Here is a 57671-nt window from a genome sequence, read left to right on the forward strand (position 1 = left end):
AGGGGTAGTCCGCTTTCTCTTTGAACAGATCCCAGGAGATAAGGCCGCTTGAGTCGATAAAGTGCGTTTCCAGATTGGCGTGCTCGGCCACTTCTTCATCATCAAAGGTCGGCGGCGTAAAGACGTCGAGATCTTTCAGGCTGCGGCCCTGCAGCAGCTCGGTAACGGTACGCTCAAGAGCGACGCCGAAATCGGGATGCGCGCCGAAAGAGGCAAAGCAGGTGCCGTTTTGCGGGTTGAACAGCACGACGCAGATAACCGGATATTTGCCGCCCAGCGAGGCGTCATAGGCGAAAATCGGGAAGCCTTCCGCTTCAAGACGCGCGATAGCTTCCACCACGCCAGGATAGCGCTGCATCACGCTGTCAGGAATGGTCGGCAGGCTGATCGACTCTGCGATGATGCGGTTTTTGATATAACGCTCAAACACCTCAGAAAGCCCCTGCACGCGCGCTTCATTAGGCGTATTACCCGCTGACATGCCGTTTGAAACGTACAGGTTGCCGATAATATTCATCGGAATATAGACGGTCTGCTGATCAGACTGGCGCGTAAAGGGCAGGCTGCAGATGCCGCGCTCGGCGTTGCCGGACTGCAGATCCACCAGCTCAGAGGCGGTCAGCGCGTCGTCTGGATCGTAAAAGGCGCGCAGACGCGTATCCAGAATGCCTTCCGGCAGCGAATCGTCCGCAGGGATGGGGAACCACTTCTCGTCAGGGTAGTGAACGAAATCACCGTTCGCGATCGATTTGCCCAGCCAGAAGTCGGCGAAGAAGTAGTTGGTCGAAAGACGCTCGAAGTATTCGCCCAGCGCCGAGGCCAGCGCGGCTTTCTTGCTGGCGCCTTTGCCATTAGTAAAGCAGAGCGGACAATCGCGGTCGCGAATATGCACGGACCAGACGTGGGGAACCGGATTTAGCCAGGAGGCTTCTTCGATATTAAAGCCAAGATCGGTCAGCTTTTGCTGAAAGCGCGCGATGGAATCTTCCAGTGCTGCGTCTTTACCGGGAATAAACGTTTGCGTCATGGGACCGCTCTCTCATATATAGTGGGCGTAAAGCGCGCAATGATACGGATTTTGCCGTCGTGGCGCTATGAAGACGGCATAAATTTCTGCCCGCTGTTCTACCTGAAAAAGCGCGTTGGAAAAGGCTTCCGTTTCCTCAGTAAACGAGCTGCCTCACAAAATTTCGCTATGCATTGCATTTGTGACATAAGCTGCGGCATGGCAGATTTAGAAATTGTGATCCCTTCCGGATTTATCATTGCAGGCGTCATAAGGCAGTGATAAAACCGGTAAGCAATTCATAACCGTTCTGGATAATCGTGGTGAGGGAAATGACGCAGATTTATAATTTTAGTTCCGGTCCAGCGATGCTGCCGGTTGAAGTGCTCCGTCGTGCAGAACAAGAACTGACAAACTGGCACGGTCTGGGGACCTCCGTCATGGAGATCAGCCATCGCAGCAAAGAGTTTATCAAGGTAGCGGAAGAGGCGGAGCAGGACTTGCGCGATCTTCTGAAAATCCCGGCCAACTACAAAGTTTTATTCTGTCACGGCGGCGCGCGCGCGCAGTTTGCCGCCGTACCGGGCAATTTGCTGGGCGAGGCCACCACGGCGGATTATATCGACGGCGGCTATTGGGCGCACAGCGCTATTAAAGAAGCGGAAAAGTATTGCACGCCGCGCGTTTTGGACGTCAAAACCACGCGTGACGGCAAGCGCGCAATCCTGCCGATGAGCCAGTGGGAGCTAAGCAGCGACGCCGCCTATGTGCACTACTGCCCGAACGAAACTATTGACGGCATCGCGATTGATGAGCAGCCCGATTTTGGCGATAAGATCGTCGTTGCCGACCTCTCCTCGACTATTCTGTCGCGTCCGCTGGACATTAACCGCTACGGCGTGATCTATGCCGGCGCGCAAAAAAACATCGGCCCGGCGGGTTTGACCATTGTTATCGTCCGTGACGATCTGCTGGGCAAAGCCCAACGGTCCGTTCCTTCTGTCCTCGATTATCAGGTGCTGGCGGAGAACGACTCCATGTTTAATACGCCGCCGACCTTTGCCTGGTATCTCTCCGGCCTGGTGTTTAAATGGCTGAAAGAGAAAGGCGGCGTAGCCGAGATCGACAAAATCAATCAGGCTAAAGCGGATCTGCTCTACGGCCTGATCGATAGCAATCCCTTTTACCGTAATGATGTTGCGGTGGAAAACCGTTCACGCATGAACGTGCCTTTCCAGCTGGCAGACGCCGCGCTGGATAAACTCTTCCTGGAAGAGTCGTTCAATGCAGGACTGCACGCCCTTAAGGGCCATCGCGTCGTAGGCGGCATGCGCGCATCGATCTACAATGCGATGCCGCTGGAAGGCGTTAAAACGCTGACCGACTTTATGGCTGACTTCGCACGCCGCCACGGTTAAGCCTGAGCTGTAGCGTCGGCGCTTGCGCTGATTTCAGACCTCGCCTCGCGGCGGGGTTTTGTCCTTTTCTGGAGATTTGGTTTCACATGCAGGACTCCCTGACCTTACAACCGATTGCACGCGTTGACGGCACCGTTAACCTGCCGGGTTCAAAAAGCGTTTCTAACCGCGCGCTGCTGCTGGCTGCGCTGGCGAAAGGCACCACGCGCCTGACGAACCTGCTGGACAGTGATGATATTAAACACATGCTGAATGCCCTGAAGGCGTTGGGCGTCGATTTCACCCTGTCCGCCGACCGCACTCAGTGCGAAGTGGTGGGACAGGCCGGCCCACTGCGTGCCTCTCAGCCGCTGGAGCTGTTTCTCGGCAACGCGGGCACGGCGATGCGTCCGCTGGCGGCGGCGCTCTGTCTCGGCGAGCAGGATATCGACCTGACCGGCGAGCCACGCATGAAAGAGCGTCCAATCGGACATCTGGTAGACGCGCTCCGTCAGGGCGGCGCACAGATTGAGTATCTGGAGAACAGCGATTACCCGCCGCTGCGCCTGAAAGGCGGGTTTACCGGTGGCGAAGTCAGCGTAGACGGCAGTGTCTCCAGCCAGTTTCTCACCGCGCTGCTGATGGCTGCGCCGCTGGCGGAGCGCGACACCCGGATCGTTATCAAAGGCGAGCTGGTATCGAAACCCTATATCGATATTACGCTGCATCTGATGCGCTGTTTCGGCGTTGAGGTCGAGAACCAGCATTATCAGCGCTTTATCATTAAAGGCCAGCAGCAGTATCTGTCGCCAGGCGACTATCTGGTGGAGGGCGACGCCTCGTCCGCCTCCTATTTCCTGGCCGCAGGCGCAATTAAAGGTGGAACCGTGCGCGTCACCGGCATCGGCCGCGACAGCGTACAGGGCGACATCCGCTTTGCCGACGTGCTGGAAAAAATGGGCGCGACCGTTGAGTGGGGCAGCGACTACATCGCCTGTACCGCCGGCGAGCTTCACGCTATCGATATGGATATGAACCATATTCCCGACGCCGCAATGACCATCGCGACCACGGCGCTGTTCGCTAAAGGCACGACACTGCTGCGCAACATTTACAACTGGCGCGTCAAAGAGACCGATCGCCTGGCCGCGATGGCGACCGAGCTGCGCAAAGTGGGCGCAGAAGTGGAAGAGGGCCACGATTTTATCCGCATCACGCCACCGGAAAAATTGCGCCACGCAGAGATCGGCACCTATAACGATCACCGCATGGCGATGTGCTTTTCTCTGGTCGCGCTCTCCGATACGCCGGTAACGATCCTCGATCCCGGCTGCACCGCGAAAACCTTCCCGGACTATTTCGATCAGCTGGCCAGAATCAGCCAGAACGCCTGATCGACAGGGTGCCGGAGAACGGGCTTCTCCGGCATTCTCACTGCTTCTGGCCTTAGCGGCCAAGAGATGTTCTGAATCTGCTGCAATTTAAAGCGTTCTCTGCGCTAAAAGGTAACGTCATTAGTCTGGTCAGCGTATAATGCTTCCTGTTCTGAACAGCCTGAAGGCTGAACTATTTCGCGCAGCAACAGGAGAGAATAATGACGGCAACTGCCCCGGTTATAACTGTCGATGGGCCTAGCGGCGCAGGCAAAGGCACGTTGTGCAAAGCGATGGCGGAAGCATTGCAATGGCATCTGCTCGATTCAGGCGCTATCTATCGCGTTCTGGCGCTGGCTGCGCTGCATCATCAGGTGAGTATTGAGTCCGAAGAGGCGCTGGTGCCGCTGGCCGCCCATCTGGATGTGCGTTTCGTCTCGCAGCAGGGCGAACTGCAGGTGATCCTGGAGGGTGAAGAGGTTACGGGTGAAATCCGCACCCAGGAAGTCAGCAATACCGCCTCGCGCGTTGCCGCCTTTCCACGCGTGCGCGAAGCGCTGCTGCGTCGCCAGCGCGCGTTTCGCGATGAGCCTGGCTTAATCGCCGATGGCCGCGACATGGGTACCGTGGTTTTCCCCGACGCGCCGGTAAAAATTTTCCTCGACGCCAGCCCGGAAGAGCGCGCCCAGCGCCGTATGCTACAGTTGCAGGAGAGCGGCTTTAGTGTTAACTTTGATCGCCTTTTAGCCGAGATAAAAGAACGTGATGATCGCGATCGCAACCGCGCCATTGCGCCTTTAGTCCCCGCCGCCGATGCGCTGGTTCTGGATTCTACCCAGTTATCCATTGAGCAAGTCATTGATAAGGCGCTGGAATATGCCCGCACTAAGCTGGGCATTTAATATTTTCGGCATACCGAATTGCAGTAACCCTGTGCCAGGGAAAGCGCGCAGGGCATGTGAAACAACCCCATCCGACATGAGGTCAGGTGGACGTTAAATTGAAGAATCCTAAGATTATCAATATGACTGAATCTTTTGCTCAACTCTTTGAAGAGTCCCTGAAAGAAATCGAAACCCGCCCGGGTTCCATCGTTCGTGGCGTTGTTGTCTCTATCGACAAAGACGTCGTTCTGGTTGATGCGGGTCTGAAATCTGAGTCTGCCATTCCGGCAGAGCAGTTCAAGAACGCAGCCGGCGAACTGGAAATTCAGGTTGGTGACGAAGTTGACGTTGCCCTGGATGCAGTGGAAGACGGCTTCGGTGAAACCCTGCTGTCCCGTGAGAAAGCTAAACGTCATGAAGCCTGGATCACGCTGGAAAAAGCTTACGAAGACGCTGAAACTGTTACCGGTGTTATCAACGGCAAAGTTAAAGGTGGCTTCACAGTTGAGCTGAACGGTATTCGTGCGTTCCTGCCAGGTTCACTGGTTGACGTGCGTCCGGTTCGCGACACGCTGCACCTGGAAGGCAAAGAGCTTGAATTCAAAGTAATCAAGCTTGATCAGAAACGTAACAACGTCGTGGTTTCACGCCGCGCGGTTATCGAATCTGAAAACAGCGCTGAGCGCGATCAGCTGCTGGAAAACCTGCAGGAAGGCATGGAAGTCAAAGGTATCGTTAAGAACCTCACTGACTACGGCGCATTCGTTGATCTGGGCGGCGTCGACGGCCTGCTGCACATCACCGACATGGCGTGGAAACGCGTTAAGCACCCGAGCGAAATCGTCAACGTGGGCGACGAAATCACTGTTAAAGTGCTGAAGTTCGACCGCGAGCGTACCCGTGTATCTCTGGGCCTGAAACAGCTGGGCGAAGATCCGTGGGTAGCTATCGCTAAGCGTTACCCGGAAGGCACTCGCCTGACCGGTCGCGTGACCAACCTGACTGATTACGGCTGCTTCGTTGAAATCGAAGAAGGCGTTGAAGGTCTGGTACACGTTTCTGAAATGGACTGGACCAACAAAAACATCCACCCGTCTAAAGTTGTTAACGTGGGCGACGTGGTTGAAGTTATGGTTCTGGACATCGACGAAGAGCGTCGTCGTATCTCCCTGGGCCTGAAGCAGTGCAAAGCCAACCCATGGCAGCAGTTTGCTGAGACCCACAACAAGGGCGATCGCGTTGAAGGTAAAATCAAGTCAATCACTGACTTCGGTATCTTCATCGGCCTGGACGGCGGCATCGACGGTCTGGTTCACCTGTCTGACATCTCCTGGAACGCGACTGGCGAAGAAGCCGTTCGTGAGTACAAAAAAGGCGACGAAATCGCTGCCGTTGTACTGCAGGTTGACGCAGAGCGCGAGCGCATCTCTCTGGGCGTGAAGCAGCTGGCTGAAGATCCGTTCAACAACTACATCACCCTGAACAAGAAAGGCGCCATCGTTACTGGTAAAGTAACTGCAGTTGACGCTAAAGGTGCTACAGTTGAACTGGCAGACGGCGTTGAAGGCTACCTGCGCGCTTCTGAAGCTTCACGTGACCGCGTTGAAGACGCAACTCTGGTTCTGAATGTTGGCGACGATGTTGAAGCTAAATTCACCGGTGTTGATCGTAAAAACCGCGTAGTTAGCCTGTCTGTCCGTGCGAAAGACGAAGCTGACGAGAAAGACGCCATCGCGACCGTGAACAACAAGCAGGAAGAAGGCAACTTCTCTAATGCTATGGCTGAAGCGTTCAAAGCAGCTAAAGGCGAGTAATCGACCTTAAGCAACCGGGCAGAGAAATCTGCCCGGTTACGGTAGCAAGCTGTCATACCTTTCCCACAAGGATTAACCGGAGGTTACATGACCAAGTCAGAACTGATTGAAAGACTTGCTGGCCAGCAGACTCATATTCCGGCGAAAGTCGTTGAGGATGCTGTAAAAGAGATGCTGGAGCACATGGCCACAACGCTGGCCCAGGGCGAACGCATTGAAATCCGGGGATTCGGCAGCTTTTCTTTGCATTACCGCGCACCGCGTACGGGTCGTAACCCGAAAACGGGCGATAAAGTGGAACTGGAAGGTAAATACGTTCCCCACTTTAAGCCGGGCAAAGAGCTGCGAGACCGTGCAAACATCTACGGCTAAGCCGTAACCGAACGCAGAAACGACATCTCCGGATGTCGTTTTTTTTTGCCTGTTGTTTTTATGTGAGCCTGCCCGCCCTGTTGCGTATGCCGTATGTAATCCTCTCTGAATTTCCCGATGCCGCGCTTAAAAGATAAAACTTCCGCCTGATTGCGCTCCTGTTTATCCGCATACTCAGCCTGTTAAACAGGAATGAGATGAAAATGACAGGGACGATATTTGCCAGAATCGCTATTCTCGCCGCACTGCCGCTGCTGTTTCTTCACCAGCTTCCGCCAGCGGCAGGTATCGCGGCGATCGCCTTTGCGGGCCTGGTGCTGTGGTGGACAACCCCGTTCTGGCTGCGTATCGCGGGGATAGCGCTGCTGATGTTCGCCTGGATGCTGGGAGCGGGGCGTGCAGACATCACCGCAACAGAAGCAGCCAGCAGCGCGCCTGCAACGTACAGCGTACGGATTGATGAAGTCCGGCAAGAGCGACAGCAGATCAAGGTGCAGCTACTCAGGCGAGAAGGGCGCTACCTCTTTCCGCCGCGTTTCGCCTGGCTGTCGCTCGGCGAGAGTCAGCAGGATTATTGCCCGGGGCAACGCTGGTCGATGAAGCTCAATCTCAGGCCCGTCCACGCAAAGCTCAACGAAGGCGAGTTCGATGCGCAACGCTTTGCGCTGGCTAACCATATGGCGCTGCGGGGCCGTATTCAACAGCAGCAGCCTGAATCCCTGACCTGCAGCTGGCGCTGGCAGCTTATTATGCGCGATATGCCGGTTATAAACGCTCTTGAGCAGAGCGCGGTTATCCAGGCCCTGGCTTTTGGCGAGCGAGCAGAGATGGACGATGCGCTGCGCCAGCTGCTGCGAGAAACCGGCACGGCGCATTTGATGGCGATTTCAGGCATGCATATCGCGCTGGCCGCCAGCAGCGGCTGGCTTATAGCACGCGCTGTTCAGCTGTTTCTGCCGACGCGTCTTATCGGCTATCTGTTTCCGCTGTTGATGAACTGGCTGGCGGCGGCGCTCTATACCTGGCTTTCGGGCAGCTATGCGCCCGCTCAGCGAACGCTTTTCGCTCTGACGCTATGGCTCATCTTTCGCCTCAAAGGCGTGCAGCCCGGCGGCTGGCAGGTCTGGAGCCTGTGCGTTGGCGGATTGCTGCTGCTCGATCCGCTGAACGTGCTGTCAGAAAGTTTCTGGCTCTCGGCGCTGGCGGTGGCCATCTTACTGACGTGGTATCACTGGTTTCCTTTACCTGAGCGATGCCGCCACGGCTGGCGCTGGCTGCCGGTTCAACTGCTGCATCTTCAGCTCGGCATGACGCTGCTAATGGCTCCGCTCCAGGTCATGCTGTTTGAGGGAATTAGCTTCTCAGCGCTGGCGGCGAATATGCTGGCGATACCCGCCATCACTTTTATCAGCGTCCCGCTGATCCTGCTGGCGATACTGACGCCGGTCGGCGCGCTCTGCAGCGCATTGTGGCACCTGGCCGATGCTTCCCTGGTCTGGCTGCTGACGGCGCTGAAGGCCTTACCCGATGGGTGGTGGGCATTTCATGACGCCGGCACCCTGGTGCTGTTGCTGTGGGGCGGCCTGATCGCCTGGCGCTGCGCGCTGTTTTACGCGGCGCCGATCGGCTGCGCAGCGCTGGTGCTGGCGCTTATCGTCTGGCGCTGGCCGCGCGAAGAACCGGGCTGGCATATTGATATGCTGGATGTCGGACAAGGGCTAAGCGTTGTTATCCGCCAGGGCAAAGAAGCGATGCTCTATGATACCGGCCCGCGCTGGGAAAGCGGGGATGCGGGGACGCGCCATGTTATCCCCTGGCTGTCACGGAAACATCTGCAGTTACAGACGGTGGTCCTCAGCCATCTTCATCTCGATCACAGCGGCGGCCTTAATGCCATAAAAAACCGCTGGCCTGGCGTGCCCATACGCAGCGCCACGCTTGATGACGATCATCTTCCCTGCGTGCGCGGCACGCGCTGGCGCTGGGGGGCGTTAAATGTCGAAGCGCTGTGGCCGTTAAAGCGATCGAAGGTCAGCAACAATAATGATTCCTGTGTGCTGAGCATTGATGACGGCGTTACACGTTTGCTGCTGATGGGCGATCTGGAGGCATCGGCGGAGCGACAGCTGGTCGCGCTGGAAAAAAATCGTCTTAAAGCCGATATCATCCAGGTTCCGCATCACGGCAGCCGCACCTCGTCAACGCCGCTGCTGCTGCGCAACGTCGACGGACATATCGCCATCGCCTCTATGGCGCGCTATAACGCCTGGCGTATGCCGGTCAAAAGCGTGCTGGAAAACTACCGACGCGCGGGCTTCGCCTGGTATGACACCGCGCAATCGGGCCAGATAACCATTACGGTTGCCGGGCGTAAAATCGCGGTTTCCGGGTTAAGAGAGCAAATTTTGCCCCGTTGGTATCATCAGTGGTTTGGCGTCAAACGGTAATCCAGGTAGAATGAGCGGCTATTTCAAACAACGTGAATAAATGATGCATCAAGATAAAGATCTCTCAACGTGGCAGACATTTCGTCGACTCTGGCCGATGATCGCGCCCCATAAAGCGGGTTTATGCGTGGCCGCTGTGGCCCTGATACTTAACGCCGCGGGCGACACACTTATGCTCTCCCTGTTGAAGCCTTTACTGGATGATGGGTTTGGTAAAGCGGATAAATCGGTACTGATCTGGATGCCGCTGGCCGTCATCGGTCTGATGCTGATCCGTGGCGTCACCAGCTATATTTCCAGCTACTGCATCTCCTGGGTCTCCGGCAACGTCGTAATGAATATGCGTCGCCGCCTCTTTAGCCACATGATGGGCATGCCGGTCTCGTTCTTCGACCAGCAGTCGACAGGCACGCTGCTGTCGCGCATCACCTACGATTCTGAGCAGGTCGCCTCCTCCTCATCCAGCGCGCTGGTTACCGTCGTACGCGAGGGGGCCTCGATTATCGGCCTGTTTATCATGATGTTCTATTACAGCTGGCAGCTGTCGCTGATCCTGATTGTGCTGGCACCGATTGTCTCTCTGGCGATTCGCTCGGTCTCTAAGCGCTTCCGCAGCATCAGCAAAACCATGCAGAACACGATGGGGCAGGTAACGACCAGCGCCGAGCAGATGCTGAAAGGGCATAAAGAAGTGCTGATTTTCGGTGGCCAGGAAGTAGAGTCCGAACGTTTCGCCCGCGTCAGCAACCGCATGCGTCAGCAGGGTATGAAGCTGGTATCGGCCTCCTCTATCTCCGATCCGGTCATCCAGCTGATCGCTTCGCTGGCGCTGGCGTTCGTGCTCTATGCCGCCAGTTTCCCTAGCGTGATGGAGACGCTGACCGCAGGTACCATCACCGTGGTCTTCTCATCTATGATCGCGCTGATGCGCCCGCTGAAATCCCTGACTAACGTCAACGCGCAGTTCCAGCGCGGCATGGCGGCGTGCCAGACTCTCTTCTCCATCCTTGATAGCGAACAGGAGAACGACACCGGTACGCGCGAGGTTGTGCGCGCCAAAGGTGACGTCGAGTTCCGCAATGTCACCTTTACCTATCCCGGACGCGATATTCCGGCGCTGCGCGATATCAATCTGGCGCTGCCGGAAGGGAAAACCGTTGCGCTGGTCGGGCGTTCAGGCTCAGGGAAGTCGACACTGGCCAGCCTGCTGACGCGTTTTTACGACATTCAGCAGGGCGAAATCCTGCTGGACGGCCACGACCTGCGCGAATATACGCTGCGTTCGCTGCGTAATCAGGTGGCGCTGGTATCGCAGAACGTGCATCTGTTCAACGACACCATCGCCAATAACATCGCCTATGCGCGTAGCGAGCAGTATAGCCGCGCCGAGATCGAGAAAGCCGCTACCATGGCGCACGCTATGGACTTCATCAACAAGATGGATAACGGACTGGATACGGTGATTGGTGAAAACGGCGTGCTGCTCTCTGGCGGTCAGCGCCAGCGTATCGCAATTGCGCGCGCGCTGCTGCGCGACTGTCCGATCCTTATCCTGGATGAAGCGACCTCCGCGCTGGATACCGAATCCGAGCGTGCGATTCAGTCGGCGCTGGATGAGCTGCAGAAAAACCGCACCTCGCTGGTTATCGCTCACCGCCTGTCGACCATCGAAAAAGCCGATGAAATCGTGGTCGTTGAAGATGGCCGTATCGTTGAGCGCGGCACGCACGCTGTTCTGCTGGCTCAGCAGGGCACCTATGCCCAGCTGCATAAAATGCAGTTTGGACAATGATTGAGCGCATCTGGAGTGGACGCTCGCCGCTGTGGCTGCTGTTGTGGCCGCTCAGCCTGATCTATGGCGCGGTTTCCTCTCTGATTCGCCTCAGCTACCAGCGCGGCTGGCGTAAAAGCTGGCGCGCGCCGGTGCCGGTCGTAGTGGTGGGCAATCTCACTGCGGGCGGCAATGGCAAAACGCCGGTCGCGATCTGGCTGGTGCAGGAGCTGCAGCGCCGGGGCGTGAAGGTTGGCGTGGTGTCGCGCGGCTACGGCGGAAAAGCGGAGCGCTATCCGCTGCTGGTTAACGCCGAAACGCCGACGGAGCAGGCGGGCGATGAGCCTGTACTGATCGCCCAGCGCAGCGGCGCGCCGGTCGCGGTGGCGCCGAAACGCCGCGCCGCGGTTGAGGCGCTGCTCGCCGCTCAGCCTGTTGATCTTATTATTACTGATGATGGCCTCCAGCACTACGCGCTCCAGCGCGATCGCGAGATCGTGGTGGTTGATGGCGTGCGCCGATTCGGCAACGGCTGGTGGCTGCCGGCGGGTCCTATGCGCGAGCGCGCCTCTCGCCTGCAGCAGGTCGACGCCGTTATCGTCAACGGCGGCGCTGCGGAGCCGGGTGAAATAGCTATGTCGCTGCGGCCTGGCGAAGCGGTTAACCTGCAAACGCATCAGTCAGTACCGCTCTCTGCCCTGAAAAAGGTGGTGGCGATGGCGGGGATTGGGCATCCGCCGCGCTTCTTCGCTACGCTTAAGCAGTATGGCGTCACGCCAGTAACCGAGATCGCCTTCGCCGATCACCACGCCTACAGCAAAGATGAGCTCGCCGGTTTAGTGGCCGCAGACCACATCCTGCTGATGACCGAAAAAGACGCGGTGAAATGCCGTCGCTTCGCCCAGCCCAACTGGTGGTATCTGCCGGTCGAGGCAGAACTGAGCGGCAGCGCGGTCGCGCCGCTGCTGGATGATATCGAACGCCTGGCGCGGCAGGGCGCTGACAGGGCCGCCGACTAACTTCACGCCGAACGCAGGAAGGGAATGAATACAACGCTTTCGCTTTCGCTTCAACAGGCTCGTCATCTTCATCTGGCTGCGCAGGGTCTGCTGCGTACGCCGCCAAAACGCGCGCGCTTTTCCGATCTGCTCGCTGCTGTCCGGCGCATGTCGCTGCTGCAAATCGATACCATCCATGTTGTCGCGCGCAGCCCTTATCTGGTGCTGTTTAGCCGCCTCGGCAGCTATCCGCAGCGCTGGCTGGAAGAGGCGCTGGCGCAGGGCGCGCTGTTTGAATACTGGGCGCACGAAGCTTGCTTTATCCCGCGCGAAGACTATCGTCTGCTGCGCCACCGCATGCTCCAGCCTGAGCGCCTCGGCTGGAAATATAACGCCCAGTGGGTACGCGATCACCAGCAGGAGATCGCTGACTTGTTGCAGCATATCGCAGAGCAGGGGCCGGTGCGCGCCGCTGACTTTGCCAGCGGCGACGATCACAAACCAGGCTGGTGGGCGTGGAAGCCGCATAAACGCCATCTGGAAAACCTTTTTAGCGCGGGCGAGCTGATGGTCAGCGAGCGGCGCAATTTCCAGCGGGTTTACGATCTGCGATCGCGCGTGCTGCCGGAGTGGCAGGATGCGCTACACGCCCTCAGCGAAGCGGATGCGCAGTGGGAAATGCTGCGCAACAGCGCGCGCAGTCTCGGTATTTTCCGCGCCGCCTGGCTGCCTGATTACTATCGTCTCAGGCGGGTGGCGCTGAAACCTTTCCTGGAAAAGGCGCAGCAGGCGGGCGACATTATTCCGGTCGAGGTTGCCGGGCTGGGCGAAATGTGGCTGCATCGCGATCTGCTGCCGCTGCTTGACGCGCCGCTTAACGCGACGCACAGCGCCATCCTGTCGCCGTTTGATCCGGTCGTCTGGGATCGTCGTCGGGCGCTGGAGCTTTTCCAGTTCGACTACCGCATCGAATGCTATACGCCAGAGGCGAAACGCAAGTATGGCTACTTTGTGCTGCCGGTTCTGCACCGCGGCGTCATTAAGGCCAGGCTGGATGCCCGTATGCTGCGTCAGGCGCGGCAACTGGTGATTAAAAATTTTTGGCTGGAGCCGGATACGCGCGTTACCGCCGCTTTTATCAAAGATATTCGCCAGGCGATTAGTCGCTTTGCGGCGTGGCAGGATGCGGAGAGTGTCCTGTTCGAGCAAATGCCCGCTGCGCTGCAGCCGCACTGGCCCGCAGAGTGGGCGCTCAATAGCTGAGCTTTGCGGTTTGCGCCGCAGTTTCGCGGCCGCTTTCCGCGCACGCTGAGACACTGCGCTATGGTATCCTTAGCGCCTTATGCAATCGGTCCGTGATGGAGGACATATGGATCACCGTTTACTTGAAATCGTTGCCTGCCCGGTATGCAACGGCAAGCTTTACTATAACAACGCGCAGCAGGAGCTGATCTGTAAACCTGACGCGCTCGCCTTTCCAGTACGCGACGGCATCCCGGTACTGCTGGAAAACGAAGCGCGCACGCTCGCCGTTGAAGAGATCCATCCATGAGTTTCACGGCGATTATTCCTGCGCGCTACGCCTCGACGCGCCTGCCCGGCAAACCGCTGGTCGATATCGCCGGAAAGCCGATGATCGTTCATGTGATGGAGCGCGCGCGCGCCTCTGGCGCCAGCCGTGTGATTGTCGCGACGGATCATCCGGACGTAAAAACGGCAGTTGAGGCGGCGGGCGGCGAAGTCTGCATGACGCGCGCCGACCATCAGTCAGGCACGGAGCGGCTGGCAGAAGTGATCGAAACCTGCCGCTTTGCCGACGATGAGATTATCGTCAACGTGCAGGGCGACGAGCCGCTTATTCCGCCGGAAATCGTGCGTCAGGTGGCGGCGAATCTGGCAGGCGCGCAGGCGGGTATGGCGACGCTGGCGGTGCCGATTCATGATGCGGAAGAGGCGTTTAACCCTAACGCAGTGAAGGTGGTAATGGACGCCCAGGGCTATGCGCTCTATTTCTCGCGCGCTACCATTCCCTGGGATCGCGAGCGTTATGCCGCCTCCCGCGAGGAAGCTGGCGATACGCTGCTGCGCCATATCGGCATCTACGCCTACCGCGCCGGTTTTATTCGTCGTTATGTTTCGTGGGCGCCTTGTCCGCTGGAGCGTATCGAGCTGCTGGAACAGCTTCGGGTGCTCTGGTACGGCGAAAAGATACACGTTGCCGTAGCGGAAACCGTGCCGGGCGTTGGCGTGGATACGCCGGAAGATCTGGCGCGCGTGCGCGCCGCGCTGCAGGGTTGACGGCGTCGGGGAGAACTCCCCGACGCTTTTATTGATCTGTTTCTGTATTTTTGCCCGCTGAGGCCTCCAGGATGGTGTGACAGGTTCCTTGAGGAGGATGCATGGAAAGTCTCAAATCTGAACTGTCGCTGGTGCTGGGCGAGACGGTCAGCCGACTCGAAACCATCAGCGAACAGCCACCGACGCGGTTGTATGCACTCTACGATCGCCAGGATAAACCGATGCCGCTGGTGGCGAAATATTTTCGTCATCCGGGCCGCGCCGCGCTGGAGGCGAAAAAGCTGGCGCTGCTGGGCCATGAAGGGCTGGTCGCGGTACCTGCGGTCTACGGCCTGGTTCTGAGTCAGCAGCTGCCGGTACATGAAATGCTGCTGATGGCGCGTCTCAATGGCGTTTCCGCCGAAGCGCCGACCCGTGACGCCGGGCGCTGGCAGCAACTGTGCGAAGAGGTGGTCGAAGGGCTGCTTGCCTGGCACCGCATCAGCAGCCATGGGCTGGTTGGCACCGTCGACAGCACGCAGCAAAACAGCTGGCCGGCCTGGTTCCATCAGCGCGTCGAAGTCTTATGGTCTACGCTCAGCTATCTCCAGCCGCCTTCTTTCACCCTTGCCGATCGGCAGGTGCTGTTTCGCAGCCGCGAACAGCTGACCTATCTCTTTCGCGACTTTGACGATCCCTGCGTGATGCTGCATGGCAATCTGCGGCTGACCAGCATCATCAAAAACGCGCGCAGCGATCAGCTGGTGGCAATGACGCAGCCCGGCGTCATCTTATGGGCGCCGCGCGAATATGAGCTGATTCATCTGGGCGACAGCCCGGCGGAGCAGGCGCTGATGGAGCGCTATCTGCAGTGCGCGCCGGTCTCCGAAGGCTTCCTGTGGCGACGCTGGCTTTACCAGCTGTGGGACTGTATCGACGGGCTGGTGCAGTATGGCGCGTTCGATCGTCCGCGCTTCGATTACGCGCGGGCGCAGCTACTGCCCTGGCTCGGCTGAAGGCGCATCGCCGCCTTTCAGCCACTGCCACGCCTGGCCCAGCGACTCATAGACGACACGGTCGCTGTGGCTTAGCCACAGCGGAGAAGGAATAGCGCGCTCCCACCAGTTGAGCGGTGAGGTGACCGCCAGCTGATTAGCGGGCGCAGCAACAGGCGTTAAGCCTGCGGCATGAAAGAAATTAAGCGCGCGCGCCATATGGTTGGCGGAGGTCACCAGCAAGAAAGGCCGCTGGCTGACGACGCCGTGCACCGCGCGCGCTTCCTCTTCGGTATCCTTCGGCTGATCCAGCACCAGAATATGATCCTGCGGCACGCCCAGGCTCAGCGCGACCGATGCGGCAACCTGGCCGTTGCTGACGGGATTCTGTCCGGCGGCGGCGCCGGTGAAGATCATCGTCGCCTGCGGGTTGCGCCGCCACTGCCGCACGCCTTCGGCGACGCGCGGCAGGCTGTTGCCGATCAGATTCGAACTTGGCGCCCAGGCGGGATTAAAGGTGTAGCCGCCGCCCAGCACGACGATAAAATCGACCTTCTCTGCGCCGTTCCAGGTGGCGTAGCGCGATTCCAGCGGCAGCAGCAGGCGATCGGCGATCGGCTGCAGGCTCAGAAGCAGCAGTAGCACCCAGCTCAGCGAGACTAAAATTTTGCCGCTTTTATGCCAGCAGCTAAACCAAAGCAATAAAATACCCGCTGCCATTAACAGCAGCAGCAGCGGTAAAGGCATTAGCAGGCCGCCCACCAGTTTTTTCAGCCCAAAAAACATTAAAAAAACTCCTTGTTGTCCGAAAAAACAGCAGCCGGAAAGGAAGAAGGGGATGAAAGGTTCATTCTTCTTGAGCCTGTGACAAAATAGCATACGTTTGAGCGCAGCATACCGGAGCCCACGCCATGCAGGATCGTAACTTTGACGATCTCGCGGAAAAATTTTCGCAAAATATTTACGGCACGACCAAAGGGATCGTGCGTCAGGCGATCCTCTGGGACGAGCTGGAGACGATTCTGCCTACGCTCGGCACAGCTCCTCTGCGCGTGCTGGACGCTGGCGGCGGGCTGGGGCAAATCTCCAGCGGACTGGCACAGCGCGGTCACCAGATCCTGTTATGCGATCTCTCGGCGGAGATGCTGCGCCGGGCGCAACAGCATGCCGAGGCGCAGGATGTGAGCCATAACATGCAATTCAGACAAATCGCCGTACAGCAGGTGGGCGAACATTTGGATACGCCGGTGGATCTGGTATTGTTTCACGCTGTGCTTGAGTGGGTCGCAGAGCCTGAAAAAGCGCTGCAGGCGCTGTTTGACGCATTGCGGCCAGGCGGTGTTATGTCGCTGATGTTTTTTAACCGCCACAGCCTGGTGTTTCGCAACCTGACGCTGGGGAACTTCGGTTACCTGCGGGTCAATATGGCGAAACAGAAGAAGCGTTCTCTGTCGCCGGATTACCCGCGCGATCCTGACGATGTCTACCGCTGGCTTAGCGCCTGCGGTTTCGTTATTGAACAGCGTACGGGCGTGCGCGTCTTCAGCGATTATATGAAAGCCCCGCCGGCGGACGGCGGAGGCGATGTAAGCATTCTTGAGATGGAGCGACGCTACTGTCGCCAGGAACCCTTTTTAAGCCTGGGACGTTACATTCACGTAACCGCGCGTAAACCAGGAAAGCAGGACGAATTATGAGTGAATTTTCCCAGACGGTACCCGAGCTGGTCAGCTGGGCGCGCAAGAACGACTTTTCGCTTGCGCTGCCGGTCGATCGTCTGGCCTTTTTGCTGGCCATCGCCACCCTGAATGGCGAGCGCATGGATGGCGAAATGAGTGAAGGCGAGCTGATCGATGCTTTTCAGCACGTCAGTAAAGCATTTGAACAAACCCATGAGACCGTCATGGTACGCGCCAACAACGCCATCAACGATATGGTGCGCCAGCGCCTGATTAACCGCTTTACCAGCGAGATGACGGAAGGCCATGCCATTTATCGTCTGACGCCGCTGGCGATCGGCATCACCGACTACTACATCCGTCAGCGCGAGTTCTCTACGCTGCGCCTGTCGATGCAGCTGTCGATCGTGGCGGGCGAGCTGAAACGCGCCGCCGACGCTGCGGAAGAGGATGGCGACGAGTTTCACTGGCACCGCAACGTCTTCGCGCCGCTGAAATATTCAGTGGCGGAAATTTTCGACAGCATCGATATGACGCAGCGTCTGATGGATGAACAGCAGCAGGCGGTCAAGAATGATATCGCCGATCTGCTGAATAAAGACTGGCGCGCGGCGATCTCCAGCTGCGAAATGCTGCTGTCGGAAACCTCCGGCACGCTGCGCGAACTCCAGGATACGCTGGAAGCGGCGGGCGACAAGCTGCAGGCCAATCTGCTGCGTATACAGGATGCTACGCTCAGCAGTCCCGATCTCGGCTTTGTCGATAAGCTGGTGTTCGATCTGCAAAACAAGCTGGACCGCATTATCAGCTGGGGCCAGCAGGCGATCGATCTCTGGATCGGCTATGACCGCCACGTCCACAAATTTATCCGAACCGCCATCGATATGGACAAGAACCGCGTATTTGCGCAGCGCTTGCGTCAGTCGGTGCAGAACTACTTCGACCAGCCGTGGGTGCTGACCTACGCCAGCGCCGATCGTCTGTTCGATATGCGCGACGAAGATCTTACGCTGCGCAATGACGAGGTGATGGGCGAACTCCCTGCCGAGCTGGAATATGAAGAATTTAACGAAATCCGCGAACAGCTGGCGGCGATGATCGAAGAGGCGCTGCTGAGCTACAAATCCGAGCAGAAACCGCTCAACCTCGCCACGGTGATGCGTGACTACCTTGCCCAGTATCCACGCGCGCGCCACTTTGACCTGGCGCGTATCGTGGTCGATCAGGCGGTGCGTCTCGGCGTGGCGGAAGCCGATTTAGCCGGCCTGCCCGCACAGTGGCAGGCTATTAATGATTACGGAGCCAAGGTGCAGGCACATGTCATCGACAAATATTGAACAAGTGATGCCGCTTAAGCTGGCACAGGCACTGGCGAATCCAGTTTTTCCCGCGCTTGACAGCCAGTTGCGCGCCGGGCGCCATATCGGCATCGAAGAGCTGGATCAACACGCTTTTCTGATGGATTACCAGACATATCTGGAAGAGTTCTACGCACGTTACAACGTTGAATTAATTCGCGCGCCAGAGGGCTTTTTCTATCTGCGTCCGCGCTCCACCACGCTTATTCCGCGATCGGTACTTTCTGAGCTGGATATGATGGTCGGCAAGCTGCTCTGTTATCTCTACCTTAGCCCGGAGCGTCTGGCGAACGAAGGCATCTTCACCCAGCAAGAGCTGTATGACGAACTGCTGACGCTCGCCGATGAGAACAAACTGCTTAAGCTGGTGAACCAGCGTTCGACCGGCTCCGATCTCGATCGGGCCAGGCTGCAGGAAAAAATGCGCGCGTCGCTGAGCCGTCTGCGTCGACTCGGCATGGTGTGGTTTATGGGCAACGACAGCAGCAAATTCCGCATTACCGAATCGGTGTTCCGCTTTGGCGCCGACGTGCGCAGCGGCGACGATCCGCGTGAGGCGCAGCTGCGGCTGATCCGCGACGGCGAAGCGATGCCGCTCGACAGCGTCAGCAGCGAGCCGGATGATATTGACAGCGAAGCGAATGATAGCGCGGAGGAAGAACAGGCATGATTGAACGCGGAAAATTTCGTTCGCTTACTTTGATCAACTGGAACGGCTTTTTTGCCCGAACCTTTGATCTTGACGAACTGGTCACCACGTTATCGGGCGGCAACGGCGCCGGTAAATCCACCACCATGGCCGCCTTCGTTACGGCGCTAATTCCGGATTTGACGCTGCTGCACTTCCGTAATACCACCGAAGCGGGCGCGACCAGCGGCTCGCGTGATAAGGGTCTGCACGGCAAGCTGCGCGCTGGCGTGTGCTATGCGGTGCTTGACGTCATTAACTCGCGTCACCAGCGTGTGATTGCGGGCGTGCGTCTGCAGCAGGTAGCGGGCCGCGATAATAAGGTCGATATCAAGCCGTTCAGCATTCACGGGCTGCCGATGGATAGCCAGCCGACCGATATGCTGACCGAGATTATGAACAGCCGCCAGGCGCGCGTGCTGCCGCTGAGCGAAGTCAAAGAGCGCGTCGAAGCGCAGGAAGAGGTGCAGTTCCGTCAGTTCAGCTCGGTCACCGACTACCATGCGATGATGTTCGAACACGGTATCGTGCCGCGCCGTCTGCGCTCTGCCGGCGATCGCAGCAAGTTCTACCGTTTGATTGAGGCATCGCTCTATGGCGGTATCTCCAGCGCCATTACCCGCTCGCTGCGCGACTATCTGCTGCCGGAAAACAGCGGCGTGCGTAAAGCGTTTCAGGATATGGAAGCGGCACTGCGCGAAAACCGCATGACGCTGGAGGCGATCCGCGTCACGCAGTCCGATCGCGACCTCTTTAAACACCTTATCTCCGAAGCCACCAGCTATGTGTCGGCGGACTATATGCGTCACGCCAACGAGCGGCGCATCCATCTCGACGGCGCGCTGCAGCTGCGGCGCGATCTCTTCTCCAGCCGCAAACAGCTGGCGTCGGAGCAGTATCGCCATATTGAGATGGCACGTGAGCTCGCCGAACACGGCGGCGCGGAGAACGATCTGGAAGCGGACTATCAGGCCGCCAGCGATCACCTCAATCTGGTGCAGACCGCCATGCGCCAGCAGGAAAAAATCGAGCGCTACGAGGCGGATCTCGACGAGCTGACCCACCGTCTGGAAGAGCAGAACGAGGTGGTAGCGGAAGCGCGCGAAGCGCAGGAAGAGAACGAAGCGCGCGCCGAAGCGGCGGAGCTGGAAGTGGACGAGCTGAAAAACCAGTTGGCCGATTTCCAGCAGGCGCTCGACGTTCAGCAGACGCGCGCGATTCAGTATCAGCAGGCGCTGCAGGCACTTGAGCGCGCCAGAACCCTCTGCCAGCTGCCGGATTTGACCATCGACAACGCCGACGAATGGCAGGCGCGTTTCCAGGCGACCGAAGAGGAAGCGACGGAGACGCTGCTGCGTCTGGAGCAGAAGCTGAGCGTGGCGGAAGCGGCGCACAGCCAGTTCGAACAGGCACTGGCGCTGGTGACCAGCATCGCTGGCAACGTGCCGCGTCAGGAAGCCTGGCAAACCGGCCGCGAGCTGCTGCGCGACGCCGCCAACCAGCGTCATTACGCCGAGCAGCTCTCTTCGCTGCGTCTGCGTCTTAACGAACTGGAGCAGCGTCTGCGCGAACAGCATGAGGCGGAGCGGCTGCTGGCGGAGTTCTGTAAACGCCAGGGCGCGCACTATGACGCCGACGCGCTGGAAGGACTGCATAGCGAGCTGGAAGCGCAGATTGAACAGCTCAGCACCAGCGTCTCCGACGCCGGCGAACGCCGCATGGTGATGCGTCAGGAGCTGGAGTCGCTGCGCGAACGTATCGCGGCCCTGACCGCACGCGCGCCGCACTGGCTGGCGGCGCAGGAGATCCTGACGCAGCTCAGCGAGCAGACCGGCGAAGCGCTGGAAAACAGCCAGCAGATTACCGAATTTATGCAGCAGCTGCTGGAGCGCGAGCGCGAAACCACAGTTGAGCGCGACGAAATCGCCGCGCGCAAACGCGACGTTGAGCGTCAGATTGAACGCCTCAGCCAGCCTGGCGGCGCGGAAGACGCGCGCCTGACGCAGCTGGCGGAACGCTTCGGCGGCGTGCTGCTCTCTGAAATTTACGACGACGTTACGCTTGATGACGCGCCTTACTTCTCGGCCCTCTATGGTCCGTCGCGCCACGCTATCGTCGTGCCGGATCTGTCGCTGGTGCGCGAGCAGCTCGACGGTCTGGAAGAGTGCCCGGAAGATCTCTATCTGATCGAGGGCGATCCGCAGTCGTTCGACGACAGCGTCTTTGCCGTGGAAGAGCTGCAAAACGCGGTGGTGGTGAAAGTGGCGGAGCGGCAATGGCGCTATTCGCGCTTCCCGAAAATTCCGCTGTTCGGCCGCGCCGCGCGCGAGAACCAGCTGGAGCTGCTGCACAACGAGCGCGATCGTCTGGCGGAGCGTTATGCCACGCTCTCGTTCGACGTGCAGAAAACGCAGCGCCTGCATCAGTCCTTCAGCCGTTTTATCGGCACGCATCTGGCGGTCGCCTTCGAGGAAGATCCGGAAGCGCAGATTCGCCAGTATAACGCGCGCCGCACCGAGCTGGAGCGCGCGCTGAATCAGCATGAAAGCGACAATCAGCAGCAACGCCAGCAGTATGAGCAGGCGAAAGAGGGCGTGGCGCAGCTTAACCGTTTGCTGCCGCGCGTGAACCTGCTGCTGGACGATACGCTGGCCGATCGCTGCGACGAGATCCGCGAACAGGTAGAGGTCGCGCAGGAAGCGGCGCGTTTCCTGCATCAGCATGGCGCGAAACTCACGAAGCTTGAATCGCTGATTAGCGTATTGCAGAGCGATCCGGAACAGCATGAACAGCTGCAGGCGGACTATCAGCAGGCGCAGCAGCAGCAGCGCGTCGCGCGTCAGCAGGCGTTCGCCCTGACGGAAGTTGTACAGCGTCGCGCCCACTTCAGCTACGGCGACTCTGCCGGCATGCTGAACGGCAACAACGATCTCAGCGATAAGCTGCGTCGCCAGCTGGAGCAGGCTGAAGGCGAGCGCAGCCGCGCGCGCGAACGCCTGCGCGAGCATCGGGCACAGCTGACGCAATACAGCCAGGTGCTGGCGTCCCTGAAGAGCTCGCACGATACCAAGCGCGACATGCTGAAAGAGCTGCTGCAGGAGATGCAGGATATCGGCGTGCATGCTGACGCCAGCGCGGAAGAGCGCGCGCGCATTCGCCGTGACGAACTCTACGCCGCGCTGAGCCACAACCGCGCCCGCCGCAACCAGCTGGAGAAACAGCTCACCTTCTGCGAAGCGGAGATGGAGAACCTGCAGAAGCGGCTGCGCGTGCTGGAACGCGACTACCATCGCATTCGCGAGCAGGTGGTCAGTGCCAAAGCGGGCTGGTGCAGCGTGCTGCGTCTGGTGAAAGAGAACGGTGTCGAGCGACGTCTGCACCGTCGCGAACTCGCTTATCTGAGCGGTGACGAGCTGCGTTCGATGTCGGATAAGGCGCTGGGCGCGCTGCGTCTGGCCGTGGCGGATAACGAGCATTTGCGCGACGTTCTGCGCCTGTCGGAAGATCCAAAGCGTCCGGAGCGCAAAATCCAGTTCTTTATCGCCGTCTATCAGCATCTGCGCGAACGTATCCGTCAGGACATTATCCGTACCGACGATCCGGTTGAGGCGATCGAGCAGATGGAGATTGAGCTGAACCGTCTGACTGAAGAGCTGACGGCGCGCGAGCAGACACTGGCGATCAGCTCGCGTAGCGTGTCGAACATTATTCGTAAAACCATTCAGCGCGAGCAAAACCGCATCCGTCAGCTGAACCAGGGGCTGCAGATGGTGAGTTTTGGCCAGGTGCGCAGCGTGCGGCTTAACGTTAACGTGCGTGAAGCGCACGCCACGCTGCTGGATACCCTGTCGGAAGAGCATGAACAGCATCAGGATCTGTTTAACAGCAGCCGTCTCACTTTCTCCGAAGCGCTGGCGAAACTCTATCAGCGTCTGAATCCGCAGATCGATATGGGTCAGCGTACGCCGCAGACCATCGGCGAAGAGCTGCTGGACTACCGCAACTATCTGGAAATGGAAGTTGAGGTTAACCGCGGCTCCGACGGCTGGTTGCGCGCCGAGAGCGGCGCGCTGTCGACCGGTGAAGCGATCGGTACCGGGATGTCGATTCTGGTGATGGTGGTGCAGAGCTGGGAAGAGGAGTCGCGTCGCCTGCGCGGCAAAGACATTTCCCCGTGCCGTCTGCTGTTCCTCGACGAGGCGGCGCGCCTGGATGCGCGCTCTATCGCCACGCTGTTCGAGCTCTGCGAGCGGCTGGAGATGCAGCTGGTGATTGCGGCGCCGGAAAACATCAGTCCGGAAAAAGGCACTACCTATAAGCTGGTCCGTAAAGTGTTTAACAACACGGAACATGTTCACGTCGTCGGCCTGCGCGGTTTCTCTGCCGACGCGACGCCAGCGCGCCGCGACAGCGCAGAAGAGGCGGGTCTGGAAGCGGAAAACTCGCAGGTTTAATCTGTTCAATAATTACCGCTTTGGGTAATCTGTAAACGGCGTTTGTCCTGTGAGGCAAATGCCGTTTTTTATTTGTATACTCAGGACATGAGTAGCAGCCCAGTTGCAGCTGATCCAGGAAATGCTGCGTGGTAAACAAATGAGGGGGCAGGGATGTTACTGACCAATAAAACCAACAATTACGTTTTTTCACTGCTGGCGATAGCGCTGGCCTTTACGCCGCTGCATTTTACGCAGGCGGCCGTTATTGCAGCGCTACCCGGCACTACGCACGCGACCATTTCGGTAAGCGACAGCCAGCAGCGCCTGCGCCAGGCATTTGCCGGTAAAGAGCCACCTTTCTATTTAGCCTCCCTCGCGTCGCTTTATGCGGCGCACAATATGCAGCCGATGTGGCAGGACCGCGCAGCGGTGCAGCAATTCCAGCAGCAGCTGGCGGAAGTGGCGATGTCGGGCGTTCAGCCGCAGTTTACGCGCTGGATCGATCGCCTGACCGATCCCGGCATTAGCGGTTTTGCGCGCGATGTGGTGCTCAGCGATGCCATGCTGGGTTATCTGCAGTTCGTCTCCAGCGTGCCGACTCAGGGCGAAAACTGGCTCTACAGCAATGTGCCTTATAAACTGGCGCAGCCGTCGGTGGCGGTGGTGAACCAGTGGCAAAAGGCGGTACAGACGGGCGCGTCCGCCTCTTTTGTCTCTTCGCTGGCGCCGCAGCATCCGCAATATGCGCCGATGCACGCTGCGCTAAAACAGCTGCTGACCGACGCACGTCCCTGGCCGCAGCTGAAAAACCGTGAAACCCTGCGCCCCGGCCAGGTCAGTGATGATGTTCCTGCGCTGCGCGAAATTTTACAGCGTACCGGCATGCTTACCGCCCAGACTACGGCGCCGAGCCCTGCGGACGACGCGGTGCCTACGGCGCCTGTTCCGGTAAGCCAGAGCGCGCAGCCCGCTGCGGTCAGCCCCTCAGCGGCCAGCGTCGGCGATCTCGCGGCGCAAACGCCGCAGGCGGCAGGCAACGTGCAGAACGGCGCAGCTGAGACAGGCAGCAACAACGTCTATGACGCTACGCTGGTGGAGGCCGTTAAGCGCTTTCAGCAGTGGCAGGGGCTGGGCAACGACGGCAATATCGGCCCGCGCACCCGCGAATGGCTCAACGTCACGCCGCAGATGCGCGCCGCGCTGCTGGCACTGAATATCCAGCGTCTGCGCCTGCTGCCGGATGATATGCATAACGGCATCATGGTTAATATCCCTAACTATTCTCTGACCTATTACAACAACGGCAATAAGATCCTCTCGTCGCGCGTGATTGTCGGGCGTCCCGATCGTAAAACGCCGCTGATGCGCAGCGCGCTTAATAATGTGGTGCTCAACCCGCCGTGGAACGTGCCAACGACGCTGGTCCGTCAGGACATCATTCCTAAGGTGAAGCAGGATCCGAGCTATCTCTACAAGCACGGCTATACGCTGCTCTCTGGCTGGAGCGCGGATGCGGAAGTGATCGACCCCAGCATGATTGACTGGAGTATGGTTTCAGCCTCGTCTTTCCCCTATCGCATACGTCAGGCGCCAGGCAACACCAACTCGCTGGGACGCTATAAGTTCAACATGCCGAGTTCGGACGCTATCTATCTGCACGATACGCCGAACCATGGGCTGTTCCAGCGTGATATTCGTGCGCTAAGTTCAGGCTGCGTACGCGTCAATAAAGCGTCAGAGCTGGCGGGTCTGCTGCTACAGGATGCAGGCTGGAATGATTCACGGATCTCTGATCAGTTAAAACAGGGCGATACGCGCTACGTGCCGATTCGGCATCGTATTCCGGTAAACCTCTACTATCTGACCGCCTGGGTGGCCGACGATGGCAAGCCGCAGTTCCGAACAGATATTTACAATTATGATAACCCGGCCCGTTCCGGCAGCCAGGCGCTGGCTCGCGCTGGACAGCTGTTGCTCTAATCCTTGATTTTCCAACTCTGTTCCTTTTTGCTACTGCTGCGATAAGGATTCCACAACGGCGATCCCACCCGGGGTCGCCGTCCAAACTTCTCCACGGCGGGTTGACGGGACCTGGACGGACGGTTATGGTTCGGCCTTGTGCGGTTTTTGCACATTTCGATGGCTTCAACTCAGGTAACCGTTTTTCATGTCCAGTTTTAATTTAACACGTCGCAAATTGCTTCTTGGCGGAACGGCTGCGGCCGGGATGGCGCTACTGCCCAACGCAGCTATGGCCTCGCTTTCAACGTCACGTCCTCGCGAACTGACGCTGAGCAATCTTCACACCGGTGAAACCCTTAAAACTGAGTTTTTTAACGGGAAAAGCTACGATAAGAGCGAGCTGGCTCGCCTGAACCACTTTTTCCGTGATTATCGCGCCAATCTGACTAAAAGCATCGATCCCCATCTGTTCGATCAGATTTACCGGCTGCAGGCGTTGCTGGAAACCCGCAAGCCGATCCAGCTGGTCTCCGGCTACCGCTCGCTGGCAACCAACAATATGCTGCGTGAAAGCGGCCCGGGCGTGGCGAAGCACAGCTACCACACCAAAGGGCAGGCGATGGATTTCCATATTGAAGGCATCGCGCTGAATAACATCCGCAAAGCGGCCTTAACAATGCGCGCCGGTGGTGTAGGATATTATCCTCGCAGCAACTTCGTTCATATTGATACCGGGCCGGTACGGCACTGGTAATGACGCCGGCAACGCTGCGTGCGCCGGTCATGGAGCGTTATGAACTACCACATTATTCCTGTTACCGCCTTCGCGCAGAACTGTTCCGTTATCTGGTGTGAGGCGACGCGCGACGCCGCCCTGGTCGATCCCGGCGGCGATGCGGCTAACATCATTGAGACGCTCCAGCAGCTTAATCTTACGCCTGCGCAAATTTTACTGACGCACGGTCATCTGGATCATGTGGGCGCGGCGGCGGAGCTGGCAGCGCACTATCAGGTGCCCATTGTCGGGCCGCACAGGCTGGATGCCTTCTGGCTGGAAGCGTTGCCGACGCAGAGCCGGATGTTTGGTCTGGCGGAGTGCGCGCCTTTTACGCCGGATCGCTGGCTGGAAGAAGGTGACAGGGTTCAGGTCGGCCAGGTTGAGCTGGAGATTCTGCATACGCCTGGCCACACGCCGGGTCATATCGTTTTTTTCGACCGGGCAGGCCGTCTGCTGATCTCCGGCGACGTGATCTTCCACGGCGGCGTAGGACGTACGGACTTTCCACAGGGAAGCCATCAGGCGCTTATTGCATCAATTAACGATAAGCTGCTGCCGCTAGGCGACGACGTCACTTTTGTTCCTGGCCACGGTGCTGTTTCAACGCTGGGCCGCGAGCGTATCAGCAATCCTTTTCTGCAATAAAACCTTTCTGCCATAAAAAATGGGCCGAAGCGGCCCATTCACGTAGCTGACACACTCACTGCGCGCGTTCGCGCACGAGTGGCTCGACGAGCTTACAGCACCGCCACAATCGCCTCGCACAGCGCCGACATATTATCCGGCGTCATGCCTGCAACGTTAACGCGGCCCGAATTAACCGCATAGACGGCAAACTCATCGCGCAGGCGGATCACCTGATCTTTGGTCAGGCCGCTAAAAGAGAACATACCGTTCTGCTGGATAATAAAGCTGAAATCACGCGTTGCGCCTTTCTCCGCCAGGGTATTCACAAACAGCTGACGCATGCGCTGGATGCGCTGGCGCATATCGGTCAGCTCCTGCTCCCAGATGGTACGCAGCGCCTGATTGCTGAGTATGGTCGCCACTACCGCCGCGCCATGCGCCGGCGGGTTGGAGTAGTTAGCGCGGATAGTGTATTTCACCTGGCTAAAGGCGGTCTCGGCCGTGGCAGCATCGGCGGCGACCAGGGTAATAGCACCTACGCGCTCATTATATAAGCCGAAGTTCTTGGAGTAAGAACTGGCGACGATCAGCTCCTGATGCGAGGCGGCGAAAATACGCAGGCCTTCTGCATCTTCATTCAGACCGCGAGCAAAGCCCTGATAGGCAAAGTCAAAGAGCGGCAGCCAGCCTTTAGCCTGGGAGAGCTGCGCCAGCTGGCTCCACTGCTCTGCTGTGGGATCGATGCCGGTCGGGTTGTGGCAGCAGCCGTGGAACAGCACCACGTCGCCTGCTTTCGCCTCCTGCAGCGCGGCCAGCATGCCGTCGAAATCGAGCTGATGATTTTCCGCGTCGTAGTAAGCGTATTCGCACACTTCAAGGCCGGCGGCGTTGAAGACGTTTTTATGGTTCGGCCAGCTGGGATTGCTTACCCAGACGCGTTTTACGCTGGTCTGGGTAGCGAGAAAATCAGCCGCGACGCGCAGCGCGCCGGTGCCGCCTGGGGTCTGCGCGGTACGCGCGCGGCCAGCGGCAATCAGCGGATTCTCTGCGCCAAACAGCAGCTCCTGAGTGCAGCGCGCAAAATCGGCCAGGCCATCAATGCTGAGATAATTTTTAGTGGTTTCGTTTTCCAGCAGATACTGTTCGGCTTTCTTAACGCTGGTCAATACCGGCGTATTGCCAGTTTCATCTTTATAAACGCCGATGCCGAGGTTGATTTTGTGCGGGCGGTCGTCAGCGCGAAACAGATCGGCCAGCCCAAGAATTGGATCGGCAGGTGCCGCAGAGATAGATTCAAACATGAGTCGTGTCCAGTAGCGTGAACTTTAACGAAATGAGCCTTCAGGTTAACGTCAGCGCTGTGCATTGCCAACCGTTTACGCAAAAAATCGTCACTCAGCGGTGGTCATTCGGGATGCTTATGGCTGACAAGGGGAAAACGCTGTTTTACGGGGGATTTCAGGACGGGGAATTTCAGGCATAAAAAAAACGGAGCCGAGGCTCCGTTTTTTGCGACAGGTAACTTAGAACTGGTAAACCAGGCCTACAGCTACGGTGTCGTCGGTGTTCAGACCCAGGCGGTTGTTGTCATCCAGCTGGTTGATCTGATAGTCAACGTAGGTCGACATGTTTTTGTTGAAGTAGTAGGTTGCGCCCACGTCGATGTATTTGATCAGGTCAGCATCGCCCACGCCTTCGATGTCTTTGCCTTTAGACTGTACGTAGCCGATAGAAGGACGCAGACCGAAGTCGAACTGATACTGTGCAACCAGCTCGAAATTCTGTGCTTTGTTGGCAAAAGCGGTAGTAGAAGTGGTAGCGGTAGTCGCAAGTGCGAAAGGTGTAGAGTTGCGGGTCTCACCATACATCGCTGCCAGGTAAATATTGTTAGCGTCATATTTCAGAGCGGTTGCCCAGTTTTCAGCGCGTTTGCCCTGACCAACGATAGAGCCGTCTGGAGCCACAACGCCGGCAGCCTGCGAGTCAGTACGATCGCTGCTGCTGTATGCGCCAACGATACCAACACCGATTGGTGAGGTGTAAGAGGTTGACAGGCCCCAGCCGTCACCGTTCGCGCGACGAATGTCGCTACGCTCGTTTTTGCCCTGATACTGAACCGCGAAGTCCCAGCCATCAACCAGGCCGAAGAAGTTTTTGTTGCGGTAGGTCAGCAGGCCGGTGCTACGACCGTTCATGAAGTTGTCTGAGTAACCAGAGTCGCCGCCGAATTCTGGCAGCATATCGGTCCAGCCGATAGCGTCGTACACAACGCCGTAGTTACGACCGTAGTCGATTGAGCCAGCGCTGCCGAATTTCAGACCGGCAAAGCCCAGACGGGTTTTGTTGCCGTTCTGCGCGTCAGAAGAGCCTTCTGAGTTGTTTGCCTGAATGTTGTATTCCCACTGGCCGTAACCGGTCAGCTGGTCGTTAATCTGAGTTTCACCCTTGAAACCGAAGCGAACATAGGTCTGGTCGCCATCGTTGCTGTCGTTATCAGAGAAATAGTGCAGACCATCAACTTTACCGTACAGGTCCAGTTTATTGCCGTCTTTGTTGTAAACTTCTGCTGCGTTTGCTGCGCCGGCAGCTAACAGAGCAGGGATAACCACTGCAAGAATGTTGCGCTTCATCATTATTTATTACCCTCATTGGAGTTTATTCGGACACCTGCCACTGCCGTCAAGAAACCGTTACGGAACCCTGAGAGAAGTTTGGTGTCTTCCTGTGTCTGCACGCATCTTTCCATCCTGTAGCGGGATATGCCACTCTGAAAATGCTACTAAACTCGTAATCTGGTTTCTAAAAGCAAATTTGTATTGCAAGATGTAAATTTTCGGGAACTTTGTGAGACAACTCAAAATTTACAAAAATAAAAAAAGGCCGACAGTGTCGGCCTCTTTATATATATGAATTTCTTATAATTAATCGTTAATTTTAGAAATTTGCATTACGCGGCGTGCGTGGGAAAGGGATAACGTCCCTTACATTTTGTACGCCGGTGACATAGGCGATTAAACGTTCAAAGCCTAAGCCGAAGCCAGAATGTGGCACCGTACCGTAACGACGCAGATCGCGATACCACCAGTAATCTTCTTTATTCAGGCCCATCTCTTCCAGGCGCGCGTCGAGCACGTCGAGACGCTCTTCACGCTGAGAGCCGCCGATAATTTCGCCGATGCCTGGCGCCAGCACATCCATCGCCGCCACGGTTTTATTATCGTCGTTAAGGCGCATATAGAACGCCTTAATGTCTTTCGGGTAGTTTTTCACCACCACCGGCGCTTTAAAGTGCTGCTCGGCCAGATAGCGCTCGTGTTCGGAAGAGAGATCGATGCCCCAGGAAACCGGGTTTTCAAAGGTCTGACCGCAGTTTTCCAGAATAGTAATGGCGTCGGTATAGTCGACCTGCGCGAAGTCAGTAGAAATAAAGCGCTCAAGGCGATCGACCGCCTCTTTGTCCACGCGTTCGGCAAAGAACGCCATATCGTCGGCGCGTTCGTCCAGCACCGCTTTAAACACATATTTCAGCATCGCTTCTGCGAGCGCGGCGGCGTCATCCAGCGTGGCGAAGGCGATCTCCGGCTCCAGCATCCAGAACTCCGCCAGGTGACGGCTGGTGTTAGAGTTTTCGGCGCGGAAGGTTGGGCCGAAGGTATAGATCTTCGACAGCGCGCAGGCGTAGGTTTCGCCGTTCAGCTGGCCGGAAACGGTCAGGAAAGCCTCTTTGCCGAAGAAATCTTCGTTGAAGTCAACGGTGCCCTGCGGCGTGCGCGGCAGGTTTTCCAGATCCAGCGTCGAAACGCGGAACATCTCGCCGGCGCCTTCGGTATCCGAGGCGGTGATCAGCGGGGTAGAGACCCAGAAATAGCCGTTTTCATGAAAGAAGCGATGCAGCGCCTGCGCCAGGGTATGACGCACGCGCGCGACGGCACCGATCAGATTGGTGCGCGGACGAAGATGCGCCACTTCGCGCAGGTACTCAATGCTGTGACGTTTCGCCGCCATCGGATAGGTATCGGGATCGTCCACCCAGCCGGTGACTTCCACGCGGGTCGCCTGGATCTCAAACGCCTGACCCTGACCCGGCGAGGCCACCACCGTGCCAGTAATAATCACGGAACAGCCGGTGGTAAGGCGCAGAACGTCATCCTGATAATTATTCAGAGAATTATTCACAACGGCCTGAACGGGATTAAAGCAGGAACCGTCATAAACGGCGACGAAGGAAAGACCGGCTTTTGAATCTCTTCGGGTACGCACCCAACCACGTACGGTGACTTCACTGTCAACCGCGACGCGACCGTGCAGTACGTCCGCTACAGGCACTACGCTCATAAATATCTCTCTATATAGAAGAAGTGAGTTTAAACAGTTCCCCAGACCGGGGTTTTGCTATGTTACTTGCGAGTCGCAAGGAAACAAGCAAAATCCGGCGGGACGGCAGATTTATTACAGCAGAAGCGGGGCGCGTCAACGCCCCGATAAAGCGGGGATTAGCTGGCTTTTTTCACCAGCGGCAGATCGAAGGCTTTGCGCAGGGCTCTGACGAAGGCTTGATCCTGACAAATCGTTTTGCCTGGACTGTCGGAGAGTTTCGCCACCGGCTTGCCGTTACATTCCATCAGTTTGATAACGATATTAAGCGGCGTGACGCCGGGAATATCGCAGGTCAGTCGTGTGCCGATGCCAAACACCACGCCGGCGCGCTGGCCAAAGTGGCGATAGAGCGCCAGTGCCTTATCCAGAGTAAGGTTGTCGGAGAAAACCAGCGTTTTGCTGTGCGGATCGATGCCCAGCTTTTCATAATGGGCCAGCGCTTTTTCACCCCACTCGACGGGATCGCCCGAATCGTGGCGCAGCCCCTGATAGCGGCTGGCGAAATTAACGCCGAAGTCGCGCAGGAAAGCGTCCATGGCGATACAGTCGGTAAGCGCGATGCCAAGCTGGCCGTCATATTCGTCGAGCCACGCCTGCAGCGCCGCGCGCTGGCTGTTGGCCAGCACCGGGCTGATCTGCTGAAAGGCCTGAAACCACTCGTGCGCCTGGGTGCCGACCGGCGTCAGCTCCAGGCGGCGCGCCAGATCATAATTGCTGGTGCCGATAAGCCAGGGAAAATCCTGCTTCAGCGTGGCGACGATGGCGTGCTGCACATCGCCAGAAAAACGGCGACGCGTGCCGAAATCCATCAGGCGAAAGCGCGACATATCGATATCGGCAACCTCGCGGCGAAAAGCGCTCAGCTTCTGCTGCAGATGATCGACCGCCTGTTGCGCGCCGGTATGCGGCGAACGGTGGCGGTGCACCACCTCGCTGATCAGCGCCAGTAGCGGCACCTCCCATAAGATGACTTCGCGCCAGGGGCCGGTGATACGGATATCAAGATGGCCGTCGCGGTTACGTACCTGCACCTGTTCGGGGTTGTAACGAAAATCGCGCAGCCAGTTAAGATAGTCAGACTGGAAGAAGGGCAGGCTGGACAGATACGTATATTCGTCATCGGTCAGCGCAAGCGTCTGCATGGCGTTAACGGCCTCGCGAATCTCATTCGCATAGAGACCGAGCAGATCGTCGCCGCGGCAACGAAACTCAGCCGCCACCGTGACATCGTGGTAACGGTGAAAGACGGCTTGCTGCATATGAAGCTTGTAAGCGTCAGTATCCAGCAGTGAAGTCAGTATCGGGGAAGCATGTCCTGTCATGGTGCGTTTCAGCATCCTGTTCGGCGGCGCAGAGCCCGGTGTGTAAAAGTCATAAAGACGCAGGAGTATAAATCAGTAACTGCGGCTGATCACAGCATATTTCAAGCCCGCAGGTCGAGGGTAAAACGTGCCGTTGTTAATGAATTGTAGCTATTTATGGCGAGACATGCATTGTACATGGCAAGCTAAAGGCAACGCGCTTAGACTTTGGCGGTAAACCTATAACAATGCGAGACGGAATATGACGCAACAGCCCCAAATTAAATATCGCCACGACTATCGTGCGCCGGATTACACCATCACCGATATCGATCTGACCTTTGCGCTCGACGCCGCCACGACGCGCGTCACCGCAATCAGCCAGGTTAAACGGCTCGGCGATGCGCAGGCTGAGCTGCGTCTTGATGGCGAAGCGTTGACCCTGATTTCCATTGAAGTGGACGGCTCGCCCTGGAGCGCCTGGCGCCAGGAAGAGGGGGCGCTGGTGCTGAGTCAGCTGCCGGCCCAGTTCCAGCTTAAGATCGTCAACGATATTCATCCCGATAAAAACACCGCGCTGGAAGGGCTTTACCAGTCTGGCGAAGCGCTCTGCACCCAGTGCGAAGCCGAAGGCTTCCGTCATATTACCTGGTATCTGGATCGCCCTGACGTACTGGCGCGCTTCACCACGACCATTATCGCCGACGAGGCGCGCTATCCTTACCTGCTCTCTAACGGCAACCGCATCGACGGCGGCAAAACAGAGCAGGGCAAGCACTGGGTAAAATGGCAGGATCCCTTCCCGAAACCCTGTTATCTCTTTGCGCTGGTGGCGGGTGATTTCGACGTGCTGCGCGACAGCTTTAAAACCCGTTCCGGCCGCGATGTCGCGCTGGAGATCTTTGTCGACCGCGGCAATCTGGATCGCGCCGACTGGGCAATGACCTCGCTGAAGAACAGCATGAAGTGGGACGAGGAGCGTTTCGGCCTGGAGTATGACCTCGACATCTTTATGATCGTCGCCGTCGATTTCTTCAATATGGGCGCGATGGAGAACAAAGGCCTGAACGTCTTTAACTCCAAATATGTGCTGGCGAAGGCGGAAACCGCGACCGACAAAGACTACCTCGGCATTGAAGCGGTCATTGGCCACGAATATTTCCATAACTGGACCGGCAACCGCGTCACCTGCCGCGACTGGTTCCAGCTCAGCCTGAAAGAGGGCCTGACCGTGTTCCGCGATCAGGAGTTCAGCTCCGATCTCGGCTCGCGCGCGGTCAACCGCATCGATAACGTACGCGTGATGCGCGGCGCACAGTTCGCTGAAGATGCCAGCCCGATGGCGCACCCGATCCGCCCGGATCAGGTCATGGAGATGAATAACTTCTATACCCTGACCGTGTACGAAAAGGGATCGGAAGTGATCCGCATGATGCATACGCTGCTCGGCGAGGAGAATTTCCAGAAAGGGATGCAGCTCTATTTTGAGCGCCACGACGGCAGCGCGGCGACCTGTGACGACTTTGTGCAGGCGATGGAGGATGCTTCCAACGTCGATCTGTCGCAGTTCCGCCGCTGGTACAGCCAGAGCGGCACCCCGGTGCTGACGGTACGCGACGACTACAACCCAGAGCTGGAGCAGTACACGCTGCATGTCACGCAGCACACGCCGCCGACCGCCGATCAGAAAGAGAAGCTGCCGCTGCATATTCCGCTTGATATCGAACTCTACGACAACGAAGGCAAGGTGATCCCGCTGCAGCATAACGGCCATCCGGTGCACCACGTTCTCAACGTGACCGAAGAGTTCCAGACCTTTATCTTCGATAACGTCTACTTCCAGCCGGTGCCGTCGCTGCTGCGTGAATTCTCTGCGCCGGTGAAGCTGGACTATAAGTGGAGCGACGCCCAGCTGACCTTCCTGATGCGCCATGCGCGCAACGACTTCGCGCGCTGGGATGCGGCGCAGAGCCTGCTGGCAACCTATATTCGCCTTAACGTGGCGCGCCATCAGCAGGGTCAGCCGCTGTCGCTGCCGCTGCACGTCGCCGACGCCTTCCGTGCGGTGCTGCTGGACGAAGGCCGCGATCCGGCGCTGACTGCGCTGATCCTGACGCTGCCGAGCGAGAATGAGATCGCCGAGCTGTTTGAGGTAATCGATCCGCAGGCGATCGCCACGGTGTGCGAAGCGCTGCTGCGCACGCTGGCTACCGAACTGGCGGACGAATTCTTCGCCGTCTACAACGCCAATCAGCAAAGCGAATACCGCATTGAGCACGACGCGATGGGACAGCGCGCCCTGAAGAATATCTGTCTGAGCTATCTGGCGTTCGGCGACGTTGAGCTGGCGGATAAACTGGTACAGACGCAGTACCATCAGGCGAATAATATGACGGACGCGCTGGCGGCGCTGGCGGCTTCGGTCGCGGCTCAGCTGCCGTGCCGCGACGCGCTGCTGGCGCACTATGACGAGCGCTGGCATCGGGATGGTCTGGTGATGGACAAGTGGTTTATGTTGCAGGCTACCAGCCCGTCGCTGGATGCGCTGTCAAAAGTGCGCGAGCTGCTGCATCACCGTTCGTTCACCATGAGCAACCCTAACCGCATCCGTGCGCTGATCGGCGCGTTCGCCTCCGGCAATCCGTCGGCGTTCCACGCCAAAGATGGCAGCGGCTATCAGTTCCTGGTTGAGATGCTGACCGATCTCAATACCCGCAACCCGCAGGTGGCGGCGCGCATGATTGAGCCGCTGATCCGTCTGAAGCGTTACGACGCCGATCGCCAGGCGCTGATGCGTCAGGCGCTGGAAACGCTGAAAGGACTGGATAAGCTCTCAGGCGATCTCTATGAGAAGATCACCCGGGCGCTGAACGCGTAAACAGCAAAGGCGGGTAAATCCCGCCTTTTTGTTAGCCAGCCGTACTTACCTTAACGCTGGTGGGCGTAGCGCACCGGCTGATCGCCTTCGCTGCGGCGCATCACGCGATCCAGCACTTCCGCCTCCAGCTCCGCCAGCCTGACCGATCCGCGGCGACGCGGACGCGGCAAATCGACCAGTAAATCGAGCCCTATCTGCCCCTCTTCGATCAGCAGCACGCGATCCGCCATCGCCACGGCTTCGCTGACGTCATGCGTCACCAGCAGCACGGTAAAGTGGTGCTGTTGCCATAACGATTCGATTAGCCCCTGCATTTCGATACGCGTCAGCGCATCCAGCGCGCCGAGCGGCTCGTCGAGCAGCAGCAGACCTGGACGGTGAATCAACGCGCGCGCCAGCGCCACGCGCTGCTTCTGTCCGCCGGAAAGCGCGGCGGGCCATTCATTCGCACGCTCCGCCAGCCCGACTGCCTCCAGCGCTTCAAGCGCCGCGCCGCGCCATCCGCGTCCTTTCAGCCCGAGGCCGACATTATCAATCACGCGCTTCCAGGGCAGCAGACGCGCATCCTGAAACATCAGGCGGGTATCTTCGCGCGCCGTCTGCAGCGGCGCGTTGCCCGCCAGCAGCTCGCCCCGGGTGGTTTGCTCCAGCCCCGCCAGCAGGCGCAGCAGCGTACTCTTGCCGCAGCCGCTGCGGCCGACCACCGCGACAAACTGGCCGGAAGGAATATGCAGATCGATATTGTTCAGGATGGTGCGGTTGCCGTACTGCTTGCTGACGCCGTTGACGCCGACCGGCGTGCCGGCATTGAGCCGCGCCGGAGAGAGTGTATTGCTCATGCGTTCTCCTCCTTCAGTTGCCAGGCTGGATGCCAGCGCAGCCAGACGCGCTCCAGCAGCAGGGCGGCGACATCCGCCAGTTTGCCGAGCAGTGCGTAAAGAATAATGGCGACAACCACCACGTCGGTTTGCAGGAATTCACGGGCGTTCATCGCCAGATAACCGATGCCCGAGTTGGCGGAGATGGTCTCGGCGACGATCAGCGTCAGCCACATCAGGCCGAGCGCGAAACGCACGCCGACCATAATTGAGGGCAGGGCGCCAGGCAGGATCACCTGAATAAACAGGCTCCAGCCCGACAGGCCATAGCTGCGCGCCATCTCCACCAGGCCGCGATCGATATTGCGGATGCCGTGGTAGGTATTCAGGTAGATCGGGAACAGCGTGCCAAGCGCCACCAGGAAGATCTTCGCCGCTTCGTCAATGCCGAACCAGAGGATCACCAGCGGGATCAGCGCCAGATGCGGCACGTTGCGCAGCATCTGCACCGAGGTATCCAGCAGCCGTTCGCCAAGACGTGAGGTGCCGGTGATCAATCCCAGAATCAGCCCGATAGAGCCGCCGATGCTGAAGCCGATCAGCGCGCGCCAGCCGCTAATGGCAAGGTGCTGCCACAGCTCGCCGCTGGCGGCCAGATTCCAGAACGTGATAACGATATTTTCCGGCGATGGCAGAATACGCGTCGAAAGCAGCCCGGTCTGGGAGGCAATTTGCCAGATCACCACCAGCAGCGCAGGGAAAATCCAGGGCACCAGCTGATTGGTAATGCGTTTGGTGGTTTTCGCCATCATCTCTTCCTCAGCTCTGCGATACTTTCTGCGGGCGGAAATCGTTGGCGACGGTTTCGCCAAACGCCTGAACGTCGCGCGGTTGCGGGATCGACGGCACGTTCAGATCCAGATGCGGGAAGAGCAGCTCGCCGACGCGATACGCCTCTTCCAGATGCGGATAGCCTGACAGGATAAAGGTCTCAATGCCGAGATCGGCATACTCCTGCATGCGCGCGGCAACGGTTGGGCCGTCGCCAACTAATGCCGTACCTGCGCCGCCGCGCACCAGACCCACGCCCGCCCACAGGTTCGGACTAATCTCCAGCCGATCGCGACGTCCGCCGTGCAGCGCCGCCATGCGCTGCTGGCCGACCGAATCGGTACGGGCGAACGCGGCCTGCGCTTTCGCGATGGTGGCGTCGTCCAGATGGGCGATCAGACGGTCGGCGGCGCGCCAGGCCTCTTCATTGCTCTCGCGGACAATCACATGCAGACGAATGCCGAAGCGTACCTTGCGGCCCTGTGCTTCCGCTTTGGCGCGTACCTGGTCGATTTTCTCTTTAACCAGTGCAGGTGGTTCGCCCCAGGTCAGATAGACATCGACCTGCTCGGCGGCCAGATCCTGCGCCGGTTCGGACGATCCGCCGAACCAGAGCGGTGGCCGCGGCTGCTGTACCGGGTCGAACAGCAGACGCGCGCCGCGCACGTTGACATACTTTCCGGCGTAATCGACCGTTTCGCCTTGCAGTACGCGACGCCAGACGCGGGTAAATTCCGCCGACTCTACATAGCGCTCATGGTGATCCAGAAACAGACCGTCACCTGCCAGCTCTTCCGGATCGCCGCCGGTAACCAGATTGAACAGCGCACGGCCATTGGAGAGGCGATCCAGCGTCGCAGCCTGGCGCGCCGCCTGCGTAGGTGAAATCACGCCGGGACGCAGCGCCACCAGAAAGCGCAGGCGCTGCGTGACCGGGATCAGCGAGGCGGCCACCAGCCAGGCGTCCTCGCAGGAACGGCCGGTCGGGATGAGTACGCCGCCGAAGCCCAGGCGATCGGCGGCCTGCGCAATCTGCTGCAAATAGCCATAGTCGACCGGACGCGCCCCTTCAGAGGTGCCAAGATAGTGTCCGTCGCCGTGCGTCGGGAGAAACCAGAATACGGATAAACTCATTATTCACTCCTTACTTATGGGGCGCCGGGATGCCAGATGCGATCGGCAATCGTCAGTTTTACCGGCATCAGATGGCGGCTATAAAAGAGATCGGCGGTATGCTGCTGCGCCGCTGCGGTTTGCTCGCTGACCGGCGAAATGCGGGTCGGCGGACGATGATCGAGATAGCTGGCGATAACCGGTTTCGGCAGGCCCATGGCAGCCGCCAGTAGATCGATGCTCTGCTGGCGCTGACTGAGCGTCAGCGCATCGGCCTGGCTAAAGGTATCCAGCACCTGCTGAATGAACGCACCGTTCTGTTCGGTGAACTTACGCGTCGCCAGATAGAAAGAGCCGGTCAGATTAAGTCCGCTGCCGTCGGCCAGCACGCGCACGTGGCCCTGCTGCAGCGCGGCGGAGTAGTAGGGGTCCCAGATAGCCCAGGCATCTACATCGCCCTGCTGAAAGGCGGCGCGCGCATCGGCGGGCGTCAGATAAACCGGCTGGATATCGCTAAAGCTCAGCCCTTCACGCTGCAGGGCGCGCAGCAGCAGGTTGTGCGAGCTGGACCCCTTCTGAAAGGCGACTTTTTTCCCTTTAAGATCGGCGACGCTTTTCAGCGGGCTGTTTTTCGCCACCAGAATCACTTCAGCCTGGGGTTTAGGCGGCTCCGATCCGACATAGAGCAGATCGGCGCCTGCCGCCTGGGCAAACAGCGGCGGAATATCGCCGGTACTGCCCAAATCAATACTGTCGACGTTCAACGCTTCCAGCATCTGCGGACCGGCAGGGAATTCGATCCACTGAATCCTGGTGTGAAGAAACCGCTGCTCCAGCAGCCGGTGCGATTTTGCCAGCACCATGCTGACGGAGCCTTTCTGGTAGCCGATGCGGATCTGCGCGGGGGCGTCCGCCGCCTGCGTCTGCAGGCTCAGCACAGCGAGGGCGGCAAGTAGCCAGCCGGTTATCCTTTTCATCCCGGTTCCTTTTCTTAAACAGCCTGAGCCAGAGGATTATGATGGCGACTTAACGCCAGCCAGAACGCCTCGACCGCCTCGTCCAGCCGATGCGCCAGCGCCGTCTGCAGCTCCGGCTGACGGTCGTAATGGGTGATCTGATGGTCTTCGGCAAAGACGCCGTGCAGGATCTCCTGCGCCTTCAGAGCATTCAGCACCGGCTTCAGGGCATAATCGACCGCGAGCATATGGGCTACGCTGCCGCCGCTGGCGAGCGGCAGCACCACTTTGTGTTCCAGTGCGCGTTCTGGCAGGAGATCGAGCAACGTTTTCAGCGCGCCAGAGAAAGAAGCTTTATAAACCGGCGTGGCGACTATCACGCCATCAGCGGCGAGCAAATCTTCACGTAACGCCAGCAGCGCTGGGGCATCAAAGCGCGCGTTGATCAGATCGTCTGGCTCAAAGTTCTGAATATTCCAGGGGATCACCTCAACGCCACGCGCTTCCAGCGCGCGCTGGCACAGGGTAAGCAGCGAAGTCGAACGTGACGGGAAACGCGGGCTGCCAGCTAGCGTAATAACTCGCATCGTTACTCCTTATAACTGAAAGTTATTGATTAGCTATTGTTGAGAACTGATGGTCACATCCTGACAGAGCAGGGAGGAGGGCTTAAATGATTTATCCGGCAATCTAAAGGCGAAATATGCAAAACGGGTCGCTTTGCTCATAAAAGCTGCGGCAGGGGCGGGCAGGAGAGTTACGAATAGTCCTAAAAGGCTGCAACAGATCCAGATGGATAGTTTATAGCGACTAAACAAATAGCAGTAAAAGTATCTCTATTTTGCTTGTCGTGGACGGTTTAATTACACACATCCTGCTGAGTAATAGAAAAATGACCTTTGCCGGAACGCTGCATTTCGCTTGAGCGCAGTTCAGTTTCGTAAAAGCCGCATTCTGCCTGGCTCAGGTGGGTCATTTATCGGAATATAGCTATGTCTGCGCACGCTGGTTATGATGAGTAATTTTCATTTAATGGTAATAAAATATTCATAATGAAACGCTTTGTGACCTTTTTTACTTTTATAAATAAAATGTGCAGCGCCAGAAGAGTTAAGCGACATAAAGTAACAGCCGCGCTTTTCACCAGATACTTTACCGCGCATGATAGGTCCGGCCAGGGTAAGGAATCTGAATAAAAGGCTGGCCCTGTTAATAGAAAAAATCTTCTGCCTATACTACTCAACCATGCAGAGTTTAGCTGTTTGCGCTTTTTATTAATATTTTTGCGCCATGCTTTAACGCAATTTTTACAAGTTGTGTAACGCTCGTGCCTTTTCTTTTAATCGACCCTGAGAAAGATGTATGGCAAAGACGCTGTTATCAGTCATTATTCCCACTTATAACGTGGAAAAATATATTGTCGAATGTGTTGACTCCTTGTTGCGTCAGGTTGACGCGCCGACTGAAATTATTATTGTTAACGACAGCTCCACTGACGGTACGCTGGCGCTGGTGCAGCAAAAATATGGTCACCAGCCGCAGGTTCGCATTATCACTACGCCTAACGGCGGCGCGGGCAAGGCGCGCGATACCGGCATCGAGGCCGCGCAAGGAGAGTTTCTTTTCTTCTGCGACCCGGACGATATCGTGCCGGAAGGCTTCGTTGCAGAGTTGCAGCAGGTGACAACCGCGCACCCCGACGTCGATCTCTTTTGCTTTAGTTCGCAGATGTTTGAAGATGGCCGGGAAAATGTCACCCGACCTAAAGTGCGTCACGATCAATTCGGCCTGCAGTCACCGCAGCAGGTATTGTCGCGTCTGCTGAATAATGGCTCTTATACTTCCGCAGCCTGGAACTACGCGGTGAAAAAGAGCGTTGTCGAGCAACACAAACTGCGGTTTATCGATCGCGTGCATGAAGATCATAAATTCACGCTGTCAGTGTTTATTCATACGAATCGCGCCTGGGTTAGCCAGCATGTTTACTATCGCCAGCGCGTGCGCAGCGGCTCCCTGACCAACAGCCGCAAAAATGATGACTATTTCCTGCAGCGCTACAACGCCTTTATTCAGACCTACGGCATTCTTAAGAATAATCTGGATAATTCGCCGCTGAAGGCGCAGCTGGAAAAAGCCTATTTAATGCACTCGTTCCGCCTGATGATTTACCTGTCGCTCTACAACGGCACGCCGGTACCGGAATATGTCATCAACGCCATTCGCTTTATGGGCGGCAAGTTTAAGCCAGATAACGCCAAAGAGTGGCTGCTTATAAATCGTCCGCGTATGTTCATCCTGCTGCAAAAATATAAAGTTACAAAAGAGCTGAAAAAAGCCGCCTGATTTTTTCACTCACATTAGGTCGCCTGCTTACCTGGCTTTATTCATTGCGGATAAACGTTATTTTATATACAAATTTATCCCGTATCAGGTCAGATTAAATCTGGCGCTCAGCGCCAGAGATAAATTTAAGACTATGTCTGGTAGGCAGGTCCGATGATGTGTGCCACGCTTGTGGCCTCCGAGAAAATTGCCCAGATACAATCATACATATGTCAATTAAACGTAACGCGATCGCCAATTATGTCGGTCAGATTTACCTGACGCTGTCAGGCATTCTGGTCGTGCCGCTTTATATTCAACATTTAGGGATGGAAGCTTACGGGTTAGTGGGTTTTTTCTCGATTCTGTTAACCTGGCTCCAGCTGCTCGACGCCGGCGTGTCGACGACCCTGATGCGCGAAGCGGCGCGCTATCGCGCCAACCAGGCTGAGTTTATCTGGTTTCCGGCGCTCTTTTCCGCCCTGTCGAAATTCTTCCTTATCTCCACGCTTATCCTGGTGGTGATTGGCTGGCTGGCAACGCCCTGGATCGCCCATAACTGGCTGGACGCGCGCCATCTGCCTTCTGCGGATGTCACCATCGCCGTCGCCATTATGGTGATCACCGCGGCTATCCGCTGGCGCACCAGCCCCTATCGCAGCGTCATTGTCGGCTTTGAGCATCAGGTGTGGCTTAACGGCGTCAACCTGATCATCGTGACGCTGCGTACCTTTGGCGCGGTGCTGGTGATCCAGCTCTTTTCTAACCCGGTGCTGAGCTTCTTTATCTGGCAGCTGGCGGTGTCGATAGTGGAAGCGGTCTGTCTGATTTCCAAATCCTATCAGCTGGTGCCCGCCGCCGCGCGCAAGCAGAAGCACGAAAATTTAAAGACGGTGTTAAAGCCGTTTATCCGCTTTGCGCTGAGCGCAGCGTTCGCCAGCGCTATCTGGACCTTTATTTCGCAAATTGACCGCCTGGTGCTGTCGAAAACGCTGCCGCTGAGCGCCTACGGTTCCTTTACCGTCGTCGCCACCGCCGCGACCGGCATTATTCTGCTCAGCAGCCCGATTATGCAGGCGATCGTGCCACGCATGACCGGCATCAAGACGCGTAAAGAGGGCGATGCTGAATCCCTGACGCTTTATCGCTATACGACTCAGGCGGTAGCGATCTTTATGGCGCCGCTCAGCATTACTATCGCTATGTTCGCTACGCCGCTGCTCTGGGCCTGGACGCAGAACGAGCAGGTCGTGACGGATATGTCGTTTGTGCTCAGCCTTTATGCGCTGGGAAGCGGCGTACAGGCGATTTGCGGTTTGCTTTACCATCTGCAATATGTCAACGGCAATCTTAAGCTGCACCTTAAGGGCTTCACCTGCTTCGCGGTGATCCTGGTCCCGCTGAATATCTGGGCGGCAATTCATTATGGCGCGCAGGGCACCGGCTGGCTGTGGCTGGGGCAGAACATCTTCTATCTGGCTGGCTGGGCATGGCTGGTGCACCGCCGCTTCGCGCCAGGCATTCACTTTACGTGGCTGACCCGCGACGTGCTGCTGATCTGGGCGGTCGCGGCGCTGATCGCCTGGCTCTGCACTTTCTTGCCCATCGAGTGGAACCAGAACCGCTGGCTCAATCTGCTGTGGCTTGGCCTGATCGGTCTGGTTAACCTTTCAGTTTGCTGTCTGCTGCACAGCATGGTGATTAAACGTCTGCTGCCTGCCTGAGCCAGGAGTTTTAACATTGAGGAAAGAGAATGAGCACACGGAACGCTGACAGCCGCGCTGCGACCATTTCCGTTATCGTACCGAACTGGAACTGCGCGCCATGGCTGCCGGAAGCGATCGATTCGCTGCTGGGGCAGTCCTCTCCGCCGGAGCAGGTCATCGTCATCGACGACGGTTCGACCGATGACAGCATCGCCTTGCTTGAGGCGCTGGCCGCCCGGCATCCGCAGCTGACGCTGCTGCGCGGCGAACGCGGCGGGGTCAGCGCGGCGCGCACGAAAGGACTGGAAGTAGCTACCGGCGACTTTATCTACTTTATGGACGCCGACGATTTCGTCTCCAGCGATCTTTTCGCCGATTTCCGCCGCATGCTGGCGCAGCATCCAGAGATGGAGATGTTCTGCTTCGGCGCGCGTATGTTTACCGATAAACCGGTGGCGGAGCGCCAGTATGAGCAATTCCATCAGCGTCACGTCGACGGCGTCTGGCCAGGCGGCGCCGATACCCTGCGCAGCATGATCCCGCACCGCTCGGCGCATCGCGTATTGTGGAGCAGCATCCTCTCCCGCGACCTTATCGCGCGCACCGGCGTACAGTTTCTGCCGATTCAGAATCATGAAGATGCGCCCTATATGTTCGCGCTCTATATGTCGGCGCGGCAGATTGGTTTTACGCAGAAAAGCTATTACAACAAGCGCTTTATGCCGACCTCGCTGTCGCAGAGCAAGCCCACCTTCTCCTGGGTGGAGAACTACTATATCGCCCGGCGCAGCAGCGAAAGCTTTTTGCGCGAGCAGGGCTTGCCGCCAGAAGAGAAGCTGCTGGACACCTACTATCAGCCGGTGATGTACGGCTGCCTGATAGAGATCCGCAAAAACAATATTCCGGTGCCCGCCTCATGGCATCCGACTATCGATCAGCTGGTGCGCAAGGTGACGCGCGAAAGCAAACGCATCAAACTGCTCTGGTACTACCCGACGCTCTATAGCGGGCTGCAGGCGTGCCGTCGTCTGGCGCGTTATGCCAGCAAGCGCTGATCGCGATCAATATCTCGTCCCGTCAGTAATTTACTTTTGCGCCAGAGGCCTTTACCATTCTGGCGCACATTTTCCTGTGCACCCTGACAATTCATCGCTTCCGATCTCCAGGAGAGTGCATGCTTTATCCTATCGTCCGACCCGCGCTGTTTAAGCTCGATCCCGAGCGCGCTCATGAACTCACTTTTCAGCAGCTGCGTTTCATCAGCGGCACGCCGCTGGAAGCGCTGATCCGCCAGCAGCTTCCTTCCCGTCCGGTGACCTGCATGGGCTTACGGTTTGATAATGCGCTGGGGCTGGCGGCCGGACTGGATAAAAATGCAGAGTGCATCGACGCCTTCGGAGCGATGGGTTTCGGCTTTGTCGAAGTCGGCACCGTAACGCCGCGCGCCCAGGCGGGCAACGATAAACCGCGCATGTTTCGGCTGGTGGAAGCGGAAGGCATTATCAACCGCATGGGCTTTAATAATCTCGGCGTTGATCATCTGGTAGAGAATGTCAAAAAGGCGCGTTTCAAGGGTATTCTCGGCATTAATATCGGCAAAAATAAAGACACGGCAGTAGAAAACGGTAAAGAAGATTACCTGATCTGCATGGAGAAAGTTTATGCCCATGCCGGCTATATCGCGGTAAATATCTCCTCGCCTAATACGCCAGGATTGCGCACGCTGCAATATGGCGAGGCGCTGGACGATCTGCTGATCTCGATTAAAGCGAAACAGAAAGAGCTGGAGCAGCGTCATCTGAAATATGTGCCGGTGGCGGTAAAAATTGCGCCCGATCTTTCTGAAGAAGAATTAATACAAATTGCCGACAGCCTGGTGCGCCATAATATCGATGGCGTTATCGCGACCAATACCACGCTGGATCGCGCTCTGGTTAACGGGCTGAAATACAGCACGGAAACAGGCGGCCTGAGCGGTCGTCCGGTGCAGTCGCGCAGTACGGCGGTCATCAAGCGGCTGGCGCAGGAGCTGAACGGCGCGCTGCCGATTATCGGCGTCGGCGGCATTGATTCATTAACTGCGGCGCGGGAAAAAATCGCCGCGGGCGCCGCGCTGGTGCAGATTTACTCCGGCTTTATTTATAAAGGGCCGGGATTAATAAAAGATATCGTGACCCATCTCTAAGACATTTCCCATAAAACAGCGCCGGGGGGTTTATTTCTCACTCCGGCTCGTTTATATTTTTTCCCTGTTGTGCGTATTTTCAGCTTTTTTCCCACAAGCGGGGCTTCGCTGAGTCTGTGCAGAGAAACGCGGCGGTTAATGACAAGGCAAATTATGAAAATCAAACCTGATGATAACTGGCGCTGGTATTTTGACGCCGACCATGACCGGATGATGCTGGATCTGGCTGACGGTATGCTTTTCCGCTCTCGTTTTACCCGAAAGATGCTGACGCCGGACGCCTTCAGTCAGACCGGCTTCAGCGTTGACGACGCCGCACTCTATTACACCTTTGAAGAACGCTGCCGCCAGAGCGCGCTAAGCGCGAATCAGCGCGCCGAGCTGACGCTCAACGCGCTGGTGGCGAAACGTTTTCTGAAGCCGCTGATGCCAAAAAGCTGGCACTTTACCGCCTGGACCTGCGTGCTGCAGCCTGAAGCTGGCGACATGGTGGAAGTGACGCTGGCGGACAACGGCGAGCAGGCGCGACTGCTGGCGGTAGAAAGCGGCGGCAACGCCACGCTCTGTCTGCTGGCGCAGCCTACGCTCACGCTGGCGGGCAAACAGATGGTGTTGGGCGACGCCATTAAAATCATGAACGACCGCCTGCTGCCGCACCACGCGGACAGCGCGCCGCGCTTCGCTTACGCGGTGTAACCCTTACGCCAGTTCAATATCGCCAGCCGGAATACAGCTGCAGCTCAGAATAGTGCCGTCGTCGCGAATGGCGCTTTTCTTTAACGCCTTCACCTTGCCTGAAACCAGCGTCACCTTACAGCTGCCGCATAAGCCCGCACGGCAGGAGTAGGGTATTTTAAATCCCTGCATCTCCAGCTGCTCCAGCAGCACCTGCTGGTTATCCCCCTGAAACGTCTGGCCTTGCCAGGTAACAGTGACGTCTGCTTTGGTTTGCTGCTGTGGCTTAAGCGTTTCCACCACCGCACCTGGCCCATAGGCGCGCGGCGTATGGCGCGCCAGCACGTTTACCTCATCGCCGACGCGTACGATGCCGCTGCTGCGCGCAATTAAATTCAGGCCGAAGTCGATATCGCCGCTGTTATCCTGCGCGCTGCGGAAACCCTGCAGCGTTTTTAACGGCTCGCCGTCTGGATGTTTGCGGCCGCTTTCGGTGCCGACAGTGGTAAAGACGCAGCGGCTGCAGGGCTTGGGCACGTCAAATATGACGCTGCCAATCTGTACCGTCGCCCAGCTGTCTTCATCCCAGGCTGGCGCGCCGTTAACGATCAGATTGGCGCGAAACTGCTCGGCGCGCACGCTGGCCGGGCAGCGCTGCTGCAAATCCTGCAGCGAGGCGTTATTGACCAGCAGAAAGGGGTAGCCGTCGGCGAAGCCCAGCGGCACATCAGTAAAGTTTTTTACCCGACGCGACGGCTGCGGGCCGACCCAGCGCAGCTGCACCGGGCGCGGAAAAAAGGCGCTCAGCCAGGCGTTGATGGCATCGGGCGCAATGCGTGCGGTGAAATGGTTGCCCCACACTTCGGTCGGCTGTTCCTGTCCGGTGAAATCGCTGAAGCGGATCATCGCCTGGCTGCCGTCGGGCGCCTGCAGCGAGAGGCCGTCAGCCAGCAGCGCCGGGGTAAACCGCACCATCTCCGGGTACTGGCGTGCGGTAATAAAAGTGCCGTCCAGCGCCGTCACCATAAAAATGCGGTCGAACGCCAGTCCGCTCTCCAGCACCTGCGCATGAGAGAGGTGGATACCGCGCATCGATTTAACCGGGTGAATAAACAGACGGGACAGCGTAAGCATGGTGATCTCCAGGGAAACGGGCGCGCGCGGCAAAAGAAGCTAACTTTATGATACATGGCGTCGGGACGCTATAGCCTCGTTATCGGACTGGTTGCAGCCGCGAGCGCGCTGCTTTCCAACAATGCCGCTTATTTAGGGTATAATGCGCAGCAATTTTCTCAAGAGTAATAGTGACGATATGAATTCTCTCTTTGCCAGTACGGCGCGTGGGCTCGAAGAGCTGTTGAAAAGTGAGCTGGACGCGCTGGGCGCGCAGGATCTGCAGGTGGTACAGGGAGGCGTTCATTTTGAAGCCGATGACCGTACGATGTATCAGAGCCTGCTGTGGAGCCGCCTGGCGTCGCGTATTTTGCTGCCGCTCGGTGAATTCGGCGTCTACAGCGATCTCGATCTCTACGTCGGCGTACAGAGCATCGACTGGACCGAACTGTTCGGCAGTCAGCATACCTTCGTGGTGCACTTCAGCGGCACCAACGAATCGATCCGCAACAGCCAGTTTGGCGCACTAAAGGTGAAGGACGCGATTGTCGACTCCTTCACCCGTCAGAAACTGCCGCGTCCCAATGTGGATCGCGAGCAGCCGGATATCCGCATCAACGTCTGGCTGAATAAAGATCGCGCCAGCATCGCGCTCGATTTGAGCGGCGATGCGCTGCATCAGCGCGGCTATCGCCAGCAGACCGGGCAGGCGCCGCTGAAAGAGAACCTGGCGGCGGCGATTGTACTGCGCTCCGGCTGGCAACCGACCACGCCGCTGCTCGACCCTATGTGCGGCTCAGGCACGCTGCTGATCGAGGCGGCGCTGATCGCCTGCGATCGTGCGCCGGGCCTGCTGCGCAGCCGCTGGGGCTTTACCCACTGGCGGCAGCATAACGACGCGCTGTGGCGCGAGGTGAAAGGCGAGGCGCAGCAGCGCGCGCGCGCCGGCACCGCCGCCGCTCAGGCGCGTTTCTTCGGCTATGACAGCGACGGCCGCGTGCTGGAGTGGGCGCAGGCTAACGCACGCCGCGCCGGCGTCGCCGATCTCTTTACCTTTGCGCGTCAGGATGTTCTGCAGCTGAAAAACCCGCTGCCTGGCGAGCAGCACGGTACCGTGTTGAGCAACCCGCCTTACGGCGAACGCCTGGAGAGCGAACCCGCGCTGATCGCTTTGCACAGCCAGCTCGGCCGTATTATGAAGCAGCACTTCGGCGGCTGGAAACTGTCGCTGTTCAGCGGGTCGCCTGAGCTGCTGAGCTGTCTGCAGTTGCGCGCAGAGCGTCAGTTCAAAGCGAAAAACGGCCCTATCGAATGCGTGCAGAAAAACTATCAGCTGGCGGAAACCAGCGGTGAAAACGGCGCGCAGATTGCCGAGGATTACGCTAACCGCCTGCGTAAGAACCTGAAGAAACTGGAAAAGTGGGCGCGCCAGGAGGGGATCGCATGTTATCGCCTCTATGACGCCGACCTGCCGGAATATAATGTGGCGGTCGATCGCTACGGCGAGTGGGTGGTGGTGCAGGAGTACGCGCCGCCGAAAACCATCGACGCCGCTAAAGCGCGCCAGCGTCTGTTTGACGTGATTGGCGCGACGCTTAGCGTGCTGGAGCTGCCGGCTAACCGTCTGGTGCTGAAAACGCGCGAGCGGCAGAAAGGTAAAAATCAGTATCAGAAACTGGGCGAGAAGGGCGATTTCTTCGAGGTGCAGGAGTATAACGCGCGTCTGCTAGTCAACCTGACGGATTACCTGGATACCGGGCTGTTCCTCGATCACCGCATTGCGCGCCATATGCTGGGCAAAATGAGTAAGGATAAAGATTTCCTTAACCTCTTCTCCTATACCGGCACCGCCAGCGTGCATGCCGGGTTAGGTGGCGCGCGCAGCACGACGACGGTAGATATGTCGCGTACCTATCTGGAGTGGGCCGAGCGCAACCTGCGCCTCAACGGGCTGACCGGTCGTCAGCACCGCCTGATGCAGGCCGACTGCCTGAGCTGGCTGCGCGAAAGCGACGAGACGTTCGATCTGATCTTTATCGATCCGCCGACCTTCTCTAACTCCAAACGTATGGAAGAGGACTTCGACGTGCAGCGCGATCACATTATGCTGATGCGCAACCTGAAACGCCTGCTGCGCGCGGGCGGCACCGTGATGTTCTCTAACAATAAACGCGGCTTTAAGATGGATCTTGAAGGGCTGGCGTCGCTGGGCCTGAAGGCGCAGGACATTACCCAGAAAACCCTGTCGCAGGATTTTGCCCGCAACCGTCAAATTCATAACTGCTGGCTGATTACTCACGCCGGTAAGGAATAAGTTCAGATGTCATTAATCAGTATTCACGGCGCTTACCTCTCCTTCAGCGATGCGCCGCTGCTCGACAATACCGAGCTGCATATCGAAGAAAACGAACGCGTCTGTCTGGTCGGCCGTAACGGCGCAGGCAAATCTACCCTGATGAAGATCATTAACGGGGAGCAGCCGCTGGATGACGGTCGCATCATCTTTGAACAGGACCTGGTGGTGGCGCGTCTGCAACAGGACCCGCCGCGCAATATTACCGGCTCGGTATATGACTTTGTGGCGGAAGGGGTGGAAGAACAGGCCGAACACCTCAAGGCCTACCATGCCATTTCGCATGCGGTAATGCTCGATCCCAGCGAGAAAAACCTTAATGAGATGGGACGTCTGCAGACCATTCTGGATCACCACAATCTGTGGCAGCTGGAGAGCCGTATCAACGACGTGCTGCAGCAGATCGGCCTGCAGCCTGATACCGAGCTGTCGTCGCTGTCGGGCGGCTGGCTGCGTAAAGCGGCGCTGGGCCGCGCGCTGGTGAGCAACCCGCGCGTGCTGCTGCTGGACGAACCGACCAACCATCTCGATATCGAAACCATTGACTGGCTGGAGACCTTCCTGAAAACCTTCAGCGGCAGCATCGTCTTTATTTCCCATGATCGCTCGTTTATCCGCAATATGGCAACGCGTATCGTCGACCTCGATCGCGGCAAGCTGGTCTCCTGGCCGGGCAATTACGATCTCTACCTGGAAGGGAAAGAGGAGGCGTTGCGCGTCGAAGAGATGCAGAATGCCGAATTCGACCGCAAGCTGGCGCAGGAAGAGGTGTGGATCCGTCAGGGCATCAAGGCGCGCCGCACCCGTAACGAGGGGCGCGTCCGGGCGCTGAAAGCGCTGCGCCGCGAACGCTCTGAGCGCCGCGAAGTGATGGGCAAAGCCAATATGCAGGTGGGCGAAGCCTCGCGTTCAGGCAAGATTGTCTTCGAGCTGGAGCACGTCAACTATGGCGTGGGCGGCAAGACGCTGGTGCACGACTTCTCCGCGCAGGTGCAGCGCGGCGACAAAATCGCCCTGATTGGCCCGAACGGCTGCGGTAAAACCACGCTGCTGCGCCTGATGCTGCAGCAGCTGAAAGCCGACAGCGGCCGGGTGCACAGCGGTACCAAGCTGGAAGTGGCCTACTTCGATCAGCATCGCGCCGAGCTTGATCCGGACCGGACCGTGATGGATAACCTGGCCGAAGGCAAGCAGGAGGTGATGGTCAACGGCAAGCCGCGCCATGTGCTCGGCTATCTGCAGGACTTCCTGTTTCATCCGAAACGCGCCATGACGCCAGTGCGCGCCCTCTCCGGCGGCGAGCGCAACCGTCTGCTGCTGGCGCGTCTTTTCCTGCGTCCCAGCAACCTGATGATCCTCGATGAACCGACCAACGACCTCGACGTCGAAACCCTCGAGCTGCTGGAAGAGCTGATCGACGGCTATCAGGGCACCGTACTGCTGGTGAGCCACGATCGTCAGTTCGTCGATAACACCGTTACCGAATGCTGGATTTTCGAAGGCAACGGCGAAATCGGCAGCTTCGTGGGCGGCTATCACGATGCGCAGCAGCAGCGCGCAGCCTATAAGCAGCAGAAAAGCGCTCAGGCAAGCAAGCCTGCCGCTGCGGCGAAACCGGCGGAAAAAAGTGACGCCGCGAAACGCGGCGGCGGCAAACTCAGCTATAACCTGACGCGCGAGCTGGAACAGCTGCCGCAGAAGCTGGAGTCGCTTGAAACGCGCATCGGCGAACTGCAGGCAAAAATGAGCCATCCGGATTTCTTCAGCCAGCCGCATGACCAGACCCAGCCGGTGCTGGATGCGCTGGCGCAGACGGAGCAGGAGCTGGAAGCAGCCTTCGCACGCTGGGAAGAGCTGGAAGCGCTGAAAAACGGCGCGTAACCATAAGGGAATCGGGATGTGTTCAGCCGCTGAAAGTCAGGCGTGGATGCTTTGTCCACAGTGCGATTTAATGGTGAAACTGCCGGACGTGCCGCAGGGCAGCCGTGCGTCCTGTCCGCGCTGCCATACGGTGCTGACCGCTAACTGGCCTGAGCCGCGCAAACGCCCAACCGGCTATGCGCTGGCGGCGTTGTTTATGCTGCTGCTGGCGAACCTGTTTCCCTTTATCACCATGAGGGTCGCGGGCCTCAGCAGCCAGATATCGCTGCTGCAGATCCCGAAGGTCATGGTGTCGGAGGATTACAGCAGTCTCGCCACGCTCTTTCTGGCATTTGTCCAGGCGATCCCTGGACTCTGTATGGTGACCATTATTCTGCTGGTCAACCGCATAAAAATGCCGGTAAGCCTGCGGCTGGGACTGGCGCGCATCCTGTTTCAGCTGCGCAGCTGGGGCATGGCGGAGATCTTTATGGCCGGAGTGCTGGTCAGCTTCGTGAAGCTGATGGCTTACGGCGATATCGGTCTGGAAACCAGCTTCTGGCCCTGGTGTCTGTTCTGCCTGCTGCAGCTGCGCGCTTTTCAGTGTGTGGATCGCCGCTGGCTGTGGAACCAGATCGCGCCGATGCCGCCGCTGCCGCACCTGCCTGAAAAGGGCGTTAGCGGGCTGCAGCAGGGGATGCGCTCCTGTCCCTGCTGCACCGCAATCCTGGCGGCGGATCAGCCCGACTGTCCGCGCTGCGGCGTCATTGCCGCGCCGCGCCGCAAGCACAGTCTGCAGTGGACGCTGGCGTTGCTCTTTACCTCGCTGATGATCTATATCCCCGCTAACCTGTTACCGATTATGGTGACCGAAACTCTGGGCACGCCATATCCGTCTAACATTATGGCGGGCGTGATCCTGCTCTGGAGCGATGGCTCTTATCCGGTGGCGCTGGTTATTTTTATCGCCAGCATTATGGTGCCATCGCTGAAAATGCTGGCGATTGGCTGGCTCTGCTGGAATGCCAGCGGGCGCGGGCAGCGCGACAGCGAAAAGATGCACCTGATTTATGAAGTGGTCGAATTTGTCGGCCGCTGGTCAATGATAGACGTGTTTGTTATTGCCGTGCTCTCTGCGCTGGTGCGCATGGGGCAACTGATGAATGTTTATCCCGCAACGGGCGCGCTGCTGTTTGCGCTGGTAGTGATCTTGACCATGATCGCCGCTATGACATTTGACCCGCGCCTGACCTGGGATCGCGTACAGGAACACATTACAAAGGAGCCGCGCCTTGACGGAAAGTAACCACGGCCATGCCAAAGTCGACCAGATAAAACGCTGGTCGCCGGTCTGGATTGTCCCCATCGTGACGCTGTTGATCGGCGGATGGATTTTGTTTTATCACTTCAGTCACCTCGGACCCGAAGTGACCCTGATTACGGAAAATGCGGAAGGTATCGAGGCCGGGAAAACCACGATCAAAAGCCGCAGCGTCGATGTAGGCGTTGTGGAAAAAGCGGAGCTGACCGACGATCTGCATCACGTTGAGATCACCGCGCGCCTCAACTCCGGCATGGAAAAGCTGCTGCACGGCGACAGCTATTTTTGGGTGGTGAAGCCGCAGATTGGCCGCGAAGGCGTGACTGGGCTCAATACGCTGCTCTCCGGTGCCTATATTGAGATGCAGCCAGGCACCAAAGAGGAGGCGAAAGAGCGCTATCAGCTGCTTGATGCGCCGCCGCTGGCGCCGCCTGATGCGAAAGGTATCCGCATTACGCTCGACAGTAAAAAATCGGGGCAGCTGAACGCCGGCGATCCGGTGTTGTTCCGCGGCTACCGCGTCGGGACGGTGGAAACCAGCACTTTTGATACCGATAAGCGCATGATGACCTATCAGCTCTTTATCGCAGCGCCTTACGATCGGCTGGTGACCACCAATGTCCGTTTCTGGAAGGACAGTGGCATCGCGGTGGATATGTCGGCATCGGGCATGCGGGTAGAGATGGGGTCGCTGACGACGTTGTTCAGCGGCGGCGTCAGCTTTGATGTGCCGGACGGCTGGGATTTAGGCCAGGCCGCAACGAACCACGCGGACTATCATCTGTTCGACGATCAGCGCAGCATCCAGGATTCGCTCTACACCAACCATGTGGATTTCCTGATGTTCTTCACCGATTCGATCCGTGGCCTGCAGGTTGGCGCGCCGGTCGAGTTCCGCGGCATCCGTCTGGGTACGGTCGCGCAGGCGCCCTTTATGACCGAGGGTGTTAATCAGGCATTGAATAACGATTACCGCGTGCCGGTGCTGATCCGCATTGAGCCTGACCGCTTTACCGCCAGACTGGGTCAGGACTTTAATCTGGAGCAACATCTGCAGGATGGCAAAAAACGCGGCCTGCGCGCCTCGTTGAAAACCGGCAACCTGCTCTCCGGCTCGCTCTATATCGATCTCGACTTCTACGATAATGTGCCGCCTTATAAAGGCCCGAACAAAATCGCAGGCTACGAGATCATTCCAACGACCAGCGGCGGCCTGAGTCAGATCCAGCAGAAACTGGTGGCGGCGCTCGACAAGATTAACGCTTTGCCGCTCAACAACGTGGTGACCGAGGCAACTGGCACGCTGAAAGAGAGCCAGCGCACGCTGCGTGAAATGCAGGGCACGCTGAAAAATCTTAATCAGATCACCGCCAGCCCGGCGATGAAAACGCTGCCGGAAGATATGCAGCAAACGCTGCGTGAACTGAACCGCAGTATGAAAGGGCTGCAGCCAGGTTCCCCGGCTTACAACAAGCTGGTGGGTGATATGCAGCGACTCGATCAGGTACTGCGCGAGCTGCAACCGGTATTGAAAACGCTCAATACCAAGAGCAACGCGCTGGTCTTCGAGGCCAAACCGGGTCAGGATCCACAGCCAAAGAGGGCGAAACAGTGAGAAAAGGAGCCGTTTTGTGCGCCGCGCTGCTGTTAAGCGCGTGCAGCAGCACTATCGATAACACCTACTACCAGCTGCCGTCGCAACCGGCGGCTATGCAGGTGCGCAGCGGCGGCGAAGCGCAGCCGCCAGCGCTGTGGGTTCAGCAGGTCGCCGTTCCCGATTATCTGGCGGGCAACGGACTGGTTTATCAGACCAGCGACGTAAAATACGTTATCGCCGCTAATAATCTGTGGGCCAGCCCGCTCGATCAGCAGCTCCAGCAAACGCTGGTCGCTAATCTGAGCAAGGCCCTGCCGGGCCGACTGGTTTCCGCTGCGCCGCTGGGCGAGAAGCATGACACGTTGAGCGTCACGGTGACCGGTTTTCAGGGACGCTATGACGGGCGCGCCGTGGTAAGCGGCGAGTGGGTGCTGCAGCATAATGGCCATGTGGTGAAGCAGGGCTTCGATGTGGCGCTGCCGCAAAACGAAGACGGCTACGAGGCGCTGGTGCGTACGCTTGCTGTCGGCTGGCAGCAGACCGCGCAGCAGATCGCCAATGCAGCGATAACTTCAGAATAAAGTTCGGTAAAGATTTTGCTCCGCCCCTGATTGTCGTCAGCGAAATGCTACGACGAGAAGGGGCTTTTTTTATTGGCTCTTCAAGGCGATAAGCGAAACCGTCAGCGGCAACAATGGCAATTTAACGTCAAACTGATGACACTGGCGTGAAATTTGCGCATTGACCTTTCCGGGCGGGACAGGTAGAACTTAACTGTGGCTGAGTAATATTTCGCCACTCTTTTTCTTTCCACCAGATTCCACAGACCTGATATGAGGGATACGGAGTATGAAGAGACAGAAACGAGACCGCCTTGAACGCGCTCACTCACGTGGCTACCAGGCCGGTATTACAGGACGCTCGAAAGAGATGTGTCCGTATCAGATGATTGAGGCTAAGTCTCACTGGTTGGGAGGTTGGCGACAAGCCATGGAGGACAGGGCGGTTACGGTGTAATTGTCCGTCACGAAAAGGAAGAAACCTCCGCGCTGGCGGAGGTTTTCATTTGCGCTATCAGAAAGCGTTGGTGTCTTTAAACAGACCGACTTTCAGATCGCTGGCAGAATAAATCAGATTACCATCAACGAAGACTTCGCCATCGGCGACGCCCATCACCAGTTTGCGGTTAATGACGCGCTTGAAGTGAATGCGGTAGGTGACTTTTTTCGCCGTCGGCAGCACCTGGCCCGTGAATTTCACCTCGCCGACGCCCAGCGCGCGGCCTTTGCCTTCTCCGCCAAGCCAGCCCAGATAGAAACCGACCAGCTGCCACATGGCATCCAGACCGAGACAGCCTGGCATCACCGGGTCGCCAATAAAGTGACAGGCGAAAAACCACAGGTCCGGATTGATATCCAGCTCGGCTTCAACGAAACCTTTATCGTATTTACCGCCATCTTCGGTCATCTTGACCACGCGGTCCATCATCAACATGTTGCCTGACGGAAGCGGCGGACCGTTCTCGCCAAACAGTTCACCGCGACCTGACGCAATCAGGTCCTCTTTGCTATAGGATTCGCGTTTATCAACCATGTTTTCAATAAGCCTTGTTTTAGTGAAGCACGAAGTTTAGCGAACAGCTGTACGCCGGGCAATTCAATCAGTTCTGGTTAAACCAGTTTAGCCAGCGAAGAGGCCAGGGTCGATGGCTCGCTTCCTGCTGATTGAGTTGGGTAATACGATCCTGGATCCTGCGCAGCAGCGTGTCGCCGTTCTCATCATCGCTGTGCCAGATAACGCCGGTCAGCAGCGGCAGCGCTTCATCGGCACGATCGATCGCCCAGATATGGAAGCGGCCCTGTTCAACGGCGTCGACCACTTCCTGGCTCAGGCACAGATGGCGCACATTGCACGCCGGAATAATCACGCCCTGCTGGCCGGTGAGCTCGCGTTCGTTGCAAATCGTAAAGAAGCCTTCAATCTTTTCATTCAGGCCGCCTACCGGCTGAACGTTGCCGAACTGATCGACAGAACCTGTTACCGCAATCTGCTGATTAATCGGTTGATTAGCCAGCGCGCTGATCAGGGCGCACAGTTCGGCCAGAGAGGCGCTGTCCCCGTCGACTTCCGAGTAGGATTGCTCAAATACCAGCGATGCGGAGAAGGGCAGCTGTTGATCCAGCTCCAGTTCGGCGATCAGATACGCCTGCATGATCATCATGCCTTTCGCGTGGATGTTGCCACCCAGCTCAGCTTTGCGCTCGACATCGGTAAATTCGCCGTCGCCTGGATGAACCACGCAGGTAATGCGCGAAGGTTCGCCCCAGGGACGTGGATGGCCTGGAAACTCCACGACGGAAAGGCCGTTGATTTGGCCGACAATTTCGCCTTCGGTTTCAATCAGGATCTGTTTTAGCAGGATCTCATCACGCATGCGTTCGGCAAGGAAAGCTTCGCGCCAGCTGCGGGTCTCAAGGGCGCTGACTAACGCCGCTTCGCTCAGCTCGCTCTCCTGCATAAAGGCTTCGCGCATCTGACGCAGCAGCCAGCGTGGGCAGAGCGGCAGCACTTCCTGATCGCCGGTGTAACGCACCGCCTCGCGGATCAGCGGCGGCCAGAAATCAGTTTGCGGCGCAGGCAGCCCCGTCTGCAGCGCAACATCCTGCGCCCAGCGGCACCAGGCAAGCATGTCATCTTCGTCGACGATTTGCAGGTTTTCTTCGAATTCAGTATAGGTCGCCAGCTCGTGCAGTTCCGGATCGCTTTCCTGAAAGGCTGCCAGCGCATCGCGATCGCCGCACAACACCAGCTTCAGGCTTAGGGGAAGCGGGGGAATGGAAACCGGCAGAGGATGACGCTCATCCGCCGACTGCCACTCCAGGCGGCCCAGCTGGATGGCGCGCTTCAGCCGCAGCCAGAGCAACGGCTGCGCCTGCAGAGTACGCAGCGACAGCACCAGCGTACCGCCGTTGGCGCGGTGGATCAGGCCCGGTTCAAGCTGCAGACGATCGCGGCGCAGACGCACGCAGCCAAACAGCTGCTCGTTCTCAATCCACTCCGCAAAATGCACCTGACCCGTGCCGGTAAAAGGATGCGAGGCATCGCCGGGCGGCTGGAGGGTCACGTTATCCGCAATGATATGATAATGTCCGCCGAACAGCTCAGCGGGTTCGTCGGCGATACGCTCCATCTGGCGCGCAATCAGTTCCAGGTAATCCGCATTCTCCTGACTGCACACCAGCAGAAGGGGAAAGCCTTCGGTCTGTTGATCGAGATAAGCCAGTGCATTCAGCAAACGCGGCTGTACCGCCGCCAGGCTATCGGTCTCTTCTTCGGTAATACGGGAGAAAACGGACGCGTATCCGGTAATATTCGGCTGCAGGTCTTGCCAGGAAAGTTGAGA

Annotated in this window: 46 protein-coding genes (2 of these 46 cut by a window edge); 31 read left to right on the forward strand and 15 right to left on the reverse strand. The window is 57.9% G+C overall.

The annotated features are described in order from the left end of the window. Positions 1-1027 carry the 5' portion of a 30S ribosomal protein S12 methylthiotransferase accessory factor YcaO gene (gene ycaO / locus EKL29_RS01085; protein WP_126688634.1) on the reverse strand. It extends 734 nt beyond the left edge of the window, so the window shows 1027 of its 1761 coding nt (coding positions 1-1027); it begins with the start codon at positions 1025-1027; its stop codon lies beyond the left edge, outside the window. Between the two features lie 311 nt (positions 1028-1338). Here ycaO and serC point away from each other — a divergent pair, with 311 nt between their 5' ends. The 12 genes from serC (at position 1339) to EKL29_RS01145 (ending at position 15355) form a co-directional block, all read left to right on the forward strand. Then, complete coding sequence (gene serC, locus EKL29_RS01090) at positions 1339-2424, forward strand: 3-phosphoserine/phosphohydroxythreonine transaminase (protein ID WP_120451802.1); 1086 nt, start codon at positions 1339-1341, stop codon at positions 2422-2424. Positions 2425-2510: 86 nt separating this feature from the next. After that, entirely contained in the window at positions 2511-3797 is a 1287-nt protein-coding gene (aroA, locus tag EKL29_RS01095; protein ID WP_126688635.1) for a 3-phosphoshikimate 1-carboxyvinyltransferase, read from the forward strand. Between the two features lie 200 nt (positions 3798-3997). Next, positions 3998-4678 (forward strand): (d)CMP kinase, encoded by a 681-nt coding sequence (gene cmk / locus EKL29_RS01100; protein WP_120451805.1) that lies wholly within the window; start codon positions 3998-4000, stop codon positions 4676-4678. A gap of 122 nt (positions 4679-4800) precedes the next feature. Further along, the gene (rpsA, locus tag EKL29_RS01105) at positions 4801-6474 is read left to right on the forward strand and encodes a 30S ribosomal protein S1 (RefSeq protein ID WP_081136357.1); all 1674 of its coding nucleotides are present in this window, start codon (positions 4801-4803) and stop codon (positions 6472-6474) included. Positions 6475-6561: 87 nt separating this feature from the next. Continuing rightward, positions 6562-6846, forward strand: coding sequence for an integration host factor subunit beta (gene ihfB, locus EKL29_RS01110; RefSeq protein WP_033751281.1), 285 nt, complete (start codon positions 6562-6564; stop codon positions 6844-6846). Between the two features lie 197 nt (positions 6847-7043). Continuing rightward, positions 7044-9293, forward strand: coding sequence for a DNA internalization-related competence protein ComEC/Rec2 (locus tag EKL29_RS01115; RefSeq protein WP_126688636.1), 2250 nt, complete (start codon positions 7044-7046; stop codon positions 9291-9293). Positions 9294-9336: 43 nt separating this feature from the next. Then, positions 9337-11085 carry a lipid A ABC transporter ATP-binding protein/permease MsbA gene (msbA, locus tag EKL29_RS01120; RefSeq protein ID WP_120452850.1) on the forward strand — a complete coding sequence of 583 codons (1749 nt, stop codon included), beginning with the start codon at positions 9337-9339 and terminating at the stop codon, positions 11083-11085. Next, complete coding sequence (gene lpxK / locus EKL29_RS01125; protein WP_120451809.1) at positions 11082-12083, forward strand: tetraacyldisaccharide 4'-kinase; 1002 nt, start codon at positions 11082-11084, stop codon at positions 12081-12083. The genes msbA and lpxK overlap by 4 nt, the downstream gene beginning before the upstream one ends. 24 nt (positions 12084-12107) lie before the next feature. Then, the gene (locus EKL29_RS01130; RefSeq protein WP_126688637.1) at positions 12108-13325 is read left to right on the forward strand and encodes a winged helix-turn-helix domain-containing protein; all 1218 of its coding nucleotides are present in this window, start codon (positions 12108-12110) and stop codon (positions 13323-13325) included. A 106-nt stretch (positions 13326-13431) separates the two neighbouring features. Continuing rightward, the gene (locus tag EKL29_RS01135; RefSeq protein ID WP_033751266.1) at positions 13432-13614 is read left to right on the forward strand and encodes a Trm112 family protein; all 183 of its coding nucleotides are present in this window, start codon (positions 13432-13434) and stop codon (positions 13612-13614) included. After that, positions 13611-14360: a 3-deoxy-manno-octulosonate cytidylyltransferase gene (gene kdsB / locus EKL29_RS01140; protein ID WP_120451812.1), complete on the forward strand. Its 750-nt coding sequence runs from the start codon at positions 13611-13613 to the stop codon at positions 14358-14360. The genes EKL29_RS01135 and kdsB overlap by 4 nt, the downstream gene beginning before the upstream one ends. Before the next feature lie 101 nt (positions 14361-14461). Further along, the gene (locus tag EKL29_RS01145) at positions 14462-15355 is read left to right on the forward strand and encodes a phosphotransferase (RefSeq protein ID WP_126688638.1); all 894 of its coding nucleotides are present in this window, start codon (positions 14462-14464) and stop codon (positions 15353-15355) included. On the opposite strand, the gene elyC is transcribed toward EKL29_RS01145, so the two are convergent. Beyond that, a complete protein-coding gene (gene elyC, locus EKL29_RS01150) occupies positions 15335-16120 on the reverse strand; it encodes an envelope biogenesis factor ElyC (protein ID WP_120451816.1) in 786 nt (261 codons plus the stop codon). The genes EKL29_RS01145 and elyC overlap by 21 nt on opposite strands. Positions 16121-16245: 125 nt before the next feature. Here elyC and cmoM point away from each other — a divergent pair, with 125 nt between their 5' ends. The 7 genes from cmoM to EKL29_RS01185 all read left to right on the forward strand — a co-directional run bounded on the left by cmoM (position 16246) and on the right by EKL29_RS01185 (position 26880). Next, entirely contained in the window at positions 16246-17031 is a 786-nt protein-coding gene (cmoM, locus tag EKL29_RS01155) for a tRNA uridine 5-oxyacetic acid(34) methyltransferase CmoM (RefSeq protein ID WP_120451818.1), read from the forward strand. Further along, positions 17028-18350 (forward strand): chromosome partition protein MukF, encoded by a 1323-nt coding sequence (mukF, locus tag EKL29_RS01160; protein ID WP_103795362.1) that lies wholly within the window; start codon positions 17028-17030, stop codon positions 18348-18350. The genes cmoM and mukF overlap by 4 nt, the downstream gene beginning before the upstream one ends. Next, positions 18331-19041 (forward strand): chromosome partition protein MukE, encoded by a 711-nt coding sequence (gene mukE, locus EKL29_RS01165; protein ID WP_120451820.1) that lies wholly within the window; start codon positions 18331-18333, stop codon positions 19039-19041. Before mukF ends, mukE begins: the two co-directional genes overlap by 20 nt. Continuing rightward, on the forward strand, positions 19038-23513 hold the full coding sequence (mukB, locus tag EKL29_RS01170) for a chromosome partition protein MukB (protein WP_126688639.1): 4476 nt from the start codon (positions 19038-19040) through the stop codon (positions 23511-23513). Before mukE ends, mukB begins: the two co-directional genes overlap by 4 nt. Positions 23514-23666: 153 nt before the next feature. Next, positions 23667-25475 carry a L,D-transpeptidase gene (gene ldtD / locus EKL29_RS01175; RefSeq protein WP_126688640.1) on the forward strand — a complete coding sequence of 603 codons (1809 nt, stop codon included), beginning with the start codon at positions 23667-23669 and terminating at the stop codon, positions 25473-25475. A gap of 187 nt (positions 25476-25662) precedes the next feature. After that, positions 25663-26211, forward strand: coding sequence for a YcbK family protein (locus tag EKL29_RS01180; RefSeq protein WP_120451826.1), 549 nt, complete (start codon positions 25663-25665; stop codon positions 26209-26211). 39 nt (positions 26212-26250) lie between these two features. Continuing rightward, on the forward strand, positions 26251-26880 hold the full coding sequence (locus tag EKL29_RS01185; protein WP_126688641.1) for an MBL fold metallo-hydrolase: 630 nt from the start codon (positions 26251-26253) through the stop codon (positions 26878-26880). 92 nt (positions 26881-26972) lie between these two features. Here EKL29_RS01185 and EKL29_RS01190 read toward each other — a convergent pair whose 3' ends face one another. From EKL29_RS01190 to pncB, 4 genes are all read right to left on the reverse strand, one after another. Beyond that, on the reverse strand, positions 26973-28163 hold the full coding sequence (locus tag EKL29_RS01190) for an amino acid aminotransferase (protein WP_126688642.1): 1191 nt from the start codon (positions 28161-28163) through the stop codon (positions 26973-26975). A 222-nt stretch (positions 28164-28385) separates the two neighbouring features. Continuing rightward, positions 28386-29495, reverse strand: coding sequence for a porin OmpF (gene ompF, locus EKL29_RS01195; protein WP_271152133.1), 1110 nt, complete (start codon positions 29493-29495; stop codon positions 28386-28388). Between the two features lie 301 nt (positions 29496-29796). Next, positions 29797-31197: an asparagine--tRNA ligase gene (gene asnS, locus EKL29_RS01205; RefSeq protein ID WP_126688644.1), complete on the reverse strand. Its 1401-nt coding sequence runs from the start codon at positions 31195-31197 to the stop codon at positions 29797-29799. Positions 31198-31355: 158 nt separating this feature from the next. After that, on the reverse strand, positions 31356-32561 hold the full coding sequence (gene pncB, locus EKL29_RS01210; RefSeq protein ID WP_126688645.1) for a nicotinate phosphoribosyltransferase: 1206 nt from the start codon (positions 32559-32561) through the stop codon (positions 31356-31358). Between the two features lie 241 nt (positions 32562-32802). Between pncB and pepN the strand changes: the two genes are divergently transcribed. Next, on the forward strand, positions 32803-35418 hold the full coding sequence (gene pepN, locus EKL29_RS01215; protein WP_126688646.1) for an aminopeptidase N: 2616 nt from the start codon (positions 32803-32805) through the stop codon (positions 35416-35418). 50 nt (positions 35419-35468) lie between these two features. Here pepN and ssuB read toward each other — a convergent pair whose 3' ends face one another. The 6 genes from ssuB to EKL29_RS23060 all read right to left on the reverse strand — a co-directional run bounded on the left by ssuB (position 35469) and on the right by EKL29_RS23060 (position 40299). After that, the gene (ssuB, locus tag EKL29_RS01220) at positions 35469-36257 is read right to left on the reverse strand and encodes an aliphatic sulfonates ABC transporter ATP-binding protein (protein ID WP_120451839.1); all 789 of its coding nucleotides are present in this window, start codon (positions 36255-36257) and stop codon (positions 35469-35471) included. After that, the gene (ssuC, locus tag EKL29_RS01225; protein WP_120451841.1) at positions 36254-37045 is read right to left on the reverse strand and encodes an aliphatic sulfonate ABC transporter permease SsuC; all 792 of its coding nucleotides are present in this window, start codon (positions 37043-37045) and stop codon (positions 36254-36256) included. The genes ssuB and ssuC overlap by 4 nt, the downstream gene beginning before the upstream one ends. 10 nt (positions 37046-37055) lie before the next feature. Next, complete coding sequence (gene ssuD / locus EKL29_RS01230; protein ID WP_120451843.1) at positions 37056-38201, reverse strand: FMNH2-dependent alkanesulfonate monooxygenase; 1146 nt, start codon at positions 38199-38201, stop codon at positions 37056-37058. A gap of 14 nt (positions 38202-38215) precedes the next feature. Next, positions 38216-39157: a sulfonate ABC transporter substrate-binding protein gene (locus EKL29_RS01235; RefSeq protein ID WP_126688647.1), complete on the reverse strand. Its 942-nt coding sequence runs from the start codon at positions 39155-39157 to the stop codon at positions 38216-38218. A gap of 14 nt (positions 39158-39171) precedes the next feature. Next, positions 39172-39723, reverse strand: coding sequence for an NADPH-dependent FMN reductase (ssuE, locus tag EKL29_RS01240; RefSeq protein ID WP_126688648.1), 552 nt, complete (start codon positions 39721-39723; stop codon positions 39172-39174). Between the two features lie 438 nt (positions 39724-40161). Further along, complete coding sequence (locus tag EKL29_RS23060) at positions 40162-40299, reverse strand: hypothetical protein (protein ID WP_158618915.1); 138 nt, start codon at positions 40297-40299, stop codon at positions 40162-40164. Between the two features lie 199 nt (positions 40300-40498). On the opposite strand from EKL29_RS23060, the gene EKL29_RS01245 reads away from it, so the two are divergent. From EKL29_RS01245 to EKL29_RS01265, 5 genes are all read left to right on the forward strand, one after another. Next, a complete protein-coding gene (locus EKL29_RS01245; RefSeq protein ID WP_126688649.1) occupies positions 40499-41479 on the forward strand; it encodes a glycosyltransferase in 981 nt (326 codons plus the stop codon). A gap of 209 nt (positions 41480-41688) precedes the next feature. Continuing rightward, complete coding sequence (locus EKL29_RS01250) at positions 41689-43182, forward strand: lipopolysaccharide biosynthesis protein (RefSeq protein WP_126688650.1); 1494 nt, start codon at positions 41689-41691, stop codon at positions 43180-43182. Between the two features lie 29 nt (positions 43183-43211). Then, positions 43212-44219, forward strand: coding sequence for a glycosyltransferase family A protein (locus EKL29_RS01255; RefSeq protein ID WP_126688651.1), 1008 nt, complete (start codon positions 43212-43214; stop codon positions 44217-44219). 119 nt (positions 44220-44338) lie between these two features. After that, positions 44339-45349, forward strand: a complete 1011-nt coding sequence (gene pyrD, locus EKL29_RS01260) for a quinone-dependent dihydroorotate dehydrogenase (protein WP_126688652.1) — start codon at positions 44339-44341, stop codon at positions 45347-45349. Between the two features lie 153 nt (positions 45350-45502). After that, entirely contained in the window at positions 45503-46045 is a 543-nt protein-coding gene (locus EKL29_RS01265; RefSeq protein WP_120451857.1) for a cell division protein ZapC, read from the forward strand. A 3-nt stretch (positions 46046-46048) separates the two neighbouring features. Here the strand turns inward: EKL29_RS01265 and EKL29_RS01270 are convergent, their stop codons facing one another. Further along, positions 46049-47158, reverse strand: coding sequence for a YcbX family protein (locus EKL29_RS01270; protein ID WP_126688653.1), 1110 nt, complete (start codon positions 47156-47158; stop codon positions 46049-46051). Between the two features lie 178 nt (positions 47159-47336). Here EKL29_RS01270 and rlmKL point away from each other — a divergent pair, with 178 nt between their 5' ends. From rlmKL to rmf, 6 genes are all read left to right on the forward strand, one after another. Next, a complete protein-coding gene (rlmKL, locus tag EKL29_RS01275) occupies positions 47337-49451 on the forward strand; it encodes a bifunctional 23S rRNA (guanine(2069)-N(7))-methyltransferase RlmK/23S rRNA (guanine(2445)-N(2))-methyltransferase RlmL (RefSeq protein ID WP_120451861.1) in 2115 nt (704 codons plus the stop codon). Between the two features lie 6 nt (positions 49452-49457). Continuing rightward, positions 49458-51371 carry an ABC transporter ATP-binding protein gene (locus EKL29_RS01280; protein WP_120451863.1) on the forward strand — a complete coding sequence of 638 codons (1914 nt, stop codon included), beginning with the start codon at positions 49458-49460 and terminating at the stop codon, positions 51369-51371. Positions 51372-51387: 16 nt separating this feature from the next. Continuing rightward, entirely contained in the window at positions 51388-52656 is a 1269-nt protein-coding gene (pqiA, locus tag EKL29_RS01285) for a membrane integrity-associated transporter subunit PqiA (protein WP_126688654.1), read from the forward strand. Next, positions 52643-54286 (forward strand): intermembrane transport protein PqiB, encoded by a 1644-nt coding sequence (pqiB, locus tag EKL29_RS01290; RefSeq protein ID WP_120451867.1) that lies wholly within the window; start codon positions 52643-52645, stop codon positions 54284-54286. Before pqiA ends, pqiB begins: the two co-directional genes overlap by 14 nt. Next, positions 54283-54849 (forward strand): membrane integrity-associated transporter subunit PqiC, encoded by a 567-nt coding sequence (gene pqiC, locus EKL29_RS01295; protein ID WP_120451868.1) that lies wholly within the window; start codon positions 54283-54285, stop codon positions 54847-54849. The genes pqiB and pqiC overlap by 4 nt, the downstream gene beginning before the upstream one ends. A 268-nt stretch (positions 54850-55117) precedes the next feature. Then, entirely contained in the window at positions 55118-55285 is a 168-nt protein-coding gene (rmf, locus tag EKL29_RS01300; RefSeq protein WP_120451870.1) for a ribosome modulation factor, read from the forward strand. A gap of 57 nt (positions 55286-55342) precedes the next feature. On the opposite strand, the gene fabA is transcribed toward rmf, so the two are convergent. Continuing rightward, a complete protein-coding gene (gene fabA / locus EKL29_RS01305; RefSeq protein ID WP_126688655.1) occupies positions 55343-55861 on the reverse strand; it encodes a bifunctional 3-hydroxydecanoyl-ACP dehydratase/trans-2-decenoyl-ACP isomerase in 519 nt (172 codons plus the stop codon). Between the two features lie 67 nt (positions 55862-55928). Beyond that, a protein-coding gene (locus tag EKL29_RS01310) for a Lon protease family protein (RefSeq protein WP_311778965.1) crosses the window boundary here: on the reverse strand, positions 55929-57671 show its 3' portion. 15 nt of this gene lie beyond the right edge of the window; only the last 1743 of its 1758 coding nucleotides appear in the window; its start codon lies beyond the right edge, outside the window — the gene reads right to left on this strand; it ends in the stop codon at positions 55929-55931.

It is taken from the genome of Pantoea sp. YU22, from assembly GCF_003970755.1.
Lineage (GTDB): Bacteria > Pseudomonadota > Gammaproteobacteria > Enterobacterales > Enterobacteriaceae > Pantoea > Pantoea piersonii.

Bases quoted from the DNA above. Each gene is read 5' to 3' on its own strand.
- rmf (WP_120451870.1), top strand. From the start codon at position 55,118: ATGAAGAGACAGAAACGAGACCGCCTTGAACGCGCTCACTCACGTGGC.
- EKL29_RS01130 (WP_126688637.1), top strand. From the start codon at position 12,108: ATGAATACAACGCTTTCGCTTTCGCTTCAACAGGCTCGTCATCTTCAT.
- serC (WP_120451802.1), top strand. From the start codon at position 1,339: ATGACGCAGATTTATAATTTTAGTTCCGGTCCAGCGATGCTGCCGGTT.
- pncB (WP_126688645.1), bottom strand. From the start codon at position 32,561: ATGACAGGACATGCTTCCCCGATACTGACTTCACTGCTGGATACTGAC.
- cmoM (WP_120451818.1), top strand. From the start codon at position 16,246: ATGCAGGATCGTAACTTTGACGATCTCGCGGAAAAATTTTCGCAAAAT.
- rpsA (WP_081136357.1), top strand. From the start codon at position 4,801: ATGACTGAATCTTTTGCTCAACTCTTTGAAGAGTCCCTGAAAGAAATC.
- EKL29_RS01265 (WP_120451857.1), top strand. From the start codon at position 45,503: ATGAAAATCAAACCTGATGATAACTGGCGCTGGTATTTTGACGCCGAC.
- rlmKL (WP_120451861.1), top strand. From the start codon at position 47,337: ATGAATTCTCTCTTTGCCAGTACGGCGCGTGGGCTCGAAGAGCTGTTG.
- pyrD (WP_126688652.1), top strand. From the start codon at position 44,339: ATGCTTTATCCTATCGTCCGACCCGCGCTGTTTAAGCTCGATCCCGAG.
- ihfB (WP_033751281.1), top strand. From the start codon at position 6,562: ATGACCAAGTCAGAACTGATTGAAAGACTTGCTGGCCAGCAGACTCAT.
- mukF (WP_103795362.1), top strand. From the start codon at position 17,028: ATGAGTGAATTTTCCCAGACGGTACCCGAGCTGGTCAGCTGGGCGCGC.
- EKL29_RS01270 (WP_126688653.1), bottom strand. From the start codon at position 47,158: ATGCTTACGCTGTCCCGTCTGTTTATTCACCCGGTTAAATCGATGCGC.
- mukB (WP_126688639.1), top strand. From the start codon at position 19,038: ATGATTGAACGCGGAAAATTTCGTTCGCTTACTTTGATCAACTGGAAC.
- EKL29_RS01250 (WP_126688650.1), top strand. From the start codon at position 41,689: ATGTCAATTAAACGTAACGCGATCGCCAATTATGTCGGTCAGATTTAC.
- ldtD (WP_126688640.1), top strand. From the start codon at position 23,667: ATGTTACTGACCAATAAAACCAACAATTACGTTTTTTCACTGCTGGCG.
- elyC (WP_120451816.1), bottom strand. From the start codon at position 16,120: ATGTTTTTTGGGCTGAAAAAACTGGTGGGCGGCCTGCTAATGCCTTTA.
- pqiA (WP_126688654.1), top strand. From the start codon at position 51,388: ATGTGTTCAGCCGCTGAAAGTCAGGCGTGGATGCTTTGTCCACAGTGC.
- kdsB (WP_120451812.1), top strand. From the start codon at position 13,611: ATGAGTTTCACGGCGATTATTCCTGCGCGCTACGCCTCGACGCGCCTG.
- EKL29_RS01280 (WP_120451863.1), top strand. From the start codon at position 49,458: ATGTCATTAATCAGTATTCACGGCGCTTACCTCTCCTTCAGCGATGCG.
- ompF (WP_271152133.1), bottom strand. From the start codon at position 29,495: ATGATGAAGCGCAACATTCTTGCAGTGGTTATCCCTGCTCTGTTAGCT.
- ssuB (WP_120451839.1), bottom strand. From the start codon at position 36,257: ATGAGCAATACACTCTCTCCGGCGCGGCTCAATGCCGGCACGCCGGTC.
- msbA (WP_120452850.1), top strand. From the start codon at position 9,337: ATGCATCAAGATAAAGATCTCTCAACGTGGCAGACATTTCGTCGACTC.
- lpxK (WP_120451809.1), top strand. From the start codon at position 11,082: ATGATTGAGCGCATCTGGAGTGGACGCTCGCCGCTGTGGCTGCTGTTG.
- mukE (WP_120451820.1), top strand. From the start codon at position 18,331: ATGTCATCGACAAATATTGAACAAGTGATGCCGCTTAAGCTGGCACAG.
- EKL29_RS01115 (WP_126688636.1), top strand. From the start codon at position 7,044: ATGAAAATGACAGGGACGATATTTGCCAGAATCGCTATTCTCGCCGCA.
- EKL29_RS23060 (WP_158618915.1), bottom strand. From the start codon at position 40,299: ATGCGCGGTAAAGTATCTGGTGAAAAGCGCGGCTGTTACTTTATGTCG.
- EKL29_RS01185 (WP_126688641.1), top strand. From the start codon at position 26,251: ATGAACTACCACATTATTCCTGTTACCGCCTTCGCGCAGAACTGTTCC.
- ssuD (WP_120451843.1), bottom strand. From the start codon at position 38,201: ATGAGTTTATCCGTATTCTGGTTTCTCCCGACGCACGGCGACGGACAC.
- cmk (WP_120451805.1), top strand. From the start codon at position 3,998: ATGACGGCAACTGCCCCGGTTATAACTGTCGATGGGCCTAGCGGCGCA.
- asnS (WP_126688644.1), bottom strand. From the start codon at position 31,197: ATGAGCGTAGTGCCTGTAGCGGACGTACTGCACGGTCGCGTCGCGGTT.
- ssuE (WP_126688648.1), bottom strand. From the start codon at position 39,723: ATGCGAGTTATTACGCTAGCTGGCAGCCCGCGTTTCCCGTCACGTTCG.
- EKL29_RS01180 (WP_120451826.1), top strand. From the start codon at position 25,663: ATGTCCAGTTTTAATTTAACACGTCGCAAATTGCTTCTTGGCGGAACG.
- EKL29_RS01145 (WP_126688638.1), top strand. From the start codon at position 14,462: ATGGAAAGTCTCAAATCTGAACTGTCGCTGGTGCTGGGCGAGACGGTC.
- aroA (WP_126688635.1), top strand. From the start codon at position 2,511: ATGCAGGACTCCCTGACCTTACAACCGATTGCACGCGTTGACGGCACC.
- EKL29_RS01135 (WP_033751266.1), top strand. From the start codon at position 13,432: ATGGATCACCGTTTACTTGAAATCGTTGCCTGCCCGGTATGCAACGGC.
- EKL29_RS01245 (WP_126688649.1), top strand. From the start codon at position 40,499: ATGGCAAAGACGCTGTTATCAGTCATTATTCCCACTTATAACGTGGAA.
- EKL29_RS01190 (WP_126688642.1), bottom strand. From the start codon at position 28,163: ATGTTTGAATCTATCTCTGCGGCACCTGCCGATCCAATTCTTGGGCTG.
- ssuC (WP_120451841.1), bottom strand. From the start codon at position 37,045: ATGGCGAAAACCACCAAACGCATTACCAATCAGCTGGTGCCCTGGATT.
- pepN (WP_126688646.1), top strand. From the start codon at position 32,803: ATGACGCAACAGCCCCAAATTAAATATCGCCACGACTATCGTGCGCCG.
- fabA (WP_126688655.1), bottom strand. From the start codon at position 55,861: ATGGTTGATAAACGCGAATCCTATAGCAAAGAGGACCTGATTGCGTCA.
- EKL29_RS01255 (WP_126688651.1), top strand. From the start codon at position 43,212: ATGAGCACACGGAACGCTGACAGCCGCGCTGCGACCATTTCCGTTATC.
- EKL29_RS01235 (WP_126688647.1), bottom strand. From the start codon at position 39,157: ATGAAAAGGATAACCGGCTGGCTACTTGCCGCCCTCGCTGTGCTGAGC.